This is a genomic window from Shuttleworthella sp., assembly GCF_057251025.1.
On sequence record NZ_DBHIDN010000001.1, the window covers coordinates 56,165 to 113,835 of the forward strand.

Sequence of the window (57,671 nt, forward strand, 5' to 3'; positions counted from 1 at the left end):
CGGGCACGGCCTTGATCGCGTACTCTCTGCCCCCGAAGGGATCCAGTTCAAAACCGATCTCTGAGAAAGCGTCTGCGTATTTCCTGAAGGCTTCCTCCTCCAAGGCAGACAGACTGACAATGATGGGCGGGGATATCAACTGGGAGGTCATGGTCTTATTCTTGATGCCCGCCATGGTCCGCTCAAAGAGCACTTTCTCGTGCGCGGCATGCTGGTCGATCATATACATCTTGTCGCCATACTGGATGATCCAATAGGTGCCGAAGACCTGACCGACCAGACGAAACTCCTCCCTGGCCTCCTGACTGAAGAATCGCGGCTGATGGCAGCTGACTGCCTCTGGCATATCCGCCGGCAGATCGCGCAGGCCGCCGGCAGCACTCTGCCTCAAGGCTTCGGACCGGTCTGCCGGCCCCTCTCTTAGCTCTCTCCCGGACAGAGGATCCTCTGTATCAGCTGCCTTTGTCCGGATCGGCCGATCATACTGCCTCTCATAGGGGGTGTCCTTACGGATATCCTCCATGACCTGACGGCGGATTTCTTCCAGGCGGGACCGCTCAAAGGGCTCAGCCCCGCTTGTCTTGGCAGAAGCAGCAGGATGACTGGTTGCCGGATCACTCTGAAGGGGGATATTCGAGATATCTTCCCGCATGAGAAGTCTCTGTGAGATCGCGGAACTAAGACCGGCACGCACATCTTCCGCATCGTCAAAGCGAACCTCCATCTTGGTGGGATGGACATTGACATCCACACTGCCGTCCGGGAAGGTCATTTCAAGGACGCAGAAGGGATACTGGTGCTGCATCATATAGCCCCGATAGCCCTCTTCGACCGCCCTGGACAGGAGCTGACTTCTGACATAGCGGCCATTGATGAAGAAATTCTCGAAGTTGCGGTTTCCCTTGGTCATAGAGGGCTTTCCTATATAACCGTCCAGGCGGTACTTCTCTCTCTCACAGTGGATCGGAAGAATCTCTTTGGCGACAGACCGCCCGTAAATCTGATAGATGGCATCCGAGAGACTTCCCTTGCCCGCTGTCGCCATCTTCTGCCCGCCGTTCGAGATGAAGCGAAAGGCGATCTGAGGGTGAGACAGGGCCAGCCGCTCCATGATATCCGCGATATAGTTTCCCTCTGTGACTCCTGCGCGGAGGAACTTCCTGCGTGCAGGCGTGTTGTAAAAGAGCTGGCGCACGATGAAGGTCGTTCCGTCCGGAGCCCCGATTTCCGTCAGAGAATCCTCTCTGGCCCCCTCGATCACATAGCGAAAGCCGGTCAGGGCAGATGCGACCTTGGTGATCAGCTCGACTCTGGAGACGGCGGCGATAGATGAGAGGGCCTCCCCCCGGAAGCCCAGGGAGTGAACCGTCAGGAGGTCCTCGGAAGATCGAATCTTGGAAGTGGAGTGGGGGAGGAAGGCCAGAGCCAGCTGATCTCTGGGGATGCCGCATCCGTCATCCGTCACCCGGATATAGTCAATTCCCCCCTCCTTGATCTCAACCGTAATGGCTGTCGCCCCGGCATCAATGGCGTTCTCTGTCAGCTCCTTGACGACAGAAGCCGGCCGCTCCACAACCTCACCCGCGGAGATCTTGTCAATGGTCTCCTGACTTAAAAGTGCAATGTCTTGTCTTTCCATGTTCTTCTGTATTCCGTTCTCCTGTATTCCTATGATTCATCAAGTATGATCCGGCCGAGTAGAATCCAAGTCGGATCTCACCAGCGGTTTCTGACCTTGTTCTGCAGCCCGTTGAGCTTGTTTAAGGCCTCAAGCGGTGTCAGATTGGAGATATCCATATCGCGGAGTTCTTTGATGATATCGTCATCCTCAAGGGTGTCAAAGAGACTCATCTGTCCCATATCGACCTCATCGAGGGGGGAGCCGGTCTTCCGGCCAATGCCCCCGGTATCCGGCAGAATATTTCTCGCAATCAGGGCGATGTCATTATCCGACAGCTCCTTGGAGATCTCCTTGGCCCGGTCAATGACCCCATCGGGAACCCCGGCCAGCTTGGCAACCTGGATTCCATAACTTCGGTCGGCCCCTCCGGGGACAATCTTTCGGAGAAAGACGATGTCGTCTCCGTTTTCCTTGACCGCAATGCAATAGTTATTGACACCCTCGATTCTCCCCTCGAGCTCGGTCAGCTCATGATAGTGGGTGGCGAAAAGGGTCTTGGCGCCGATCAGCCGGCTGTTGGCAATATACTCTACCATGGCCCAGGCGATGGCGAGTCCGTCGAAGGTGGATGTCCCTCTTCCGATCTCATCTAAGATGAGCAGGGATTTGGGTGTTGCGTTGCGAAGAATATTGGCCACCTCATTCATCTCCACCATGAAGGTGGACTGCCCGCTTGCCAGATCGTCCGATGCGCCGACCCGGGTGAAGATCCGGTCAAAAACACAAATACTGGCGGACTCCGCCGGCACATAGGACCCGACCTGGGCCATGAGGACAATGATGGCATTCTGCCGCATATAGGTGGATTTGCCTGCCATATTGGGCCCGGTAATGATCGAGAGGCGATGGCTCTTGCTGTCCAGATAGGTATCATTGGAGATGAAGGTCCCCTCTTTCAGAACCTTCTCAACGACAGGGTGCCGTCCTTTTTTGATCTCCAAGACCCCTCTCCTGTTGAGCTTGGGCCTGCAGAAGCGATTGTCCTCGGCCACCTTCGCCAGGGACTGGTAGAAATCCAGAGCGGCAATGGCCTTGGCGGTCTTTTGAATGCGCACAACCTCCCTTCCGACGGTGTCCCGCACCTGGCGAAACAGGTCATTTTCAAGGACAAGGAGCCGGTCCGCGGAACCGAGAATGGTGTTCTCCAACTCCTTGAGTTCCGGTGTGTAGAAGCGCTCCGCATTGGTCAGGGTCTGCTTTCGGATGAAGTAGTCAGGAACCAGGTCCAGATAGGAGTTGGTGACCTCCAGATAATAGCCGAAGACCCGGTTGTACTTGACCCGGAGATTCTTGATTCCGGTCTTCTCCCGCTCCTTTTTCTCCAGGTCTGCCAGCCACTGTTTTCCGTCCGTGGCCGCTGACCTGAGCCGATCAACCTCCTCATTGTAGCCGGACCGGATGATGCCGCCGTCGTGTGCAGAGAGAGGAGGATCATTGGCAATTGCGGCATGGATCAGTTCATTGAGATCGGTTAGGGGGTCCAGATCGGTCAGGATCTTCTTCATATTTTTCGAGGAATAGTCTGCCAGAAGACTTCGAATTGCCGGCAAGGCGGCCAGGGAGGAGGCGAATGCGACCAGGTCCCTTGGATTTGCGGTCTGATAGGTGATTCTTGTAATCAGACGCTCCAGATCGTAAACCGGATTCAAGTACTCCCGGATCTCCTCCCGGCTGACCATGTCCGAGAGCATTTCCTCCAGGGCATCATAGCGGTTGTTGATCTCTTCCTCATTGATCAGGGGTTGCTCGATGCGGGAGCGAAGCAGGCGGGCTCCCATGGCTGTCTTGGTCTTATCCAAAACCCAGAGCAAGGACCCCCGCTTCTCTTTTTCCCGGAGGGTCTCAACCAATTCCAAATTGCGGCGGGTAGCGGCATCAATGATCATAAAACTGCCGCCCCGGTAGGGTGAGATGCTTGAGATATTGGCCAGGTCCGATTTCTGGGTCTCGGTCAGGTACTTGAGCAGGGCACCGGCCGCTATGCTTCCGATCGAGAAATCCGAAAGGCCCAGGGCGGTCAGGTCCAGGACCCGAAAGTGGTCCCGGAGCAAACTGTATGCAGCCTCTTCTTCAAAGTAGTAGGACTCCAGCGGGCTGATCGCCATGTGAAAGCGGTCCCTCAGGGCCTCCAGGTCGATTCCGCACATGGACAGGGAGTCGTTACAGACCAATTCCGACGGATGGTACTTGGACAGCTCGTCCATGAGTTTTTGCTCAGAATCCAGTTCCGTGACATAGAAATCTCCGGTGGAGACGTCTGCCGCGGCCAGACCGAAGATGTTGCCGACATAGACCACACTGAGGATGTAGTTGTTCTTCCCCTCATCCAGGGAGCCAGCATCCATGTTGGTCCCGGGAGTCACAATCCGGATCACCCCCCGCCGGACCATGCCCTTGGCCTCCTTCGGATCCTCCAGCTGCTCGCAGATGGCCACCTTGTAGCCCTTTTGCACCAGACGGTTGAGATAGGACTCTGCGGCATGGTAGGGAACGCCACACATGGGCGCGCGCTCGGGCAGGCCGCAGGCCTTGCCGGTCAGGGTCAGCTCCAGCTCCCTTGAGACGGTGATGGCGTCGTCGAAGAACATCTCGTAGAAATCCCCGAGTCGATAGAAGAGGATACAGGCGGGGTTCTCCTTCTTGGTGGCGATATAGTGCTCCATCATGGGCGTCAGGTCCTTGAGGAGCGCGGGTTTTTTCTCCAAATCAGAATAAGTCAGCATAGAAACTCTTCTCTGTTCATGATCAATGCCTGCCCGGGACGATTAGCTAAGGCATTCCCTATCATACTCTCTTATGATCGCCTCGGCCACCTTGAGCCCGTCCATGGCTGCAGAGCTGATGCCGCCCGCATAGCCGGCTCCCTCTCCGCAGGGATAGAGTCCCCTGACCTTGGACTGGAAGGTCTCATCCCGCAGGATGCGGACCGGTGAGGAGGTCCTGCTCTCCACGGCGCTTAAGATGGCATCCGGGGAATCAAAGCCCTCAATCTTTCTGCCGAAGAAGGACATGGCCTCTATCAAGTCCTCCTCCATATCCCGGGACAAGAAGCCGCGCAGATTGGTCAGCTTGCAGGCACCCTTGGAGGACGAGGCGAATCCCCCATAGGTCCGGGAGGGGCGGTCAGCCAGGTAATCGGCCCAGAGCTGCTGGGGAATCGCCCCCTCTCCCAGGGCATAGGCCCTCTCTTCCATTTGTCTTTGATACCGCATCCCGGCCAGAGGGTCATTCATGTCAAACTCCCTCTCTCCCACCGTTAGAACAATGGCCGAGTTGGCATTGCGGCTCCCCCGATCCGAATAGGACATGCCGTTGACAGCCAGGCGCCCCTCTTCCGATGAGGCATTGACGACATAGCCGCCCGGACACATGCAAAAGGAATAGATGGCTCTTCGGTCAGCAAGAGTTTTCGTCAGCTTATAGGGGGCCGGGGGAAGGGAGGGATCCAGTTTGCCATATTGGGCCAGGTCGATCGCCTCCTGCGGATGCTCTACGCGAAATCCCAGGGCGAAGGCCTTGGCCTCCATGGGAATCCCCTCCCTCTCGAGAGCCTCGAAGCTGTCTCTGGCAGAGTGGCCGATTGCAAGAACCAGTCGGCTGCAGGGGATCAAGCGCTCCTCGCCCGTGGAAGACCCCTCGTCACAGACAAGGATTCCCTCAATTCTTCCGTCATGAAGGACCGGCCTGGTCATCCGGGTCCGGAAAGAAAAGCTTCCGCCAAGGGATATGATCTTATTCCTCAGATTGCGCATGACCGTAACCAGAATATCGGTTCCGATGTGGGGCTTAGCGTCAATGAGAATCTCTCCGGGAGCCCCGCAGGCGACCAGGGTCTCAAGAACAAAGCGGTTTCTCCCAAGATGATCCCGGACCTGGGTATTGAGCTTTCCATCGGAGAAGGTGCCTGCCCCTCCCTCGCCGAACTGGACATTGGATGCCGGGTCAATGCGGCCTGTTTTCCAGAAGGCCTCAACATCCGCCAGCCGGTCCTCGACCCTCTTTCCCCGCTCAATCACAAGCGGGTGCAAGCCGGCCAGGGCCAGGAGATAGGCGGCAAAAATACCGGCAGGCCCCGTCCCCACAATAAGGGGAGCCCCCTCTTTCTCACCGGCCAGATTCCTCCTTTCGACCTGGCTTGGAAGCGGGTAGGTCCGGGGTTGGTAGAGGCTGACCCTCTTGTCCCGGGCATGGCGCCTCAGGAGGGCCCTCTCCCCCTTGCAGGAAACGGCCAGCCGGTAGCTGAAGAAGAGGACCGGCTTCTTTCTGGCATCAATCGACCTGCGGAGAATACGCACTTCTCCGATTGTCTCCTCGGGGACCGAGAGAAGTTTGGCGGCCTTAGCGCGCAGGGATCTTCTCTCCTCTTTATCACGCATTGGGTTTTCCGAGATCGGAAGTTGCACTTGTGTCAGCTGAATCATAGATGCCTCTCTCTCGCAAGGGCTCTCCCGGCCAGGTAACCGGAGGTCCAGGCCCACTGAAGGTTGTAGCCGCCGCAAATCCCATCGATGTCCAGGACCTCGCCGACAGCATAGAAACCGGGTGCAAGCAGAGACTCCATGGAGGAAGAGGAGAACTGGTCTGTGGCGAGTCCGCCCGCAGTGGTCTGGGCCTGCTTGAAGTTTCCGACTCCGCAGATGGGGATCTCTATGGCGAGAAGGCGGCAGATTAAGTCCTCTCTTGCCGGCTCTCCCAGGTCACCGGCCCTGCGGTCCGGCCCATAGCCGGTCAGGTCTTGAAGCAGGGAGACAAGGCGGCCCGGCAATATCCCCTGCAGGCAGTTCCCAAGGCTCTCCTCAGGCCTGGAGGTCAGCGCTTGGGCCAGGACAGCCTTCCTCTCCTCCGCCGAGAGCCAGGGGAGGGGGGACAGGCGAAGGAAGACCTCAGCCCCATCCCTCAGGGCATAGGCGGCATGGCGGCTGACCTGAAGGGCAGGAATCCCGGAGATGCTGTCGCGATTGCACTGTAGCTCTCCCCGGTCTCCGGCAATTTCCCTTCCGTCAGCCAGCAGATGAATCTCTGCCCGGAAGCGAAGCCCGGCCAGGTCCTCCAAGAGAGGCCAGGGAGACTTGAGCGGAACAAGGGCGGGTACCTGCGGGATGATCCTGTGTCCTAACTTCTCGGCCCAATAGTAACCATCTCCGGTCGATCCGCTGGCGGGAGCGGCCATGCCTCCGCTCGCCAGGACGAAATTGCGGCAGTAATACTCCTGCGGGCTGTGATCTGTAAGGTCAAGGGCCATGACCTTATAGCGGTTCTCTCTCCTGCGGGCAGGGATCAATCCCCGACAGGAAGTTCCCATTCGGATCTCAACCCCAAGTGCCGACAGCCGATGATGCAGGGCTCTTTGAACCGATGCCGCCTCCAGGCTTGCCGGATAGAGACAGCCGGACCGCTCGTAGGGAATAATCCCGAGATCCGCAAAGAAGTCCAGGGTCTCCCGGAGACCGAATTCACGCAGCGCCCTGACAGCAAAGTCAGGGTCCGCTCCGCGATAAGCGAAACGACCCTGCTCATAATTGCTGAAATTACACCTGCCATTGCCGGTCATTCGGATCTTCTTTCCGACCTGGTCATTCTTCTCAAGGATCAGGACGGAAGAGCCGAGGGAGGCGGCCGCAATGGCAGCTGTCATGCCGGAGGCTCCTCCCCCGGCCACAATCAGATCATAATTTGGCATAGGAATCCTCACATCAGATGCATCTTCCTGGCGAGGCGGATCAGGACGGTTCCCTTGGGGAAGCTGAGCAGGATCGCTTCATTTACCGCGCCCAGTTTGATGACGGCGATAAAGTAGACGAAGGCCCCTGTGACAACAGAGAGGAAGGTCGCCAGCAAGTTGCTGTGCAAGTGCATGGCAAGCCGGTAAGTCAGGAACACGGCGAGTCCCATAATCGCCGAGGCAGCCATGGGGAGCAGGTAGGTCTCCTTGAAGAGCGGCCTGGGACCGGCGTACTTCATGATGGACCTGTGGTTGAGGTAGGAAATCAAGAGGGCGTCCACCGTATAGGCCATAATGAGGCCGTAGATGCCCATGTGAAATACCAAAAGGGCGATGACCAGGAAGGCGGCCTGGGCCAGGGTTGCAATCACAGAGTGGATGATCGGCAGATTCAGATGGTCAATACCCTGCAGAAGGCTGTTCGAGAGGGTAGAGAGACAGACAAATATAATGGTAAGTCCGCCAACAACCATCATCATAGCGGAAGTGGGGTCCGAATCTCGAAAGAGGAGGAGCATGATTGGCTTGGCCAGCACTGCAAGCCCCACGGCCGATGGGAAGGCAACCAGCATGACAAATCGGGTGGCGTTTTCAAGCTGTCTTCTGACCAGATCCATCTTATTGGCGTGAAAGGCCATGGTCAGGGTCGGAACGGCCGAGGCTCCGATCGCGGATGCAATGGAGATAGGGACGTTCTGGATGACCCGGTACTCCCCGGTATAGACCCCCCACCAGCCGGAGATCTGCTCGGGCGGGATTCCCTGATATAGGGCAAGATTCTTGAAAATCCCCTGGTCTACGATCAGGACAATATTGTAAATGGTCGTTGAGAGGAGAACCGGCACAATGGTCAGAATGAGGGTGCGCATAATCCCGGAATAGGGACTGACGGCTCTCGTCTCCTCCTCTGCCATGCGCTTTCTGAGTCCGGGCAGAAAGAGGAGGAAGATCAGAAGCATGACCATCAGGGCCATAATGGATCCGAAGGTTGTGCCGAGCGTACCTCCTGCCGCCCCGTAAGCCGCTGCCAGCTGAGGATGGTCTGACCGGTCCGCCGCGACGCGCCCGCCGAATGAAAAGAGGCTGTAGGCGGCCACAACGGATACGATGGCATTGGCTACCTGCTCCATGATCTGAGAGATAGCGGAGGGGATCATGGAACCCATCCCCTGAAAGAAGCCCCGCAGGACTCCGACAATAGCGACAATCAAGAGGGTAGGGGCCAGGATGCGGAGAGCAACCGCCGCATAGGGAGTCTTTAAGAGCTCTCCCGTCAGGAAATCTGCCCCGAAGTATACAACGAGACCGGCCAGGCCCCCGGATACGGAGGCAAATGCCAGAGCCCCTTTTAGGACCCGAAAGGCATTGGTGTGGTCCTGATTGGCCATCTTGGCGGCAACCACCTTGGATACAGCAAGGGGGATGCTGTAAGAAGAAATGATCAAAAGGAGATTGTAGATCTCGTAGGCAGTGCCATAGTAATCATTGCCGGTCTTTCCGATAATGTTGGTCAGGGGGATTCGATAGATCAGGCCAATGACCCGGCTGATAATGGAGGCCATGGCAAGAATCGATCCCTGCATCAAAAAGGAACTGTCGCTCCTTCTCACCTTGTTCTGCTGGTCTTCTCTCATACGCATTCATTCTCTCGCGGGATGCCCATCTCTCGGAGGATCTCTTCCTGGCGCCGCTCCATATCCGCCCGATCCTCATCTGTCATGTGATCATAGCCCATCAAGTGTAACATACTGTGGGCAATCAGAAAGGCGAATTCGCGCCGGACGGAATGCCCGTACTCCTCGGCCTGGGAGATGACCTTGGGAATGCAGAGCACGATATCTCCAAGCATGGCCTCTCCGCTGTCCGGATTAAAACAGTCATCCAGTTTCTCTATGGCGGAGAAATCTCCGGGGGCCGGGTAGTCAATCATGGGAAATGACAGGACATCGGTCTCCCGGTCTATCTGCCGATAGTCCCGGTTGATCCGGCGAATCCGGTCCGAATCAACCAGAGTCACTGAGATCTCCGCCTCAAAGGGAAAGCTCTCGTAATCCAATGCCTGATTGACAACAGCATGGGTAAGCGCCGCGTAGTCAAAAGGCAGGTTGACCTGGCACTCTTCTTCCAACTGAATGGTCATTGCTTGCGTCCTCTTCTTCTCTTATCTGCCTTGCTGCCGTCTCTTGCGGCTTCCCGGCGCGTCCCTTGCTCTTTCTTCTCGTACTCCTCATAGGCGGTGACGATCTTCTGGACCAGAGGATGTCTGACGACATCCTTTCCGGTCAACTGACAGACGGCAATATCATCAATCTGTCTTAAGACACGGGTGGCTACATCCAGACCGGATTTCTGGTCCGCGGTCAGGTCTTTCTGACTGGCATCACCTGTGATGACCGCCTTTGACCCAAAACCGATCCTGGTCAAGAACATCTTCATCTGCGCAGGCGTCGTATTCTGCGCCTCATCCAGGATAATAAAGGCATTGTCCAGGGTCCTGCCCCGCATGTAGGCCAGAGGGGCGACCTCAATCAGGCCTCGTTCCAAATTTCGCTGATAGCTGTCTGCTCCCATGATCTCATAGAGAGCATCGTAGAGGGGGCGCAGATAGGGATCAATCTTGCTCTGGAGGTCCCCGGGCAGGAAGCCCAATTTCTCTCCGGCTTCAATTGCCGGTCTGGTCAAGATGATCCGGGCCACCTCTTCCCGCTGGAAAGCCATAATGGCCATGGCCATGGCCAGGTAGGTCTTGCCGGTACCGGCCGGGCCCAGGCCAAAGACAATCATCTTCTGCCGTATGGCGTCCACATAGGCCTTCTGGCCCAGGGTCTTTGGCTTGATCGGCTTTCCCGTTATGGTGTGGGCAATGACATCTCCATCGACCGAAAGGAGAGCTTTGGTCGGATCCATCCCGTCCTCATGCAGGCTCATGGCATAGCGGACCTTCTGTTCCGTGATCTCCTCTCCCTTCTCAGACAGGGCCAGGAGAGAGGCCAGGACCTCTCTTGCGTGGGCAACTCTCTCCCCCTGCCCTACAATCTTGATGGAATCGCCCCGGGCGACCAAACTGACCGAGAAGGCCTGTTCTATCAGCTTGATGTTGCGGTCAAACCGGCCGAATATGTTCTCCAGATGTTCTACCGGAATTTCGATTGATCCTTCAATAAGACTCAAGCTCCGTCCTTTCTACTTGTGGTAGGGTTCTCCGTGATTGATGCGAAAGGTCCTGTATATCTGCTCCAGCAGAATCACCCGCATGAGCTGGTGGGGAAAGGTCATCGGGGAGAAGGACCAGGTCTCATCGGCCCGACGGAGGACTCCGGGCGACAGTCCCAGGGATCCTCCGATCAGAAGGGCAAGGGATGATTTTCCCTGCAGGAGGAGGGAGGCGACCTGTCCAGCCAGTTCAACCGAGGTCCTCATCCTGCCCTCGATTGCGAGGGCGATGACATAGTCGCTCTCCTTAAGCCTGGCCAGAAGTCGGTCTCCCTCCCGGTCTCGGATCCGGTCCTCAAGGAGAGCGGAAGCTCCCTCCGGCGTCTTCTCATCTTCAACTTCGATGATCTCGAGCCGGCAGTACCGATCCAACCGCTTAGCGTACTCCGCGACGGCATCCCGAAAGAACTTCTCCTTGATCTTGCCGACGCAGAGAATCCGTATCCTGGGCCCCATCAGCCTCTCCTGGTCCTGGTAGCCCGAATGCAGTTCTTCATGAGCATGGCAATGGTCATGGGGCCGACCCCGCCGGGAACGGGGCTGATGGCAGAGACCTTGTCTATCACATCAGAGAAATCCACATCCCCCTGCAGCTTGCCGTCTTCCATCCGATTGATTCCTACATCAATGACAACGGCCCCCTCCTTGATGTCCGCCGCTTTGACAAAGTCCGCCTTGCCGACAGCCACAATGATAATATCCGCCGCAAGCATCATTTCCCGGAGATTTACGGTGCGGGAGTGGGCGATCGTGACGGTCGCGTGCTCTTGTAGCATGAGAAGGGCGACCGGCTTGCCTACGATATTGCTTCTGCCCAGAACCAGGCAGTGCTTGCCCTCGATTGCAATATTGCTTCTGTGCAACAGCTCCAGGATACCGGCCGGCGTGCAGGGCAGAAATCCCTCCTCTCCGATGACCAGTCTGCCCAGATTCTCCGGGAGAAATCCGTCCACATCCTTGGCCGGATCAATGGCGTTAATAATCACATCCCGGTCCAGATGTCCGGGAAGAGGCAGCTGGATCAGAATTCCATCCACATCCTGGCGGGAATTCAAGTCACCGACCTGAGCCAGGACATCCTCCTGGCTGCAGTCCTCCGGCAGGCGGAAGACCAAAGACCGGATTCCACAGGCCTGACAGGCCCGGTGCTTATTTCTTACATAAATGGAGGAGGCGGGATTATCTCCGATCTGCACGACGGCCAGGCAGGGCTCAATCCCACGAGATGCCAGGTCCATTGCCTCTTTTTTTACTTCGTCTTTTATTTGTGCGGAAATCATCTTTCCGTCAATGATCTTGTCCATAAACTCCTCTTCCGAAAGCCTCTCGGATCAGAATAGACCGGTGATCTCCCCCCGATCTGTCACATCAATACGATTGGCGGCAGGAACTCTGGGCAGACCTGGCATGGTCATGATATTCCCCAGAACAGCAACGACGAAACCGGCCCCGGCAGAGGGATAGATCTCCCTCACATGAATAGCGAAGTGCTCCGGGCGTCCAAGCTTTGCGGCGTCGTCAGACAGCGAATACTGGGTCTTGGCCATGCAGACAGCATAGTGGTTCATTCCCATGTCGACAATCTTCTGGAGCTGACGGCGGGCTGTGGCGCTGTATTCCACCCGGTCGGCCCCATAGATTTCCCTTGCAACAGTCATGATCTTGTCTTCAATGGGAAGAGATGAATCATAGAGGGGCTGGTAATTGCTCTTCTTCTCCGCAAGGGTTTTAAGAACCTCCTCAGCCAGAGCGAGCCCGCCCTCGCCGCCCCTGGCCCAGACCTCAGACAGGGCGAAAGCGCATCCTCTCTTCTTACAGAAGTCGCGAACAAAATCCGTCTCTGCCGGAGTGTCTGTGTCAAAGGCATTGAGGGTCACGACGATGGGCAGGCCGAACTTGCCCAGGTTCTCGATGTGCTTATCCAGGTTCGCAATCCCCCTCGCGAGGGCATCCGGATCCTCTCGGGTCAGCTGGTCTTTGGGGAGACCTCCGTTGTACTTAAGGGCGCGTATGGTTGCGACCAGGACGACGCAGTCTGGATGGAGGTCCGCCATGGGAGCCTTGATATCCAGGAACTTCTCCGCGCCCAGATCCGCGCCGAAGCCTGCCTCTGTAATGACATAGTCCGCCATCCTAAGTCCCATTGCGGTTGCCCGAACTGAATTGCAGCCGTGGGCAATATTGGCGAAGGGGCCGCCGTGAACCAGGGCGGGAGTGTGGTCTAAGGTCTGCACCAGGTTGGGCTTGATCGCATCCTTGAGGAGAGCAGCCATGGCTCCGACCGCATGAAGATCGCCGGCAGTGACGGGATCTCCGGACAAATTGTAGGCCACAATGATCCGGCTCAAGCGGTCCTTCAAGTCGGCCATATCCCGGGCCAGGCAGAGGATAGCCATGATCTCGGAGGCGACCGTGATGACGAAGTGGTCCTCCCTGACATAGCCGTCCGCCTTGGAGCCCAGTCCGACGACGACATTGCGGAGAACCCGGTCATTCATATCCAGGCACCGCTTCCAGACCACCTGCCTGGGATCAATCTGCAGAGCGTTTCCCTGCTGGATATGATTGTCCAGGAGGGCAGCCAGAAGATTATTGGCAGAGGTGATCGCATGAAAGTCTCCGGTAAAGTGGAGATTCAAGTCCTCCATGGGAACCACCTGGGCGTAGCCGCCGCCTGCCGCTCCCCCCTTGATCCCGAAACAGGGGCCCAAGGAGGGCTCCCGCAGGGCCAGGATGGCCTTCTTGCCGAGGCGGCCGAAGGCCTGCCCCAGGCCGACAGAGACGGTGGTCTTCCCCTCTCCCGCCGGCGTCGGATTGATGGCCGTCACGAGAATCAGCTTCCCCTTCTCCTTGCCCTCCAGACTCTGCATGTATGAGTCCGAGAGCTTGGCCTTATACTTGCCGTAGAGCTCCAGGTCATCCTCGCGGATGCCAAGTCCCGCGGCAACTTCACGGATCGGAAGCATCTTGGCTTCTTGAGCGATCTGGATATCTGTCTTCATGGCGACCTCCTGACATAAGCGGCATTCTCTCACTGATAGATTCATTATAAAGGAAAGATCTGGTCAAATTCATCCATCGACATCAAAACTTTTCTGGCCTTGGTTCCCTCTGACTCGCCGATCACACCCTCCTCGGCCAGCTGGTCCATAATGCGGGCGGCCCGGTTGAATCCGATTTTGAGCTGGCGCTGCAGTCCGCCTGCCGTGGCACGGCCGGACTGAATGATGATCCGGCCCGCCTCTTTAAGGAGTGGATCCCGGTCATCCTCGGCTGAGCCATTGCCGTCAATCGCAACCATACCGGGATTTTCGTCAATCTGCCTCTGTATCTCCTCTTCCATCCCCTCAGTCCTCTCGTTGTGGCCCAGGATGTAATCAACCACCTTGGCCACATCGTCATCGGGAACGAAGGCGCCCTGGACGCGAAGGGGCTTGGGTATCCCCTGGGGGAAGTAGAGCATATCTCCCTTGCCCAGGAGTTTCTCGGCGCCGACCATGTCAAGGATGGTCCTGGAATCGACTCCACTGGTCACAGCAAAAGCAATGCGGGAGGGCATATTGGCCTTGATCAGTCCCGTGATGACATTGACAGAGGGCCGCTGGGTGGCAATGATCAGGTGAATGCCCGCCGCTCTGGCCAACTGGGCCAGACGGCAGATCGCCTCCTCAACTTCAGAAGAAGCGACCATCATCAGGTCTGCCAGCTCATCGACAATCACCACAATCTGAGGCATTTTCTCCGTGGCGATCTCAAGTTCCTGGCCGTTGATGGTATGGGTGATCTTGCCGCCTTTGATATGAGAATTATAGCCCTTGATGTCGCGAACACCGGCTTCGGCGAACTTCTGATAGCGATCGGTCATCTCGCGCACAGCCCAGTTGAGAGCGCCGGCCGCCTTCTTTGGGTCTGTTACAACCGGAATCAAAAGGTGGGGGATCCCGTTGTAGACGGACAACTCCACAACCTTGGGATCAATCATGATGAACTTGACATCATCCGGATGAGCCTTGTAGAGGATACTCATAATAATGGTGTTGATGCAGACGGACTTACCGGAACCGGTAGCTCCGGCAATGAGCAGGTGGGGCATCTTGGCAATATTGGAGATCATCACCTTGCCGCCGATATCTCTTCCAAGGGCAAAGGCAATATTGGATTTCTCCCCGCGAAATTCCCGGGATTCCATGAGATCCCGGAAGGGCACCAGCTGCGTCTCCTTGTTGGGAACCTCAATTCCGACGGCGGCCTTGCCCGGAATCGGCGCCTCAATGCGGATGTCGGAGGCGGCCAAATTTAACTTGATATCATCTGCCAGGTTGACGATTTTGGAGACCTTGACCCCGATTTCCGGTTGAATCTCATAGCGGGTGACAGCCGGCCCCACAGAGATATCGGTCACGTGGGCATTGACGCCGAAGTTCTTAAGAACCGTCTCCAACTTGCGGGCTGTCTCCTCAAGTCCGGACCTGCGGTTGGATGACTTGCCGGTGCCGGTCCGGGATAAGAGACTGACCGGAGGGAAGGAATAGGCCTCCCGCGGAAGCTTGGACTTGACAGGATCCGGCAGGGGATCCTCATGCCGAACGGCGGCCAGAGATCCAGCCGCTCCGGTCAGATCAGAGTCGAAAATATCAGAATCTTTCCTTTGCATAGACGGCGAAGTGGATTCTGCCTTGATTCGCTCGATACTTACGGGTTCCGCATCCGCGTAGTCATCCCCAAAGTGATCTTCCGGGTCGCCTGCATCCTGCTTGTCCCGGCTATGTAGGGTCAGGGGACTGCGGTTTGCCTCCTGCTCCGCGCTGAGCATGACACGGTCTGCCTTGACGGGATCGGACTCGTCGAAGATGTTGATGTGTAGTTCCCTGACCTCATCTGTTCGATTGTCCTCTTCTGATAAAGGAGCCGTTAATCTGGCATTCTTGAAGTCCACACCCTCGACCTTTCGGTCAAAGCGTCCGGACTTGCCCTCCGTCTCTGTCACTGTCACACTGTCTCGCATGGCGGCCCGAGAGGCCTTGCGGCGCGCTTCCCGGGCCGCCTGCGCGTCCTCTGCCGCCTTGGTCTGGCGGGCCTCCAGCTCTGCCAGGCGCTCCTCGCGCTTAAGCTTCTTCTCCTCCAGACGTATCTGTCGACGAATCCGGTACTCTTTTTCGGTATCTTCCGCCTTCATAGACAGACGGGATTGGCCCTGCCGCAGCTTCTCAAGAAGGGATTTCTCCGTGATGAGAATGACAGAGATGGCAAGAAGAAGCAGGGCCAGAATATAGGCCCCCGCCAGGCCGAAAAAGCGAACAGAGTAGTTGGCAAAGAAGGCCCCGACCAGACCTCCTCCCGCATGATAAGACCTGCCGTGCTGCATGGCTGCCATGGGGCCGGAGGGGAAAGATCCCTCCCTGAGAAGTTCCAGGATGATGTCAAGATCTATGAGGATCAGACTTATGCCGATTCCCCGCTTGACTGCGAATGCATTGCTCGGATTGGCCAGGAAGAAAAAGGTCAAAAAGAGGAGGAGGAGGGGGAAGACATATGCCATAAGGCCAAGCATTCCGAAGAGAAATCCCGCCAGGTAAGACCCGAAGACGCCCCCAAAGCCGATGCAGGAGACAAACATAAGGGCAGACAGGGCGATCATCGTCCATAGAATGATCTCCCGCCCGTTGCCGCCCGGGGCAGCTGAAGCATCTCTTGATCCCATGGAGGAGCGGTTTGTTCGCTTCCCTCCCCTGACAGATGCTTTTGCCGATGTAGTTTTTCGTTTATTTTTCTGATTTGCCATATAACTGCGAACAAACCAGGAGACCTCACTGACCTCCTGGTTTTTGAACTGATATCCTGATTGTTACATAAAGCGATCGAGGGGGAGCATCCTCGCCTCCTTGCGGATGATAGCGGACGCGATCACTCCTCCCAGTTGTGATAGACTTCCTGCACATCATCGCTTGCATCCAGGAAATCCAGGATGCGGTTGAAGTTCTTGACGTCCTCCTCCGAGGTCAACTGCACATAAGTCTGAGGGATCATGGTGACAGAGGCGTCGGCCATTGGGATTCCCTCCTTCTCCAGAGCCTCTCTGACCTCTGAGAAATCCTCCGGGCTCGTTGTGATCACGAAGGAGTCCTCTTCCTCCTCCATATCATCGGCCCCTGCCTCGAGGGCCATCATCATCAGATCATCGGCGGTCAAATCGGTTGCCTCTTTGTCAATGAGGATCTGTCCCTTCTCATCAAACATATAGGACACGCAGCCCTGTGTTCCGACCGATCCCTGGCCCTTGCTGAAGGCGTTTCTGACGTCGGCCGCCGTCCGATTCTTGTTGTCGGTCAGGCATTGGACGATGATGGCGGTCCCGCCGGGCCCATAGCCCTCATAAGTGGCCGGGATATAGTTGACGGAGCCGGCATCGCCGGCTGCCTTCTTGATCCCCCGCTCGATCGTATCATTGGGGACATTGTTGGCCTTGGCCTTTGCAATGACATCGCGCAGCTTGCTGTTGTTGTTGGGGTCAGATCCGCCCTCCTTGACGGCAACTGCGATCTCCCGCCCGATCACGGTGAAAATCTTGCCCTTTGCCGCATCGTTCTTTTCTTTTTTATGTTTAATATTGGCGAATTTTGAGTGTCCTGACATGATGGAAACATCCCTTTCTAGATCAAATTTTCCAAACTATTCTATCACGCGAAGGCCTAGGCTTCAAGGGAAGCCAGCCTGGTGATCTTAACCCCTAAGGCCACCATGCCCTCGACGTCAATCACATGGAAACGGTAGCCACAGGCCGTGACATCGAAGGATTCATGGTCCTGTGGTATCCGTCCGAGCCTCTCCAGGAGGAAGCCGTTTAAGGTCTCCGCCTCCTCGTCCTCAAGCTTGATCCCCAGGATTCTTGTGACATCATCCATGGGCGTGGAACCCTGCATCATATAGGCGTCTTTCCCAAGCTTTGCCACCAGTTCATCCTCATCGTCATACTCGTCTTGAATATTTCCGACGATCTCTTCAATCACGTCCTCCATCGAGAGCAGACCGCAGGTCTGTCCGTATTCATCCTTGACCAGGATCATATGGTTTTTCTTGTGCTGCATCTGCGCCAGGAGGGTGTCGATCGAGTGGGTCTGGGGGACAAAGATGACCCGGCGGACCATATACTCCAGGTCCCGGAGCTTGGCCTCCATGTCATGCTTTTCGACGACATAGCGAAGAACGTCCTTGATGTGGACTATTCCGATGATGTTGTCAAGATTCTTGATATAGACCGGATAGCGGGAGTAGTGATTGTCAATCATCTGTTCCACGGTCTCCCGCATGCTGCTCTCGCCATCAATCGCAACGATATTGGACCGATGCTGCATGATATCCTTGACATCCTTATCGGCGAAGGCAAAGATATTGCGAATCATGGTCATTTCCCGGGTGGCCAGGATTCCCTGGGCATGTCCCTCCTTGATCTTGGAGATAAGGTCCTCCTCGAATTCCTCCTCGCTCAGACTCTCGTCCTTGTGAAAGAGTCGAGAGAAGAAGTGGTTCCTGTTGTCGTCTTCCTGTTCCATAACATGCTCTCCTGCCGCAAGGTCTTTCATCTCAAAGATCTTCTGTCTTGCATATCTCCACACTCAAATATCTTTATACTCAAATTCCTTCTATCTCAAATCCTCGCGAACCGACACGATCCTGCCCCCCTTGAGAAAGACCTTGGGGACCCTCCGGTTTCCGAGAAGACAGGCGAACTCATAATTGAATCGTCCGCTGAGTCGGCCCAGTTCCTCCAGATCAATCCTGCTTCCCTGATCCTCTCCCAGCAGAGTGACGGTCTCTCCGACGCAAATCTCATCAAGAGCACTGACGTCCACCATAAATTGATCCATGCAGATCCGGCCGACAATCGGGGCCCTCTGCCCGCGGATCAGGACAAAACCCTTATTGGACAAGCCTCTTGCGTAGCCATCCGCATAGCCGACCGGAATCGTGGCTATCTTCTTCCTTCCCTTGACCCGGTAGCTTCCTCCGTATGAAATACATCTCCCATCGGTCAGGGTCTTTAGGTGGGTGATGTGGGACCGAAGTGACATGACCGGGGCGAGCGGGAAGCCGGGATCCATCTCCTCCGAGGGCCAGAGTCCGTAGAGAGAAATACCCGCCCGCACCATATCCATATTCAGGTCGGGAAGCTCCATGATAGAGGCGGAGTTGGAGCAGTGGTGAATCTCGAACCGCACGCCCGCCTCTTCCAGGCGATCGATGGCATGGCGAAAGAGGTCTGCCTGCGCGTATGCGCTGGTCTTGTCACTCTCGTCCGCTCTGGCGAAATGAGTGAATATGCCCTCGAGCCGAAGATGACTTAGGCCGGCGATTTCGACAATCTCCTCCAGATCGCTCTCGTCAACCTGAAAACCGATCCGGCTCATTCCCGTATCGATCTTAATATGGACGGGCGCAATGAGCCCCGCCTGGTCTGCGGCCTTATCATAGGCCAGGGCTGCTTCTCGAGAGAAAATCGTCGGCCGAATGCCAAGTCGAACCATGGCCGGATACTCCTCCGGAAAGCTGTAGCCAAGGATCAAAATGGGCTTATTGATTCCGTGCCGGCGCAATTCATAGGCCTCGTCCGAAGTAGCGACGGCGAAGCCGAAGATCCTGTCTTCATCTTCCAGGAAGGCGGCGATCTCTCTTGCCCCATGCCCGTAGCCGTCCGCCTTGACAACGGCCATCATCTTGGTCTCTGGATTCATTCGGGCCAACATGGCGTCCACATTGTTTCTCACGGCATCCAGATCGATCTCCATCTGCACACGATTGTGATTCATAGTCTGCCTCTCTTCCGTTCAGAAAATTTTTTCAGAATCTCCGGCAGGGTCTCCAGCAAATCGCCTGCGAGCAAAGACCTTGCCCCCTTGCGGGATGCGGCGAGATCTCCCGCCAATCCGTGGATGAAGACGGAACAGGCCGCGGCCTGACCGGCTTCCATTCCCTGGGCGATCAGACCGGCGCAAATTCCGGCCAGGACATCGCCGCTTCCAGCTGTCGCCATGCCGCTGTTTCCGCTGGTGTTGATGTAAGTCCTGCTGTAGGGTAGGGCTGTTACCGTTGTCGCATCCTTTAGGATCAGATGAACCTGGTAGTCTCCGGCGAACTCCTCTGCCGCCCGAAGCGTCTGCCCCTTGAGCAAGTGCATGCTCTCTCCCGTCATCCGGGCCATCTCTCCCATATGAGGAGTCAGGACCATCTCATGGTGCGCTTTTAGGAGCCGGCCCATGTTTTTGGAGAGGAGGTTGAGGGCATCGGCGTCAATGACCATGGGAAGAGAGGAGGCAGAGAGAACCTGATCAAGGATTTCTTCCGCCCGGGCAGTTTGTCCCAGTCCGGGGCCAATGAGGAGACTGTCCGCCCAGTTCATGGCTTCCTCGAGCACATCCTTGTCCCGGGAGTCCCCATATGTTGTAATCAGGGCCTCCGGGAAGGCGGATCCGATGATGACCCGGTTGTTCTCATGCGTATAGACCCTGACCATGCCGGCCCCGGAGGTCAGGGCAGCTCTGGCGGATAAGACCGCGGCTCCGCTGATCTGATCAGAGCCGGCAATCACAAGAACCTTGCCGAAGCTGGCCTTGTTTCCTTCTGCATCTCTGACGGGAAGGAGAGAATGCATATCCTCCTCCTCAAGAGCAAGGCGGGGGATGGACAAGAGGTTGGGATCCGGCTCTGCGATCCCGATCTCCGCAACATGGACCCTGCCGCAGACATTTCTTCCCTGGCCCAGGAGGAGACCCGGTTTTAAAAACTGAAAACTGAAGGTCTCATCTGTCCTGAGGCAGGCCCCAAGGACAGCGCCCGTGTCCGCGTCCAGACCGGATGGGATGTCAAGCGCAATCACCGGCTTTTCCCCTGTGTTGATCTCTTGAATCAAGTCGGCAATCGGGCCGGCAATCTCTCTGGAGAGACCGATTCCGAAGATGCCGTCAACAATGAGGTCGCAGTCCCTCCAATCAGGCTCTTTGCCGGGAAGACCGTAGCTGAGCAGGGATTCATACTGAACTCGCGCGGATTCCGTAAGCTTAGACTCCGGTCCGAGAAGGCAGTAGTTGACGGAGTAGCCCCTGACATAGAGGATCCGGCAGAGAGCCATGGCATCTCCTCCGTTGTTGCCCGTTCCCGCCAGGCATAGAATCCGATCCGTTCTGGAATAGTGCTGTTCGATGAAGTCCGCTACAGAAAGGGCGGCTCGTTCCATGAGAACAAGACTTGGAATCTTGTGCAGGCGGCTGGTCTTAAGATCTGCTTCCCTCGCCTGACTTTTTGTATATATTTTCTTCATACGGAGTCCTTTCGGCCCTGATCTTCCTTTCCCTGGGAGAAATTCCTAGCTCCTGCTCTGCTCGCGACTGGTGAGATTATAAGAGAGCTCCATCAGAGAGTCCGACAGGTGGACATTCTCGATAACGGTTCTCTCTCCCACTTCCAGGTCCACATGGGCAAAGTTCCAGATGGCGGGGACCCCGAGATCGGCAAGCCGTCTCGCGACAGACTGGGCGGATTCCTTGGGGATGGTCAGGGCGGCGATATCCACCCTGTTTTGACAGGCGAACTTATCCAGGTCCTCCAGCATCCGGATGGGAATCCCGCGCAGTTCTCTCCCCTTTAAGTCCGGATTCACATCAAAGAGTCCGGTCAGGGCAAATCCCATGCGCTCGAACTGGGCGTAGTTGGCAATCGCCTGGCCCAGATGTCCGACCCCAATCACGATCAGGTTGCGTGCCTGATCCAGGCCCAGGATCTCCCCGATCTTGTCGTGGAGGTTTTTCACATCATAGCCATAGCCCAGATGCCCGAAGTTGTCGAAATTGTTGAGGTCCTGGCGGATCTGCGACGCCGTCGAGTGCATGCGCTTGGAGAGCTCGTAGGAAGAGATGCCCTCAATTCCAAGATCCAGTAGTTCTCCCAGATAGCGGTAATACCTGGGAAGCCGGCGGATTACGGCCGGCGAAATGCTTTTCTTCTCCATAGCTTGTCCTCTTACTCTTCGTCCAGTGAGGCCCATGCCTCATAGAGCTCATCTGCCTCTGCCTGCAACGCCTCCTGCTCTGCAGAGAGCTCATTTAATCTGGCGGAATTGGTCGCAACCTCAGGATCTTCAAAGAGCTTCATAATCTGCCGGATCCGCTCCTCCCGGTCTGAAATCTCACGCTCCAATCTGGCCCTGGAGTGCTCAAGCTTCCTCTCTGAAGCGGCCAGTTGCTTCTGCCTTTCCCAGCTGACCTTGCCCAGGTCCGTCCGGTCTTGATCCGCCTGGGCGGAATGAGCCTTGTCCTGTAAGCTGGCCAAGGCGGACGGCTTGTCCTCTTCCTGCTTTTTGGCCAGAAAATAGTCATAATTTCCCAGATACTCTGTAAAATGCCCGTCGGCAAGATATAAGATCCGGCTCGCCGTCTTGTTAATGAAATAGCGGTCATGAGAGACATAGAGCAGGGTCCCTCTGTAATCATTCAGAGCTCTCTCCAGGATGTCCTTGGACTCCATGTCCAGATGGTTGGTCGGCTCGTCCAGGATCAGGAAATTGGCTCCCGACAGCATGAGCTTGGCCAGGGACAGCCGGCCCCGCTCTCCGCCGGACAGGGCGGAAATCCTCTTATAGACATCGTCTCCTGTGAAGAGAAAGGCGGCGAGAACATTTCGAATCCTGGTCTCTGTCAGATTGGGATAGGCGTCTGACATCTCCTCAAAGAGGGTCTTTGCGTCATCCAGTTCCTGCTGGGCCTGGTCATAGTAGCCGACTGTGACATTGGCTCCCAGTCTGACCTTGCCTGACAGGGCCTTGCATCTCTGATTGATGATTTTGAGCAGGGTCGTCTTGCCGCTTCCGTTCTCTCCCAGAACAGCAACCCGCTCCCCCTTTCGGATCAGGAGATTGAACTTCCGAAAGAGCTGCTCGGGCCCAAAAGCCATGGACAGATCTTCTATATAGAGAACATCCTTGCCGGATTCTCTTTCAGGGGCGAGCGCAAGCCGCATGGCATGGTCTTCTTCCGGGGGCTTCTCCATCCGGTCCATTTTCTCCAAAGCCCTCTTGCGGCTGTCCGCCCGCCGGATGGATTTCTCCCGGTTAAACTGGCGCAGCTTGTCGATGACGGCCTCCTGGCGCTCAATGGTCTTTTGCTGCCTGGCATACTCCCGCCGCAGGGTCTCCATCCGCAGTTCTCTCTGATTCACATAGGCGGTGTAGTCTCCCTTATACAGCTGGCAGCTGTGATTCGACAAATCCAGAACATGATCGACGATCCGATTTAAGAAATACCGGTCATGGGCGACAATTAAGACGCCGCCCCGGTAATTGCTCAGGAAATTCTCAAGCCACTGAATGGAAGCCAGATCCAGGTGATTGATGGGCTCGTCGAGAATCAGGAGGTCCGGCTTTAAGAGGAGAAGTCTGGCGAGAAAGACTCTTGTCAGCTGTCCCCCGGACAGCTGCGAGGGAAGTTTATTGAAGTCCTCCTCCCCAAATCCAAGCCCCTTCAAGGTCCCGACCGCTTCCGACCGGAAAGTCAGCCCGCCCCTCCTCTCAAATTCTTCGGATGCCTTCTGATAGCGGTCCAGGAGTCTCGTCAACTCCTCCCCCTTCAATCCGGCCATCCGGGTCTCCATAGCCCGCAATTCCTGCTCGGTTTGAATCAATTCCCGGCAGGAGTCCAGGACAATATCCAGGATGTTTCCCTCAAGAGAATCGCTCTGATACTGCGCCAGATATCCAAGGCTTACGCCCTGCGCCAGATATACCGTTCCCTCATCCGCAGCCATCTGGCCGACAATCAGCTTGAGCAGAGTTGACTTGCCGCAGCCGTTGGGGCCAACGACGGCATACTTCTCTCCCGCCTCCATCTGAAATGACAGATGGCGCAATATCATCTCCTCTCCGAATGATTTGGAGAGCTTTTGGCAGGAAAGAATCATGAGTTACTCCTTAGTTCTCTTTCTCGTAATTTGCCCGAATCGCCCGGATGAAGGACTCCGAGTCGAGCACCTCGGGATTGGCTATATCCGTGATCGCGGCCAGGTCTCCGGTCATCTGTCCCGACGCAATGGTGTAGAGAGAGGCCGCTTCCATGCGGTCGGCATAGAGGACCAGGTCCCGGATCTGATCCAGTTCCCCTCTCTTTCTCAGAGCCCCGGTCCAGGCGAAGATGGTCGCAATGGGATTGGTGGAGGTAGTCTCCCCCTTCAGGTATCTGTAGTAGTGCCTCTGGACCGTGCCGTGGGCGGCCTCGTACTCGTAGACACCGCCCGGAGAGACCAGGACGGAGGTCATCATGGCAAGAGAGCCGAAGGCGGAGGAAATCATATCGCTCATAACATCACCGTCGTAGTTCTTGCAGGCCCAGATAAAACCGCCGGAAGACTTCATGACGCGGGCAACCGCATCATCGATCAGGGTGTAGAAATACTTGATGCCGGCCCGGTCAAAGGCCTCTGCGTACTCTCTGTCATAGGTCTCCTGAAAAATATCCTTAAAGCTGTGGTCATATTGCTTGGAGATGGTGTCCTTGGTCGCAAACCAGAGATCCTGCCCGGTATCCAGGGCATAGCCAAAGCAGGATCTGGCGAAGGATTCGATCGAGGAAATGAGATTGTGCTGCCCCTGAACCAGACCCGGCCCGTCGAAGTCATGGACCAGGACCCGGTCCGTGTGACCGTCTTCTGCGGTGTAGACCAGTTCCACCTTGCCGGGCCCCGGGATCTTCATCTCGGAGGCCTTGTAGACGTCACCGTAGGCATGGCGGGCAATGGTGATCGGCTTGTTCCAGCTCTTGACATTGGGCGCAATCCCCTTGACCGGAATCGGAGCCCGAAAGACGGTTCCGTCTAAGATGGCGCGTATGGTCCCGTTCGGGCTCTTGTACATCTGCTTGAGCTTGTACTCCTCAAGCCGGGCGGCGTTGGGGGTAATCGTAGCGCACTTGACGGCGACACCGTACTTTAGGGTGGCCATGGCAGAGTCCCTTGTCACCTGGTCATCTGTCTCATTGCGGTGCTCTAAGCCCAAGTCATAGTAGTCCGTCTTGAGATCAATATAGGGAGTGATCAGGTCCTTCTTGATCATCCTCCAGAGCACCCGGGTCATCTCATCTCCGTCCATCTCAACCAGGGGCGTTTTCATCTGAATTCTCTCCATACCCATCTCCTTCAAAAAAATCAGGCAGCGAATGGCTGCCTGACGATCAAACGCTAGTAGAAATTTTAACACAGGAAGGCCCATTTTGAAACGGAGCCTGACAAATTGTCCTGTTCGGAAGCTCCTCCCTCCGTCGCCCCCTGTCATGCAGAGATGGGATTAATCCTGCCGCTTGGCCCGGGAGCTGATCTGGGCCTCCTGCACATCGGCCGGACAGGGATCATAGCGGAGGAATTCGTAAGAATAGCTTGCGTCCCCGGAAGTCAGTGACCGAAGATTGGTCCCATACTCATAGAGGGCAGCATAGGGAACTTCGGCATTGACAACCTGATAGCCTCCCTCCACCGGGTCCAGAGACATGACACGGCCCCTTCTCTTGTTCAAGTCACCCATGACATCGCCGATGCGCTCATCTGCCACCGTGACCTTCAGAGAAGCGATCGGTTCCAGCAGAATCGGATTGGCCTTCAGGATGCCGTCCTTCATGGCCATGGATGCCGCCATCTTGAAGGCTGCCTCTGAGGAGTCAACCGGATGGTAAGAACCGTCGTAGAGGGTCGCCTTGACCCCGTAGACCGGATAGCCGGCGAGCGGCCCTGCCAGAACCTGTTCTGCCAGTCCCTTTTCAACCGCCGGGAAATAATTCTTGGGGACAGAACCCCCGACCACTTTCTCCTCGAAGACAAAGGGAGTTGACAGGTCGCCGGAGGGCTCGAAGGTCATCTTGACATGCCCGTACTGGCCGTGTCCTCCCGTCTGCTTCTTGTGCTTGTACTCGACGTCAGACTTGCCCAGGATGGTCTCTCTGTAAGCGACCAGGGGCTGGCTTAAGAGCATGGTCACCTTGTACTTGTCCGCCAGGATCTCTGCGACCAGTTCCAGGTGTGTCCTGGAGATGCCGTAGATCAGAGACTGATGGTTGGCGGGATCTCCCTGCGTGCGCAGGGTCAGGTCCTCCTTGCAGATTTTCTGCAGGGCCTGCTGGAGCTTGTCGTCATCCCCCGACTTCTCTGCCCGATAGGCCATATAGCAGTAAGGCTGACTGATGACGGGCTTCAGATAGCGGACCGGATTGGCCTTGGTCGAGAGACTGTCTCCTGTGGACAGGTCTGTGACCTTGCTCAGGGCTCCGATGTCTCCGGCATGCAGCTCAGGAACCTCCTGGGCCTTGGATCCAGTTAAGACATAGAGCTTCCCGATCTTGTCCTCTCTGTCATTGCCCGCATTGTAGAGGAGGTCATCCGTCTTCAGAACACCGGAGTTGACCTTGATCATAGAGTACTTTCCCACAAAGGGGTCAACCAGGGTCTTGAACACATAGGCGGTCTTGGATTTGGCGAAGTCATAGTTGGCCTCAAATACCTCATTGGTCTTGGACAGGATGCCCACGCAGGATCTCCGGTCCGGAGAGGGGAAGTACTTGACGATGTCTGACATCAAAGTGTACATGCCCCGATGCATGAGGTTTGATCCCATCATCACGGGAACAACAGAGGCGTCGATCACATTGACCCGCATTGCCTGCCGGATCTCATCCTCAGAGAAGCTGTCTCCGTTGAAGTAGCGGTCCATATAAGTCTCGGAAGTCTCAGCGACAGCCTCCAGAAGAACCTCTCGAAACTGGTCCAGATTCTCATAGGAATAGTCCGGGACATCCATTTTGTCAATTCCGCCGGACGCATTCCACCGCTTGGCCTTCTGCTGGATGATATTGACATAGCCGACGAACTGTCCGTTCTCCCGAATCGGCAGATGGAAGGGGGCGATCTTCTTGCCGTAGAGGGCCTGCAGGTCCTCAATCACCTGCCGGTAAGAGGCTTCGTCGATATCCATATCCGTCACGAAGATCATTCTGGGAAGATGGTACTTCTCACAGAGATTCCATGCCTTGCGGGTTCCTACCTCAATCCCGTTCTTGCCGGAGACGACGATGACCGCTGCGTCCGCAACCGAAACCGCCTCTTCCACTTCACCCACAAAATCAGGATAGCCGGGGGTGTCCAGGAGATTGATCTTGGTGTCCTCCCAGATCAGGGGCAGCAGGGACAGGTGGACAGAGATCTTGTGTCTCTTCTCGACTTCATCGTAATCGCTGATGGTATTTCCCGCCTCAACGCTTCCGGCCTTTTCCTTAAGACCAGACAGAAAGGCCATTGACTCAGCCAGAGAGGTCTTGCCGGAACCGCCATGACCCAGCAAGACGACGTTGCGAATTTTGTCACTGGTAAAAACCCTCATACAGTACCCTCCTTAATTTGAAATGCATAGTTAAATTTTACTCATTTTCAAGTTTCCACGCAACGTAATTTGTCTAAATTGAATGAACAAATCAATTTCATCGTTCGCATCCGTCTGCTAGAAGAGAGAGGAATTTTCTGTTAGGATTAAGTGGAATTTAAGGAGATGCGTATGACTTACAGAAAGATCGGTTTTTACGGGCTCGGCCTGATTGGCGGATCCATCGCCAAGACCATTCATAAAAAACATCCCGGGATCGAGATCATAGCCAATGATCCGAGTGAAGCCTCTCTTGTCATGGCCCGGCAGGAGGAGGTCATCCGCAACCGGACCAACCTTCCCCCGGACAGCTTTCGCTCATGTGACCTGATCTTCCTCTGCGCCCCGGTCGGCGTGAACATCTCATATCTGAAGGACTTAAAGAGCTTGGTCGGCCCGGACACCATCATCACGGATGTCTCCTCTGTCAAGGGGGATATTCAAAGAGCTGTCGTGCAAGAGGGCTTGAGCGCTCAGTTTATCGGCGGTCATCCCATGACCGGCTCTGAGCGGACCGGCTACGAACACGCCAGAGATTATCTCCTGGAGAACGCATACTATCTGATTACGCACACAGACGATATTCTGCCTGACCGCGTCAGTGAATTCTCCGCCTTCATCAAGTCTCTGGGTGCCAAGATCATGCTCATGGATCCAGAAGAGCATGACTATGCGACTGCGGCCATCTCTCACCTGCCCCATATCATCTCCGCCTCCCTGGTCAATCTGGTCGAGGCTTCGGATGATGACAAGAATACCCTGAAGGCAATTGCCTCCGGCGGATTTCGAGATATCACAAGGATCTCTTCCTCCTCCCCCCTCATGTGGGAGCACATCTGTCTGGCCAATCGAGACCAGATTCTGGGTCTTCTCTCCGCCTATCGGAGCAAGCTGGACCAGTTTCAGCAGGGGATCACGGAGGGAGACGGAGCAGCCCTCCGAGAGCTCTTTGCGGAGGCCAAGGAATACCGGGACTCGCTTCCCATCCGGGGCAAGGGAGCCCTGCCGGATGTCTATGAGATCTTCTGCGACCTCATGGATGAGGTCGGAGGAATTGCCACCATCGCCACAATTCTAAGCACCAATCAGATCAATATACGCAATATCGGCGTTGTCCATAACCGGGAGTTCTCGGATGGCGTCTTGAAAATTGAGTTCTATGAGGAAGAAGCCATGCTTTTGGCTATCCGGCTCTTAGAGGCGCATCACTATTCCATTCACCGCCGCTGAGTCTGGTATTGGGGTCGAACAGTATTTGATCCATTCCGAGGCATGATGGCCTGCCAGACATCTATCGTGTGCATGTATGACGAAGTATGGATTTAATAGAGAATAGAGATAAGAAATAAGGAATAGGGGATAAGGGATAATCAATATGATTCAGGCATTAAGAGGCAAAATCCAAGTTCCGGGCGATAAGTCTATCTCCCACCGGGGGATCATGTTCGGATCTCTCGCCCAGGGAAAGACTGAGCTCACAGGCTTTTTGGACGGGGCGGACTGCCGGTCTTCCATCCGCTGTTTCCGGCAGATGGGCATTGATATTGTGCAGGAGGGCGACCATGTGATCGTTCATGGCCGGGGCCTGCACGGCCTGCGCAAGCCAAATGAGATCCTTGATGTGGGAAATTCCGGCACGACAGCCCGTCTGATGTCCGGCATCCTGGTCGGCCAGGAATTCTCCAGCGCCCTGACCGGAGATGCCTCCATTCAAAAGAGGCCTATGGGCCGGATCCTGGATCCTCTGACCACCATGGGGGCCGGAATTTCCTCCCGTCTGGACAATAACTGCGTTCCCCTGGATATCGCCCCGGCCCGCCTGCAGGGGATCCGTTATAAGTCTTTGGTCGCCTCTGCCCAGGTCAAATCCGCCGTTCTCCTGGCGGGTCTCTATGCCGATGGCAGCACTTCTGTCTCCGAGCCGGTTCAATCAAGAGACCACACAGAGCGAATGCTCAAGGCCATGGGGGCAGAGCTTCATGTGGATGGGCTGACTGTGACCATTCAGCCGGGTCCTTCCCTCCGGGGCTGCAGAATTCAGGTTCCGGGAGACATCTCATCGGCGGCCTACTGGATTGCAGCGGCATCCATTGTGCCTGATTCGGAGCTTCTGATCGAGAATGTCAATACCAATTCGACCAGGAGCGGCATTCTAAAAGCGGCAAGAGCCATGGGGGCTGACCTGACAGAGCTAAATCCCCGTCTGGTCTCCGGCGAGCCGGTCGCCGATCTTCTGGTCCGGTCTGCAGACCTGCACGCCGCCCGGATCGACGGTCCCCTGATCCCAAGCCTCATTGACGAGATCCCTGTAATCGCCCTAATGGCGGCCTGTGCCGATGGAGAGACCCTTATCTCTGACGCTCGGGAGCTCAGGGTCAAGGAGTCCGACCGGATTGAGGCCATGGTCTCTAATCTGTCAGCCATGGGCGTTCCTATCTCAGGCAGAGAGGACGGAATGGTCATTCGCGGAGGCAGCCCCTTGAGGGGGGCCGAAATCAGGACCGAGCATGACCACCGCATCGCCATGACCTTTACCATCGCCTCTCTTATAAGCGATGGTCCCATCCGCCTGGATGATCCGGACTGCGTAAAAATCTCCTACCCCGGCTTCTATCGGACTTTAGATTTTCTCCTTCGATAGGCCGAACGCAAGTGGTCAGACCGGTCTTTAGTGATGGCCCTCTTCTATATCCTATCCTCTTGTCAGGAATAAGAATACATAGAGGAGGACTCCTCCTCCTGCAATTGCCATGAGAATTCCGAGGAGTATTTTTTTTAACATTTCCATCTCTTCACCCCTTATTTATAATTGAATTCGACCTGAAAATTCTTGGTTACTTCATTTTCCCTGACCATGTTTCTGATGATCGTCTCGGCATTTTTGTCCGCCTTATCCAAGATCCCTGCTTCAATGGCCTGTTCCTTGCCCTTTTCCACAACGGCGTCCTTTAGATTTTGCTGCTCTGTGGAGTTGAAATTGGTAAACCAGCTCTCTGTATCCAGATAGGACTTAAAGGAATTTTGTACCTCATAGGACTTGTAGATCTGCGCGTGTGGCAAGCTTATCACAACAATGTCCTCACCATTATTCCTCTTCTTTAATTCATAGCTTATCTCTTTGAAGTTCAAGGCCGCGAGCACCTCTACATCCAGGCTGAAGATCATCCGACTCTCTGTAAAGGGCAGGGAGATGGAATTGAAAATCTTTCTGTCCTTCGAGCTGTCTTCTAGTATTCTCCCGTACCACTCCTGGGTTACCAGCTCGCCGACATCTTCAAAGCCAAAATTTACGACTGTCTCGCTATGTTTTGTCTGATTGGGAACGAAGGTCCCCAATAGGACTAGTAAAAATGCACACCCTAGGACAAGTATGATCTTTATTATTCTGGGGATTTTCCGAAAGAGTCCCCCGACTCCTGTCCCCCTTCTTGAATCCTCTCTCTTCCCCATACGATACCTCCACACTAAAAAGAGAACTTACTTCTTTCTGCCGCAGCAGAACTTATACTTCTTTCCGCTGCCGCAGGGACAGGGGTCATTGCGGCCGACTTTCTTGGGCTTTACAACGGTGCCGGACTTCTTCTGCTCCAGGTAGAGCTCTTTTCTCTTCTCCTCAGAGAAAATCTGATCCCACTGGGGCAGCTTATAGAGCCAATCTGCGCGGGCATTCACCATTTCCTTGTAGAGACGGGCCTTGTCGAAGGCCAAAGACACCTCTGTGTCCTCTTCCATGGTCTCAACGGGATTGGGAGCAAGAAGACTATCGTTAATGCCATCCAGAAATCCCGTCATTTCAAGAAGGCTGACACCGAACCGGTCGGCGAGTTCCCTGACGGTTCCCGAGAAGACCCGGTCCGGGTCCGCAAGAAGAATCTCATAGATCCCCTTCTCCTTCTGAAAATAATCATCCCAAAAAGCCTGCAGGGTCTGCCTGGACTGGTTCTCATTATAGGCTATTTTCTTCCACTCATCAAATAAAGCCATTGTTTTCTTTCTCTTTCTCACTTCACAACAAAGTTAATAATCTTCCCGGGAACATAGATCTCCTTGACAAGCTCACCTGCAGCCAGATATCTGGCGACGTTTTCTTCCGTCCTGGCAAGCGCGAGAACCTCATCTCTGGAAGCCCCGTTCTCGATCTCAATATTTCCGCGCACCTTGCCGTTGACCTGGACTCCCATCTTCATGGTGGCGTCCCTGGTCTTGGCTTCATCATAGACCGGCCAGGGGGATGTGGCGCAGAAGGTCATTCCGTCCGCATTAAAGCCCATGACCTCCCACATCTCCTCTGTCAGGTGGGGTGCGAAGGGCGAGAGGAGCTGGAGGAAGATCTTGACATCTTCCCCGGTCACGGCACCGGCCTTCTGAAACTCATTGGTTAGGGCCATCAGAGTCGCGATGGCCGTGTTGAATTTCATATTCTCAATGTCGTTTGACACCTTCTTGATCGCCTTGTGGACCGAGGACTCTATAGCCGGGTCCTCCCTGTCAAGACTGGCGATTTCATCGAATTTAGAGACACGGTCCAGGAAGCGGCGACAGCCGTTTAAGGACTCGTCCGACCAGGGAGCCGCAGATGCGTAGTCACCCATGAACATAACATACGTTCTTAGCGTATCTGCCCCGTAGTCCTTGACGATGTCGAGAGGATCTATGACATTGCCCTTGGACTTGGACATCTTCTCTCCGTCGGGTCCCAGGATCAGACCCTGGTAAGTCCTCTTGGCATAGGGCTCCGGACAAGCGACCTTGCCGATATCATAGAGGAAGTGGTGCCAGAACCTGGAGTAAAGCAGGTGCCTTGTGACATGCTCCATGCCCCCGTTGTAATGGTCCACCGGCATCCAGTAATCCAGCTTCTTGCGGTCTGCAAAGGCCTCGTCATTATGGGGGTCTGTAAAGCGGAGGAAATACCAGGAGGAGCCCGCCCACTGGGGCATGGTATCGGTCTCTCTCTTGGCGGGCTTGCCGCACTTGGGGCAGGTGCAGTTGACAAATGACGGGATTCGGGCCAGAGGGCTCTGACCATCGGTGCCCGGCTCGAAATTCTCCACATCCGGCAGGGTCAGGGGCAGCTGATCTTCGGGCAGGGGGACCACCCCGCAGTCAGGGCAGTGGACCAGGGGGATGGGTTCTCCCCAATAGCGCTGGCGGTTGAAGGCCCAGTCCTTCATCTTGTACTGGACTCCCCTGTGCCCCAGCCCCTTCTCTTTGAGATAGGCCTGCATCCTTGCAATGGAATCCGCCTGATTGTCAAGTCCGTCGAGGAATCCGGAGTTGATCATCCGCCCCTCTCCGGTGTATGCCTCAAGCTCGATATCGCCTCCCTCGATCACGGGGATAATCTTGGCTCCGAACTTCCTGGCGAATTCCCAGTCTCTCTGATCGTGCGCGGGAACGGCCATGATAGCCCCTGTGCCATAGCTCATCATGACATAATCCGAGATGAAGATCGGAATCTGCTCGCCTGTGACGGGGTTTTGCCCGGTCAGTCCCTCAATCAGGACGCCGGTCTTATCCTTGGCCAGCTGGGTTCTCTCAAACTCCGTCTTTCTGGCGGACTTTCTCCGATAGTCTAGAACAGCATCCCAGTTCGCGATCCGGTCCTTGTAGTGATCCAGAAGAGGATGTTCCGGCGCACATACCATGAATGTGACTCCAAAGAGGGTGTCGGCCCGGGTGGTATAGACCTCAAGCTTACTGTCTTCTAAGGGATGGCCCTCTTTGTCTGTGACAGGGAAATCGACAAAAGTCCCCTCGGACCTTCCGATCCAGGAGATCTCCTGCTGCTTGACGGAATCCGGGTAATCTACCTCATTCAGTCCATCCAGGAGCTTGTCCGCATAGTCCGTGATCCGCAGGAACCAGACATCCTTGGACATCTGAACCACATCAGAGCCGCAGATGTCGCACTTACCGCCCTGCGAGTCCTCATTGGAGAGAACGACCTTGCAGTGGGGGCAGTAGTTGACCAGGGTCTTGGACCGGAACACCAGACCCTGCTTATAGAGCTGGAGGAAGATCCACTGGGTCCACTTGTAGTAGTCGGGCCGACTGGTTGCAAAGCTCCTGTCCCAGTCAAAGGAGAAGCCCACCTGGCGAAGCTGGTCTGAGAAGTGGGCGATGTTCTTCTCCGTGATGACATGCGGATGCGTATTGGTCTTGATCGCATAGTTCTCAGCCGGAAGGCCGAAGGAGTCGAATCCGATGGGAAAGAGGACATTATAGCCCTGCATCCGGCGCTTTCTGGCCAGAACCTCAATGGATGCGTATGCCTTGATATGTCCGACATGCATGCCGGACCCGGATGGGTAGGGAAACTCAACCAGGCCATACCACTTGGGTTTGTCGGCGAAATCAACAGCCTTAAAAATTCCCGCATCCGCCCAGCGCTTCTGCCACTTGGGCTCGATTTTCTTGAAATGATACTGCATACAGATTCTCTTTCTTCTTACTGTTTGAGGGGAGACTTGCGATAGATGATATCTTCTCTGGCCGGTCCGTTGGATACCATGGTGATGGGATAGCCGATCTGACTCTCGATGAAGTCGACATAATCCCTGGCCTCCCGGGGAAGATCCTCGTAATTCCGGATTCCGCGGATATCACTCTTCCAACCCTTAAAGAATTTGTAGACCGGCTTGCAGCGAGACAGGTCTTTCGTCACAGGAAACTCGGTGATCTCCTGCCCGTCCAGCTCATAGGCCACGCAGACAGGAATCCGGTCCAGATAGCCCAGGTCATCCAGGACAGTGAAGGCCACATCCGTGCAACCCTGCAATCTGCAGCCGTATTTAGACGCAACGCAGTCATACCAGCCCACCCGGCGGGGACGACCGGTTGTAGCTCCGTATTCTCCCCCGTCACCACCGTGATTGCGGAGGGCAGTCGCCTCGTCTCCGAAGACCTCGGAGACGAATTCGCCTGCGCCGACTGCGGAGGAATAGGCCTTGGAGACAACAACGATCTGTCTGATCTCATAGGGGGGGATTCCAGCTCCGATGGCTCCGTAGGCGGCCAGGGGGGAGGAAGAGGTAACCATGGGATAAATCCCGTGGTCCGGATCCTTCATGGTTCCCAGCTGTCCCTCTAAGAGAATGGTCTTCTTCTCTCTGATGGCCCGGTCCAAGTAGAGGGACACATTGCCCAGATAAGGTCTGACGCGGTCTCTGACCTGCTTGATCCAGGCAAGAAGCGCTTCCCGGTCTATCGGATCGGCCCCATAGAGGTTGACCAGCAGAGTATCCTTGATGGCTGCGATGCGCGCGATCTTCTCTCTTAGGATCATATCATCCTGGTAGAATTCATTGATCTGCCAGCCGATCTTGGCATACTTGTCCGAGTAGAAGGGGGCAATGCCGGATTTGGTAGACCCGAAGGACTTGCCGGCCAGGCGGGCCTCTTCCAGGGAGTCAAACTCCACATGATAGGGCATCAGGACCTGAACCCGGTCAGAGACCATGATCTGTGGCATGGGCACACCCTTGGACGTGATGTCGGTGAGCTCTGCCATGAACTTATCGATATCGAATGCCACACCGTTGCCGATGATGTTCATGATATTGGGGTGAAAGACGCCGGACGGCATGGTGTGGAGGGCGAATTTGCCGTATTCATTCACAATGGTATGACCGGCGTTGGCGCCGCCCTGAAAGCGGATCACGACATCTGCGCTGTCCGCAAGGGTATCCGTGATCTTTCCCTTGCCCTCGTCGCCCCAATTTGCTCCGACAACTGCTTTAACCATGGCTCTCTCCTCCTCATGTGTATGCTCAGGTCCTAGGCAAAATAGGCCTGATCCAAGTTCCTGCTGCAGGTAATTGCCAGGGCGCCGGGCCCCAGATGGCACGCGATACTGGACGGAAGCGGATCAATGCTTATCTCCTGCCCGGGCCAGAGTCCTCTGGCTTCCTCCCGGAAGAGGTCTGCCTCCTCGGCGTTTTGGATCTGCGCCATGGAGATCGTCATGTCCGACAAAGGAACATCCCGAAAGCGGGTCTTGAGATCGGAAGAAATCGCCTCCAGCATGATCTGCCTGGCCTGTTTCATGGTTCTCGCCTTGGCGAAGGTATCCAGTTTCTGCCCCTGTATCTGCAGGACCGGCTTGATCCGAAGCAGGGTTCCGATCATGGCCACCGCCGGGGTCAGCCGGCCTCCTCTTTTCAGATATTCCAAGGTATCAATGGTAATGTAAATGGAAGAATCCTGGCCTGTCTCCTCGAGAATCCGGCGAATCTCTCCGGCGGACTTGCCGGCATCGGCCAATTTCTTAGCCTCCAGGACAGAGAGTTTCAAGGTGACAGAGATCCTGTGGTTGTCAACGACAAAAACCCTGCCCGCATACTCCTCTTCTTCCGCAAAATTCCTTGCGGTCTGGCAGGAGGAAGAGAGACCCGAGGACATGGGAATATAGACGACCTCCTCGAAGTCCTGAAGCAGCTTGTTCCAGCAGTCCATGAGGTCTCCGACCGCCGGCATGGAGGTTGAGATATTCTTGCTTGCAGCCAGCTTCTGATAGAAGTCCTCCTGGCTCAAGTCGACCCCCTCAAAGTAAATCTGGTCATCAATATAAAAGGGCATGGGCAGGACAGTGACGCCAAGTCTTCCTGCCTCCTCCTGCGTAATGCCGCTGTTTGAATCGGTTGCAATTGCCACTCTGCTCATCGCCTGTATCCCTCTGTTTCTAGCAAGTTCCCCGGGCTTCTCACACGAGGATTATACTAGCACATAGGCCTCCTTCATGCAATGAAGGGGCGGGCCTTAGGACGATCATCCAAGATATGCATCCAGTGGGACTGGATAAAAAAAGACCCCTCCGGCCCCGGATTGGTCCGGGCGCACGGAGGGATCCACCCTCAATACTCTTTTATTACATCATTCCGGGTGCGGCGGCAGGCATGGCCGGAGTATCCTCCTTGATGTCAGCCACAACAGACTCGGTAGTGAGCAGGGTGCTGGCAACAGAAGCCGCATTGAGAAGGGCTGTTCTGGATACCTTGACGGGATCCAGGATGCCGGACTCAACCATATCCACATAGGTCTCGCGATAGGCATCAAAGCCCATGCCGACCTCAGACTCTCTCACCTTGTTGATAATTACAGATCCCTCAAGGCCTGCATTGTCAACAATATAGAAGAGGGGTGACTCTAGGGCCTTCTCGATCACCTGGGCACCTGTCTTCTCATCGCCCTCCAGCTGCTCAGCCAGTTCATGAACCTTCTTGGCGGCATGAATATAGGCAGAACCGCCTCCGGCGATGATTCCCTCCTCAACAGCGGCGCGAGTTGCATTCAGGGCATCCTCCATGCGGAGTTTTGCCTCTTTCATCTCCGTCTCCGTAGCGGCACCGACGCGGATGACAGCGACACCGCCGGCCAGCTTAGCCAGACGCTCCTGCAGCTTCTCGCGGTCGAAGTCAGAACTGGTTTCCTCGATCTGTCCACGGATCTGCTTGACTCTGGCCGCAATGGCATCCTTGTCTCCGGCGCCATCCACCAGGGTGGTGTTCTCCTTGGTGATCTTGACGCTCTTAGCGCGACCAAGCTGATCCATTGTGGTCTCCTTGAGCTCAAGTCCCAGCTCGGAAGAAATCACCGTACCTCCGGTCAGAATGGCGATATCCTGGAGCATCTCCTTGCGGCGGTCGCCATAGCCGGGAGCCTTGACAGCAACTACATTGAAGGTGCCGCGCAGCTTATTGAGAATCAGGGTTGTCAGGGCTTCGCCCTCAACATCCTCTGCAATAATCAGAAGTCTCTGTCCCTGCTGTACAATCTGCTCCAGCAGAGGAAGAATTTCCTGAATATTAGAGATCTTCTTGTCCGTGATCAGGATATAGGGATCATCCAGTGTCGCTTCCATCTTATCGGTATCCGTCACCATATAAGAGCTGATGTAGCCACGGTCAAACTGCATACCCTCAACCACATCCAGTTCCGTCTGCATGGTCTTGGACTCCTCGATGGTGATGACGCCGTCATTAGAGACCTTCTCCATGGCGTCCGCAACCATCTCTCCGACCTGGTCGTCGGAAGCGGAAATGGCAGCAACCTTGGCGATCTGATCCTTGGAGGCAACCGGGGAAGACATCTCAACCAGAGCGTCTGCGGCTACATTGGTCGCCTTTTTCATACCCTTTCTCAAGACGATGGGGTTGGCTCCGGCAGCCAGATTCCGGATGCCGGCATGAATCATAGCCTGTGCCAGCACGGTTGCGGTTGTGGTTCCGTCGCCTGCGACATCATTGGTCTTGGTGGCAACCTCCTTCACCAGCTGGGCACCCATATTCTCAAACCGGTCCTCAAGTTCGATCTCCTTGGCAATGGAGACACCGTCATTGGTGATCAGCGGTGCACCGTAGGACTTGTCCAGGACGACATTGCGTCCCTTGGGTCCAAGAGTCACCCGGACGGTATCGGCCAGCTGGTCTACACCGGACTGCAGAGCCGCTCTGGCCTCTGCGCCAAACTTAATTTCTTTAGCCATTTTCTTACCTTCTTTCTATCGTTGACTCGAATAAGTGCAAAGGGAATCGATCACTCAACCACAGCCAGGATATCGTTCTGGCGAACAATCACGTACTCCTGTCCGTCCAGCTTTACCTCAGTGCCTGCGTACTTGGAATAGATTACCTTCTGACCCTCTTTCACCTGCATCTTGACTTCTTTGCCGTCGACAAGGCCGCCGGGTCCCACAGCAATGACCAGGGCCTCCTGGGGCTTCTCCTGGGATGCGGATGAGAGAAGAATACCGGAAGCGGTCTTCTCCTCCGCTTCAACCTGCTGCAGAACAACTCTGTCAGATAAGGGAACTAATTTCATGATTTAACCTCCTTGATGTCTATTTATTAGCACTCGTTAAAATAGAGTGCTAACTCATATGACTATATTAGTTTTTCACCCCGGTCACTGCAAGGGTAAATTTCTCGAAATCTGTGAATATTTTGTGAACAAGTGAGCAGATCCCGTCATCGCTTTACTCCCCGACTCGCCCGGCTTCCGATGTGAAGTCTGTTTAATACAACATTCGGATTGTGGGAGGAGGTCACGCCCGAGTCCTGGTCTGTCAGGATGTACATCTGGCGCAGCTGATCTGCCCTGCCGAGCTTTATGCCGGTCACACCGATTGCCGCCTTTTTCTTCTCGGGAATGTCGCTGACATGAATGCGGAGGAAGTAACTTCCCCTGGTCTCCATGACAAGTGTCTCTGATCCCCTCAGAGTCCCGACCGTAAGCAGCTCGTCATCCGGCCCCAGTTTGCTCGCGATCGACGTGTAACGGGATACGTCAAATTCCCCTCCGTCCACCTGCTTGATATAACCCTCTCTGGTCCCAAAGAGAATCTTGTGTCTCTTGACCTCTTCGAGAGCCTCCGCGAAGAGGATCTGCTCCCTGGAGGAGTCGTACTTGGACAGGTTGTCGATGGGGATTCCCTTATCTCGGAACTTTCCGGCCGGTATATCAAGGACCTTGATCAGGTGCAGCTGACCGGTCGAGCCAAAGACCGCCAGCCGATCCAGATTGGAACAGTGGATGACGTACTTGTTCTCCTTGTCGGCAGCCTCCCGGTTCCTGTCATAGGTGGCAAGATCAACGGCCTTGACATAGCCGAACCGGTCCATGAGGACAACCATCTCCTGCTCTTCAATGGGCCTCTCCTCAACCACAGCCTCCGCCACATTGGCAATGACGGTTTTTCTCTCGCGGCCGAACTCCCTCTTTAAGTCTTTTAAGTCTTTGATTATCACCCTGGCCATCTGGGCCCTGTGCTCCAGAATATCCGTATAATTCTGGATATTTTGCATGGTCTTCTCGTAGTCGCTCCGCAGCTGGTCTATCTCAAGACCGATCAGGCGGTACATGCGCATCTGCAGGATGGCATCCGCCTGCCGACCTGTAAAGTGCAGAAGTCTCGCCTCCCTCTCGGACCGGTCGCTCTTAAATCGGATCCCCTCGGTGATCCCTTCCACCAGACAGGCCTTGGCCATTTTGACATCCTTGGAGCCTCTTAAGATCTCGATAATCAGGTCAATGACATCGACCGCCTTGATCAGTCCCTCCTGGATTTCCTTCTTCTCCCTCTCCTTTTTGAGCAGGGTGCTGTACTTGCGGGTTGCAAGCTCATATTGGAAATCCACATGATGACGGATTATGGGAACAATCCCCATGGTCTCCGGCTTTCCGTCTGCGACCGCCAGCATATTGACCCCGAAGCTATCCTCAAGCCTGGTCTTCTTATAGAGAAGATTTAAGACATTCTGCGCGTCCGCCCCCTTTTTCAGCTCGATCACGATCCGGATTCCATCCTTGGACGACATATTGGAGATATCGACAATATCCGTAGTCTTCTTGGTCTCCACCAGGGAATAGGTGTCATTTAAGAACTTGCCGATATTTGCCCCTACCATGGTGTAAGGGATCTCCGAGACGACGATGGCCTCTCTTCCCCCCTTGATCTTCTCAATGCCGGCCTTGCCCCGGATCTTAATCTTGCCGGATCCGGTCGAGTAAATGGCCAGGAGATCGTCCTGGTTGGTCACGATGCCGCCGGTGGGGAAATCCGGCCCCGGAATATAATCCATCATCTGCCTGGTATTGATCTCCGGATTCTTCATATAGGCGATGACACCGTCAATCACCTCGGCCAGATTATGCTGGGGAATGGATGTTGCCATGCCGACGGCGATCCCGTCCGCCCCGTTGACCAGGAGGTTTGGAATCCGGACCGGAAGAACCTCCGGCTCCGTCTCCGTCTCATCGAAATTGGGGATGAAGTCAACGATGTCCTTGTCCAGGTCGGACAGATAGGCCTGCTGGGCAATCTTGGACAGGCGGGCCTCCGTATAGCGCATGGCGGCGGCCCCGTCTCCCTCAATGGATCCGAAGTTGCCGTGGCCGTCTACCAGCGGGACGGACTTCTTGAAGTCCTGAGCCATGACGACAAGGGCATCATAGATCGAGGAGTCCCCGTGGGGATGGTACTTGCCCATCGTGTCTCCCACAATGCGGGCCGACTTCCGGTAGGGCTTGTCGAAGCGGATCCCCAGCTCGTGCATATCATAGAGGGTTCGCCTCTGCACCGGCTTCAATCCGTCTCTGACGTCGGGCAGGGCCCTGGCCACAATGACAGACATGGCGTAGTCGATATAGGACTTTTGCATGACATCCGAGTACTCGGTGTCGATGATCTGTTCTCTTACTCTCTCAGACATTTACAACCCCTTACACATCAAGCTCGGCATCGTTGGCGTTCTCATAGATAAAATCGCGGCGGGGACCGACCTCATTTCCCATGAGCATCTCCGTGACATCCGAGGCCATCCGGCCGTCCTCAATTCCCACCCTGCGCAGGCGGCGGGTCTTGGGATTCATGGTCGTCTCGAAGAGCTGACCGGCATCCATCTCACCGAGGCCCTTATAGCGCTGGAGGGTGAAGGGGCCTGTCTGCCTCTTGCGATACTTCTCCAGGGCAAAATCATCGTAGAGATACTCCTCTTCTCCCTTCGCCGGCATGGCCTTGTAGAGAGGAGGCATGGCCAGATAGACATGGCCCTCGTAAATCAGCTCCGGCATAAAGCGGTAGAAGAGGGTCAGAAGCAGGGTGTCGATGTGGGCTCCGTCCACATCGGCATCTGTCATGACTATGATCTTGTCGTAGCGAAGCTTTTTGATGTCAAAGTCATTGCCAAAGCCCTCGGAGAAACCGCAGCCGAAGGCATTGATCATGGTCTTGATCTCCGCGTTGGCCAGGACTTTGTCAATGGAGGCCTTCTCTACATTCAGGATCTTGCCCCGAATCGGCATAATAGCCTGATAGAGACGGTTTCTTGCCATCTTGGCGGAACCGCCGGCAGAATCTCCCTCGACGATGAAGATCTCACACTTGGAGGCGTCCCGGGACTCACAATTGGCCAGCTTTCCGTTCTGGTCAAAGGAGAACTTCTGCTTGGTCAGGAGGTTGGTCTTGGTTCTCTCCTCGGTCCTTCGGATTTTTGCCGCCTTCTCCGCACAGGATATGACTGTCTTCAAGGCCTCTAAATTCCGGTCAAAGAAGAGGACGATCTCGTCTCCGGTCACCTTGGCCGTGGCCTTGGAGGCGTCCTTATTGTCAAGCTTGGTCTTGGTCTGGCCCTCGAAGCGGGGATCCGGATGTTGGATGGAGACAACGGCCGTCATTCCGTTTCTCACATCGGTGCCGGTGAAGTTCGCGTCCTTGTCCTTTAAGATTCCAAGCTCCCTGGCATAGGAGTTGATGGTGCTTGTAAACTGGGTCTTAAAGCCGGTGATATGCTCGCCGCCCTCGGCATTGTATATATTGTTGCAGAATCCAAGAATATTCTCGTGGAACTCATTGACATATTGGAAAGCCACTTCCACCCGAATCCCCTCGAAGTCTCCCCGGTAGTAAATGACATCGGTCAGGGCCTCGGTCTTCTTGTCCAGCTCTCTGACAAAGCCGATGATCCCCTCTTCCTCATGAAAGACGACATGCTCTGCCGGATCCTGCCTGAGATCGTCATAGATGATGGTCAGCTTGGGATTCAGGTAGGCCGTCTCATGGAGACGGGATTTTACATCCTTCTCGCTGAACCGGGTCTTCTCGAAGATCTCCGGATCCGGAAGGAAAGTGATTTTGGTCCCGGTCTCCCGGGTCTTCCCGATGACAGGGAGAAGGCCCTTGACCAATTTTACGGTGGGTCTGCCCTGCTCATAGTGGTCGTGGTGTATTTCCCCGTCCCGCCGGATCTCAATGTCCATATAGGTCGAGAGGGCATTGACGACCGAAGAGCCAACGCCGTGGAGTCCTCCGGAGGTCTTGTAGGCATCGTTGTCAAATTTGCCGCCTGCGTGAAGTGTGGAGAAGACAATGCGGGCCGCCGATATTCCCTTGGCATGCATCCCCACGGGAATCCCCCGGCCGTTATCTTCTACGGTGCAGGATCCGTCCGCATTCAAGCTGACATGAATCCGGTCACAGTCTCCGGCCAGGTGCTCGTCGACCGAATTGTCCACAATCTCATAGATCAGGTGATTCAGGCCCTTCGTGGAGGTAGAACCGATGTACATGCCCGGCCGCATCCGAACCGCATCTAAACCCTCTAAGATGTGGATACTGCTCTCATTGTAGCTGCTTTTCTTTGCCATATAGAACCTCGTCAAAGCTTGCCGGTAGATCCGAAGCCGGCCGCACCGCGATCTGTTTGGTCCAGATCCTCAACACATCGAAAGTCAACGGACAAAAAGGGTTGCACGACCATCTGGGCGATTTTCTGCCCGGGAAGAATCCTCCGAATCTCCCCGGAGTCATTATGCAGAGCGACCTTGATCTCTCCCCTGTAGTCAGAGTCCACCACGCCGGTGCAGTTGGCCGGCCGCAGGCCTTCCTTTGAGGCAAGTCCCGATCTTGCGTAGATTCCGCCAAAATATCCCCGGGGAATGGCGCAGGCCAGCCCGGTGCCGACCATCTTCGTCTCCTGCGGCAAGATGGTGATTTCCTCGGTCAGGTCTGCAAAAAGATCATATCCGGCCGCCTCTGCGCTGCCACGCGCCGGTATTTTGGCTGTCTCTGTCAATTTCTTAATCTCAATTCCCATACTTTCTCCCCACGACTCTATTTCACTCCGCACTTTAAAGCGAGTTCTCCTCTTCCTGTCCTACCAGGAACTGTCTTCCATCTCCGCCTTTTTCTCCCTGCACATCAGGGCAAGAACCGCTTCCCTCGCATCCATCTTCTCAAAGAGGACCCGGTTGACCTGCTCGATGATGGGAAGGTCTACCCTATACTTTCGGCCCAGAGCCAGGGCGGCCTTGGCCGAGTAGACGCCCTCAACCACCATCTTTACCCTGTCCATGGCCTCCTCAACTGACCATCCCTGTCCGATATAGTAGCCCGCCATCCGGTTTCGACTGTGCATGGACTGGCAGGTGACAATCAGGTCACCGATCCCGGACAGACCGGCCATGGTCTCCTCCCTGGCTCCCATTGCGACCGCCAGGCGGGTGATCTCCGTGATGCCTCTGGTGATCAGAGCCGCCTTGCTGTTGTCTCCGTAGCCGAGTCCGTCCGACATGCCGGCCGCAAGCGCGATGACATTCTTAAGAGAGCCTCCGATCTCAACCCCGATCAGATCCGGACTTGCATAGACCCGGAAACTGGCGTTCATAAAGATCTCCTGGATCCAGAGGGCAAACGCCCGGTCCCTGGATGCGGCGACCACCAGGGTCGGTATCTGCCTCACGACCTCCTCTGCATGAGAGGGCCCGGACAATTCCGCTGTGAGGACATGATCCAGGACATCCTCTAAGATCTGGGTCTGGCGGAAGAGCGTCTTCTCCTCGATCCCCTTGGACACACAGAGGATCTTCTGCCCCGGAGGAATCAATCCCCTGATCTTCATCGCCGTCTCCCGGCTGGCCCTGGAGGGAACCGCAAAGACCAGGAGGTCTTTCCCGGATACGGCTTCTTCCAGACAGTCGCTGTATGAAATTGCATCCGGCAGTCTTATTCCGGGCAATTTGCTCTCATTACAGGCATTTTGGCGCAGGTAAAGGACCTGGTCCCTGTTGTGAGACCAGAGGGTCAGTTCATGTCCGTTGCTGACAAGAAGGACGGCCAAAGCCGTCCCCCAAGAACCTGCTCCGAGTACACATATCCGAGCCATATTTACTCCTTCTTGTGCAGGGAGATGGTATTTTCCTCTCCTGCCATAAGCCGCTTGATATTGCTTCGATGCCGAATCAGGATAAAGATCAGAACCAGGCCGCTGATCAGGTAGGCCCAGGCCAGATGCTTCTGATAAAAGAGGAGGTGACCGCTTGCCCCCAGAAGGAGGACCTGAATGAAGAAAGTAAAGGCCGCTACAATGGATCCCAGGGAGACATAGCGGGTCTTGATAACAAGGGCAAAGAAGACGATGGCGATCAGGGGCAGGGTAGTCGGAAAGCAGGCTATGATCAGGCCGACGGAAGTCGCAGCCCCCTTGCCCCCCTGAAAGCCCATATAGAGCGGATAGTCATGGCCAAGAACCGCTCCGAAGGCGGCGACCAGGGCCAGGACATGGACCAGGTCCCCGGCGTAAGCCGGATTTCTCCCGAAAATCAGGTGCACCAGGCCGACTGCGATCAGCGCCTTGATGACGTCTAAGATCAGGGTGACCAGGGCAATCTTGGGTCCCAGGATCCGCAGGGCGTTGGTGGTTCCGATATTGCCGCTCCCCTCCTTGCGCAGATCCACATGTGCCCTCTTGCCCAGTAGAAAACCGGAGAGGAAATTCCCGCAGAGGTAGCCTGTGATCAGAGATATAATAAGTGCGATTGCGAAATGATTCATGCTTGCTCGTCCCTCTGTCTTGTAATCATGCGCAGGGGTGTCCCCTCAAAGCCGAAGTTCTGACGAATCTGATTCTCCAGATATCTGACATAGGAGAAATGCATGAGATTCTTGTCATTGACAAAAATCACGAACGTCGGCGGCTTGACGGCGACCTGGGTGACATAGAAGATCTTAAGCCGCCTGCCCTTGTCTGTCGGAGGCTGCTGCATGGCGACCGCCTCAGCCACAATCTCATTGAGTACTCCGGTTCCGACCCGCATCATGGAGGCGGCCAGCACCTGGTCAATGGTCTCATAGACCTGATGAATCCTCTGCCCCGTCAGGGCAGAGATGAAAATAATCTTGGCATAGAGCATGAAGGACAGGGTCTTGTGAATCTTGTCGATCTGGTCAGCCATGGTGTGCCGGTCCTTCTCGACGGCGTCCCACTTGTTGACAGCGATAATGACTGCCTTGCCCCTCTCATGCGCGATTCCGGCGATCTTGGCATCCTGCTCGCTGACCCCTTCCGCCCCGTCGATCATAAGGACGACCACATCCGCTCTCTCCACAGCGGCAACCGCGCGAACAATGGAGTAGCGCTCGATATCCTCATGGATCCTGGACTTTCTTCTGAGCCCGGCCGTGTCAATGAAGATGTAATCCTTCTTATGATATTTGACCCTGGTGTCCACCGCATCCCGGGTCGTGCCCGCGATATCCGAGACGATCAGTCTCTGCTCCCCGCAGAGCTTGTTGATCAGGGAGGACTTCCCCACATTGGGCTTTCCGATCACGGCAATCCTGGCGATATGATCCTCCTCGCCCGAGCTGTCACGGTCAGGGAAATAGCGAATGACGGCATCCAGCATATCTCCGAATCCCAGCTTGCCGCTTGCGGAGATGGGATGCGGATCGCCGATTCCGAGCCGGTAGAATTCATAGACATCCATCATGTACTTGTCGAAGTCATCGACCTTATTGACGACCAGGACAAGCGGCTTTTTGGACCGCCGAAGCAGATCGGCGACCTTTGCGTCAGCGTCGACAAGGCCCTGGCGAACATCCGTCATAAAGAGGATGACATCCGCCGTGTCAATGGCAATCTGGGCCTGTTCCCGCATCTGACTTAAGATCAGGTCGGAGGAATCCGGCTCGATACCGCCGGTATCAATCATGGTGAAGTCGTGTTTCAGCCAGCTGACATCGGCATAGATCCGATCTCTGGTCACGCCCGGCGTGTCCTTGACAATGGAGATTCTCTCACCTGCCAGAGCGTTAAATAGGGTCGATTTTCCGACATTTGGCCGACCGACAACGGCCACAACCGGCTTACTCATAGGTCTTCCTCTCTCCTGTCTACCGAACATGATTGCTGTGGGCGTGGAGAATCGCCTCCAGCAGGTCATCTCCGCCCGATTCTACAATATCGATGGGTACTTGTAAAGTTTGCTCCAGTTCCTCTACAGTCACATCATCTAGGAAGACATTCTCTCCTGAGCGCAACATATTGCATGGGAGGAGGAGTCGGTCACCCAGATTTTTCCCTGCGAGCTGGTGCTTGAGATCTCCTCCGGTGATCAGGCCGGACACGGTGATCCGGCCGCCGAAGAAGTCATTGTGAATCGTGTAGACCAGGACCCGAACCGAGGGATACTTTCTCATCGCTTCCTCAGAGAGCATGCGGATGAAAGGGGCCGCCAGAACCCCTGTCGCAATGCTGATCAGGCTCTCCCCGGCCGGTCCCTCATCGGAATTGTCAAGGGCGGTCCGGAATTCCTCTATGAGCAGGCGAAGCATCCCGACCCCGTTTTCCAGCTGGCTGTAGCCATCGTAATTCTCTTCCGGCGGAATTTCCTCCTCTGCCAGCAGGTAGAACTCATCCCCTGCCTGGACGAAGGGATGCCCGTGACGCTCCCCGGCGATTGCCTGCCACTTGTGAATCTGCTCTAGTACGCGACCGGCATCCTCTTTCATGAAAGGCTTGAGGGGATAGAGGCCTTCCCTGTAGCGGGTCAGACCCACGGGAACGACCGAGAGGCTCTGCATATATGGATAGAGCGACAGAAGGTCCTCAATGGTTCGATCCAGGTGTTCCCCATCATTGAGTCCCTTGCAGAGAACCACCTGCCCGTTCATACGAATCCGGGCGTCATATAATTTCCGCAGCTTGTCCATGAGCTGACCCGCAAAGCGGTTGTGAAGCATCTTCTCCCGAAGATATGGCTCTGTGGCCTGGACAGAGACATTGATCGGCTCCATCCGGTAGGCAATCAGACGGTCAATCTCCTCCTCCTTCATATTGGTCAGGGTCACATAGTTGCCCTGGAGGAAGGAGAGCCTGGTGTCATCATCCTTAAAGTAGATGGTCTTTCGCATTCCCAGGGGATTTTGGTCGATGAAGCAGAAAACGCAGGCGTTGGAGCAGGACCGGTAATCGTCCAGAAGGCCGTTTACGAAAGTGACCCCGATATCTTCTCCCTCCTCTTTCTCCAGTTCCACAAGGTGCTCAACCCCCTGTTCATCCCGCACCAGGAGGGTGGGGTCTTCCTCATCCGAATAGTAGTGGTAGTCGAAAATATCCGCCAGCCTGTGGCCATTGATGGAGACGATGATGTCACCCGGCTCCAGCCCGGCATAGTAGGCGGCAGAACCCGGACGCACATATTCAATTGTATGAGACGCACTGGATTCCATGCCCATCGTTCGTTCCTCTTTACTTTTCTTCCCCTATCCTCGAATCATCAGAAAGGCCCCCAGATTCCCCCTCCTTCCCCCGGAAGCCCTGTGGGAGAAGAAGAGGTCAGACTTACAGCAGGTGCAGATATCGGTGACTGCGATCCGGTCCTCGGGGACACCTGCATCCAGGAAAACGCGACGATTGCACTCCCGCAGATCCAGATGAGCGTGCTCCCCGGTCCTGTGGCTGATGATATCCTCTCCGAATTCCCCTGCGAAGGCGTCTGCCAGGTCTCTGCTGACCTCATAACAGCCGGCGCAGATAGAAGGGCCTACTGCCACAATGAGGTCCTCGCTTCTGCTTCCGAACGCATCCTCCATGGCCGCGATGGTCTTGGCCCCCATCCGGTGAAGACTTCCCCTCCAGCCGGAGTGAGACAGACCGATCGCCCTGTGGACCGGGTCAAGCAGATACAGAGGGACACAGTCGGCATAGAGAGTAACCAGGACCAGGCCCCTGACATCTGTAATCAGGCCATCGATATCCCGGTAGTCCCGCGCTCTTACGATTCCCTTTCCCGCGTCCCGCTCTGTCACCAGGCGGATGTTGGTCGTGTGAGTCTGGTCTGACAGGACAAGATGGTCCAAATCACTGCCCAGGGCCTCGGCAACCCTCCGGTAGTTCTCCGTCACGGCCTCAGGGTCATCTCCCCTCTCGTAAGAGAGATTGAGGCTTTGGAAGACGCCCCGGCTGACCCCACCGCGCCTTGTGGTAAAGCAGTTCCCTGCCCAGGTCTCTTGGTCCAATTTCTCAAAAGAGAGCAAGGGCAGATCCGACCGGCTCCGGTCCGAAAGTCCTGGTGTCATTTGTCTGTCCCTCCTCCGGCCGGTCAGAAAGCGGCCCGATAGTGCCTGATCTCCTCTCCCTCAATCGCCAGCAGGTCAAAGCGAATGGGCCTGGTCTCTGCGATCCGGTGGGTCATGCGGTAGTAGTCGGCCACCCGGTAAATGGTTCTTATCTTAGCCGGCCCGACCGCCTCTTCCGGAAGGCCATGACTGCGGCTCCTGCGGTACTTGACCTCGACGAAGACCAGGCACTTGTCTTCTCTTGCGATCAGGTCAATCTCTCCCAGGCGGCAGCGAAAGTTGCGCTCCAGAATATCCATCCCCTTGCGGGTCAGATAATCTGCCGCGAGCCGCTCATAGAAAGCCCCCTCTCTTCTCCGATTTACCCTCGCCTCACTCATCTCTTGCCTTTCATCCGCCGGTCAGACAAAGTGCCCGATAAAACTCCTCCTGTGGATGGCCGTCGGCCCCTTCTCGCGAAGTGCGGCAATATGATCGGCTGTGCCATAGCCCTTGTTCCTTGCAAAGCCATAGCCGGGGTAGACCTTATCGTACTCCACCATCAACCGGTCTCTTTTCACTTTCGCCACAATGGACGCCGCTCCGATGCTGATGGACCTGGCATCTCCGTGAATCATGGGAATCTGCCGGATGGATATTCCGGGGATCGTGACCGCGTCGTTTAAGAGGATTTGCGCGGCCGGATCCAAATGCCCGACCGCCTCCCGCATTGCCTCATAGGTGGCCTCAAGAATATTGATCTGATCAATTCGCTCCGGCGAACTCATACCGAATCCAACCGAGAGAGCCTCCTCCATAATCTGATCATAGAGGGTTTCTCTTCTTTTGGCGGATAGTTTCTTGGAATCATTGATCCCCAAAATGCGATGTCCCCTGGGGAGAATCACGGCGGCCGCCAGCACCGGACCGGCCAGGGGGCCGCGTCCCACCTCGTCAATTCCGGCGACATAGGAGAAGGTCTCCCAGGCTTTCTTCTCAAAGGTCATGATGGAATCCATGCGGGCCTCTTCCGCCAGACAGCGATCCATTTTCCTTCTCGCCTGCGCCACGAGCTCTCGGACGCCGGCTCTCTCATCCGATGCATAGAATTCGATGAAAGAAGTCAGATCGGAGGGCGGGCATTGCCGCAGCCGCTCCCGGACCTGACTGATTGATTCCCTGTCTGTCATAAGACCTCCTAGTTGCTGTGCCGGACGAACCCGATTTTATTGAGAGGCCATATCCTGAGCAGGGCCCTTCCGACCATGGATTTGCCCCGGATGGGGCCGACTCTTGAGTCTCGACTGTCCATGGAGTTGTTTCGATTGTCTCCCATGACAAAATACTCGTCATCGCCCAACTGGATCGGCTTCTCCGCAAGTCCCGGATCCGCAATGGTCTCTCTGCCGAAGTGCTCCTCAAGGACCTGACCGTTGATGTAGATCTTTCCGCTCGCATCGATTTGGACCGTCTCTCCGGGCAGACCGATGACCCGCTTGATGAAGAAGGTCGAGGGATCCCTGGGATAGGGGAAGACCACCACATCAAACCGCTTGGGGCTGCCGAATCGATAGGAAATCTTGTCGACGATCAGATTGTCTCCATTATCCAGGGTATCCTCCATGGAGGACCCGTTCACCCGGGTTCTCTGTCCCACAAAGGTGATAATCAGATAGGCAAATAAGACCACCAGGGCCATGTATAAGATGGTTGAAAGAATGTCCCTGGACCGGCTCCTCTTGTCCTCTGCCCGGTCCCTGGTCTCTCCTGTCTGCTCTTCTTTCAGCTGTTCTTTCCTCGATTCTCCCACGCAATTGCCTCGCTTCTATAAGAATTCAATACTGCTTGTATCATCCCCGGATGATTCCGCCACCCGCTCGACACTGACTCGGCCCAGCTGACCCTTGCGAAATTCATCAAGGACCAGGTTGGCGGCCTTCAGATAGTCTATCTCATTGCCGGCCACAAGGCATCCCCGTTTCAGGGCGATCGCCTCCAGAATTCCGACATCCTCCCCCTCCTCTGAAATCGCGTAGCGATCCCTGAGGCGGCCCGGATAGAAGCTCCGCAGGAAAGAAATAACAGAGAGGGACAACTCCTCCACCTGCAGAACATGGTCCGCGACAGCCCCGATCATAGCCAGGTGAATCCCCACCTCCTGACCCTCGAACTTAGGCCAGAGTATCCCTGGCGTATCCAGAAGGTCCACATGGTCTCTCAGGTGAATCCACTGTTTGCCCTTGGTGACGCCCGGTTTATTTCCCGTCCTGGTGGCCGCCTTGCCCGCAAGAGAGTTGATCAGAGTCGACTTCCCGACATTCGGAATTCCGGCAATCATGGCCCGGATCGGACGATTTTTCAGTCCCCTCTTCATGTCGCGCTCCCGCTTTGCGGCAGTGGCTTCCATCATCGCTTTCTGTATGACCTTGCGGGAGGACGTTTCTCTGGAATCCAGAGCCAGAGCCGTGATCCCCTCTGCCTCAAAGCGGTTCAGCCAGCGGCCGGTCTCATCGGGATCAGCCAGGTCCGCCTTATTGAGCAGGATCATCCTCTCCTTGCCGCGGCTTAACTTGTCAATTTCAGGATTTCTGCTGGACAGGGGGATTCGAGCATCCAGAAGCTCAATCACAAGGTCAATCAGCCTGATATCCTCTTGCATCTGTCTTCTGGCCTTGGTCATATGACCGGGAAACCATTGAATATTCATCTTATGTCCTCTTTATGACAGGGGGCCGAAATGGTCCCGGCTGATATCAAACCAGGCCTTGCCGACCAGGTCTCTCCCGGAGAGAAAACCGATGCTGGCATAGCGGGAGTCCTCACTATTGTTGAAGTTATCTCCCATGACCAGGTACTGGTCCTCCTGAAGCTGCGTCTTCTTGGCCAGATTCCCGGCATACTGGATTCCGATGAAGCTGACGCCGGCCCGCCGAAAGACGCTGCCATTGACATAGAGTTTTCCGGCAGAGATATAGACCAGGTCTCCCGGCCCCGCAACCAGACGCTTGACGGTGTAGGAGGCGTTTTTCTTATTGGCCGGTCGAAACACAAGCAGGTCCCCGGCCTTGGGCCGACGGACATGATAGACAAGTCGATTGACCAGGGCCAGGTCTCCTGCGCAGAGGCTCGGTTCCATGGAAGATCCGGATATGGTAATTCCCCTTCCGAAGGAGAAGGTCAAGAAGAAGGCCAGGAGGACCACAAGGAGAATCTGTCCCAGCCAGAGCAGACTTCTGCAAGCCCTCTCCTTGGACCTGCGTCTTCTGCGGCGCGTAAATGATAGATTCCTCGTCGCCTCTCTGGTCGACTCCTCGCTCTTTTGGAGAAATATGTTCTTATGTGCGATTCTTGAATTGCGCCGAAAGACGGACATAACAAGCTCCTTGATCAAAATGCCTGGCCCTATTTTATCTGATCCCTCTCCTCCCTTCAAGAAATGAAGCGGCTCCTCGACAGACCTTTGACCCCATGAAAAAAGGACTGCTCTCTATGAGCAGTCCCTTGATTTGACCTGTCAGCGGATGATCTCCTTGACCTTGGCAGCCTTGCCGACGCGGTCGCGAAGATAATTGAGCTTGGCGCGGCGAACCTTACCGCGGCGAACCACTTCCACCTTCTCAACCCGGGGGCTGTGCAGGGGCCAGGTCTTCTCAACGCCGATTCCGTTAGAGAACTTGCGGACCGTGAAGGTCTCGCGGTTGCTTCCGCCCTGCTTCTTTAAAACGGTTCCCTCAAAAATCTGAATACGCTCGCGGTTTCCCTCCTTGATGAGATTGTGCACGCGAACCGTATCGCCCACATTAAACTCGGGAACTTCCGCCTTCAGCTGTTCTTTCTCAATGCTTCCAATGATCTCGTATGCTTTCATGTGTTTCCTCCACATTCATCTCGATGTTCTTAATGCCCTTCGCAACAGAGGACCATCTCCATATAAACAACATTGCAACTATAGCACATGACCATAGCGCGAGCAAGGACTTTCTGTAAGCCCGGATCCGATTCGCCGCGCATCAGCCTCGGAACCTGCCCTCAGCAGACCGGGGAGAAATTCAAAAGCGACTGCAAGTCAAGCCGCCTGGGCGCAGGCTTCTCTTCTCTGCAGATAAGCAAGCAGGGCCTTCTTGAGGCGCAGGACAATATAGGTCACATAGACCAGGGTATAGATGACAATGGAAAGCCGGTTCTTCTCGGGATTCATGGAAAAGAGCAACATGACATGGACATAGAGAAGGATATAGAAGGGATAGGCCAGACGCTGCAGCCTCTTCCAGGACTTGCCCTTCATCTTTCGTCTTACGGCTGTAAAGGAGGTCACAAAGAGGGGGATCATCAGGGCAATCAGACACATGCTCACGATTGCGGCCAATCTGACCTGAGTCGGCATGATCGCCTCCCGGTCAAAGAAAGCGACAAAATAGTGCCTCCCGAAGAGGATATTGTGGGTCAGAGCCATCAGGCAGCCGATAATCGACATCTCCCCCCGGATCCGCATATATCTTCTCGTGAAGGCCGTGTGGTTTCTGACAAGGCCCAGGTACATGACAATGACAAAGGTAGCCGACGCCATCACCCCTCTCTGAAAGAGGTCCGTGACAAACTTCAATCCCGCCGGCAGGGCCTTGTCGTAAGACCCCGTGTAAATCACCGCCATGAGAAGAACCAGGGCGTAAAAGCAGATGTAGAAGACCCTGCTGTGTTTTTTCATAATATCCGCAGCTGCGCCGTAGAAGACAAGCGCAAGGATAATCGCTGCAATTAAGTTCATAGACCTCTCCTATTGTACTCTTACACCGATGCTCTTGGTGGAGACGCCGGATACATGACTTGAGATAAATCGAAGTTTGATGACCGTGTAGCCCGCCTTTGACATATCAGGGCTTCCGATGATCTCCATGCGGACGGATCCGTCCGAGGGGAAATTCTTGATCAGGGACTTATAGTACTCGGCCGTCGGAGCCTGGTCGCCAATCTTCCGGTTGACAATCAGAGAGCCGGTAAACTGCGGCGTGAACTCATTGGCATAGTGTTCTCCCTCATCGTTATCATTGATCCCGTCCCGATCCCGATCCTGATAGAGAGGAAAGACCGTCTTCATGACAATTTTCTTTCCGCCCTTCTTTCCGTAGATAAGGAGGGGGTACTCTCGATAGAAAGTGTCTGTAAAGTCGCTGTCGGGAACGTCAACTTTCCCTCTGATGCTTCCGTTTGAGAGGGAGAGGCCCTTGGGAAGGCCCTCGACGGAAGTCACCTTCACTCCGCTTGCGCAGCTGAGTTTGGCTCCGGAGAATTCCTGATGATTCAAGTTGACGGGCGGCAGATTCAGGTTCATATCTCCGGCCTGGGCCTCCTCTGCGGGCCCTTGGGGCTGACTTCCCGCCTTCTCAACGATGACTGCGACACTGACGGTTGAGAGGCCGCTGACATACTTCGATTTGAATTGCAATCTTACAATTTGCGTCTTGGCGGCAGACATATCCGGATGCTTTAAGATATCAATTGTCACAGACCCATCTTCCGGTATATTGGAGAAGAGGGCCTGATACTCCTCTATCGTGGGCTCCGGATCACCCTCTTCCTTATAGATTGCCCGCTCCTTATATGTCTGTCCCTTAAAGCGGGGATTGAAGGCATTGGCGTAGTGCTCACCCTCATCGTTGTCGCTCACCCCGTCCCGGTCCTTGTCCTGGAAGACGAGAAGGGATTTTCTTACCCGGATTTCCCTGTCCTTCTTGCCTGCAAGGATTGTCAGCTCATACGCTTTGGACAGGGAGGCGTCAAAATCTGCATCCGAGACGTCAATGGTTCCGCTGATTTTACCTCCCTCATAAGTCAATCCCCGGGGCAGTCCCCGGACCTCCCGGATCTGAACTCCTTCATCGGCCTTCACCGAAATCGGGCTGACGGTCTGATGGTTGAGATAATTTGCCGCGAGATCAATGCTGACCTCACCTGTATGTCCCGGCTCATCCGGATTCTCGGATGGATCCTTGGCCTTCTCCTCGTTCACGGTAATGAAGAGGGCGAAGTTCGCATTCTCATTGTCCTCGTGCGCGGGATCCAGGCAGGGAAGAGTCATCTTCTTAAATGCGATTCCCTCCCTGGACTCATAGTGATAGGTCTGCCCGCTCTTCGACTGCGTGCGGATGCGGAGCTTCTTGCCCAGGTCCCGGCGGGAGAGCGAAATCGTCTGTCTCTCCGAGATATTCTCCTCTCTCTCCTCCGACATCTGGGGGTGATCTATCTTAGTCCAGGCGCCGTCATCGATCTGATACTCCATGGACACAATATAGTCCTTGCTGTATGCTCCGAAGACAATCCCCAGTCTGACGCTCCGCTTGGATTGAGCATGGATGATATCCGTAATCAGGGTGCCTTTTGCCAGGAATTTGGAAATATCCATCCCATCCTTAATCATCTCCCCATCCTGCGTGCGGATCTCAAGTCCATACTTGTCAAAGTCGGCATAGGGTACCCGGACCTTGCTTCCGTCCTGCTTGACCAGTTCCACCACAAGTCCGCTCAGGTCCAGGGCCTTTTTCCGATTCTGCTTTAATTCGGCCTGCTTGTTGTAGACGTTTTTGTCTGCGGGAGAGATGACCGTGATTGAGACGATCTCATTTCCGGTCTTCGCGTCCGTCTCCGAGAGCTCAAGAGCCTGATCGACCGACCTCGCAAGCCCGCCCGCGCTGATCGTGGCTCCAGAGACAGCGTCAAAGAGGTCCTTCTCCCCCATCTTCTCCTGGAAGAAGGCCTTGATTGCCCTTGACACGGTACTCGCCTTCCTCTGATTCCCGATCCGGTCGGCATAGGTCTTCCCGATCAGTTTTGCTGCCTCCTCTCCGGGATTGTCTGCAGCGAGAATCCGATCCAGGTAGTCATGGTGGAGCTTCATGACGGCGATATTATGCCTTCCGTTCTTCTTGTCCGCAAGGAAGGGGACCACCTTCACGGCCCGGGCCCGGTACTCCTCTCCGTCGTCGGCATAATCCTTGCCCTGGCCCACTTCAATGGCCTTGATCTCATTGTCCGCAATGGATACAAAGGTCTTTAATCTTCCCTTGGAGCTGTTGAATCCGGCTCCCAGGCCCTGGTATTCTCCGGACTTGAGTGCGCCGCTGCGCATCAGGGCAGCGATATTCTTCCTGGTCTTGTATTCTAAGATCTTGTCCTGCTTGGGAGATGGCTTTGTCGTCCCGCCGACCGGCTTGAAGATGGACTCGGATCCCTGGTCTTCGGGCCGGCTCGGATCCTTCTCCACCGCTTTTGACAGGGCGTCATTGACCGCATTGACAATCCCCCGGCTGCTGTAGGTCGCACCGGAGACCGTATCAATGGAGCCGGACTTCTTTCCCTTCATCCGGTCAATCACTGCAATTGCCCGCGCAAAATAGCGGCGGGAATCCGCCTGGTCGGTCACCTGGATGTCCTCCACCTGCCCGTCCTTGACAATGACGCGAACACTGATCTGACTCTTAAATCCGTCGGCGCTTCCGGCATAAGTCCCATCCTTGAGCTTTACCGTTGGATCCTTCTTGGGATCGGTTTGATTGTCATCCTTGGATCCCGGATCCGGCTTTGGATTCGGATTCGGATTGGGATTCGGATTGGGCTTGGGATCAACATCCCGGTCGGAGGGTCTGTCCTTCTTTACCACAGCCTTGGACAGGGCCTGATTGACCGCATTGATAATCCCCCGGCTGCTGTAGGTCGCGCCGGAGACCGTGTCAACTGTCCCAGTCTCCTGCCCCTTCATCCGTCCTATGACCGCAAGGGCCCGCTGAAAGTAGGACGGTGTGTCAGAGTTACTTAAGATCTGAACATCGGCGATCTTGCCATTTCTGACCGTCACCCGAACGGAGATTGGGCCGTCAAAGCCCTCGGCAGAGCCCTGATAGCTTCCGTCCTTGAGCCTGCTGTCCTTGGGCAGGGCAAGAGGCGCTGCAGCCTTTTGCCGGCCGGCAAGTCCTGCCCTTGCCCGTCCCTGCCCCTTGGCAGAGGCCTGCCTGGCCTGATTCTGATGGGCCTTGATTTCCTCCTCGAGATTTGCCGCCTTAGCCGTCTCCTTTCCGCCGGCATCAGCCGTGCGGGCCTGTTCCAGTGCCCGGAAGACAGCCAGTTTCAAGGCATCCGAAGAAATCGTGGCTCCGGAGACAGAGTCTACGTCCACTTGATTGGTCGCCTTGATCCGGTCCAGGACCTTCTTGGCTCTGGCAAAATACTCGGGCGTCTCGCTCTGGGACAGGATCTCGATGTCCTGAATCTTCCCATCCTTGATTGTCACCGCCAGCTTCACCGGACCGCCGAAGCCCTGGGCACTCCCTTCATAGCGGCCGTCCTTGTAGCCTTCTTTCTCTGCCTCTGCCATTTTCTCCTTGATCTTCCCGGAATCCGAAGTGGCCTCCTGTCCGCTTTTGGATTCCCCGGAGCCGGACTTTCCCCCTCCCCCGGTGACCACGAAAATAATCCCCGCACTGATTGCAAGGATCAGCGCAAGGGTCAGGATCGAACTAAAAATTTGCTTGACCTTCATGCTCGCCCTTTCTTAAAAATGCTCCCCCGGCCATCCATGGGCGCATTCCTCGAGCAGGCCCATATATTAGCCTTAACTAACATATCGGGCCGGCAAAAAATTGTCAAGTGCTTTTCTTGTTCTCTCTTGTTTCTTATTGTTTCTTTCGGGGGACAAACGATGCAGGTCAGACGGGAACTTCCTCAATTGCGGCGGTCATAGATCAGGACCTCTCCTCTTGCGGCATAGAGTCCGAATTGCTCCAAAGCTTCTTCATCCAAAGCCGCTCCCACAGGCAGGTAATACAGGGGGCTGATTCCCTCTTCCAGTCCTCTTATGATTCCCTCATTGATAAACGAGATCAGATCCGGATCCGGCCGGCCGTGAAGGCTTAGTCTTTCCTGAAGCGTGCGGGTTCTTGCCCTGCTCGGTCTCTCCCTGGGCGTATAGACAAGAGTCCTGACCCGCCGGATCTCTCCCGGTCCCAAGATCTCTCTCACAAGATCCTCCTCGTTTACATCATGAAAAATGATTCTGCGGGTCACATCAGGATCTTTTCCCCCTGACTTCGCAAGGGATTGCTCCAGGAATAAAAGCCCCTCTCTCTCCGTTTCATGGGACTCTGCCTCCCTTAAGTCCGTGGAGGGACTTGCGAAATAAGAGCAATGGTCCCTCCTGTCTTCCAGAAGAATCCTGGGTCCGTCCCGGTCTACCAGCTCTCCATAGCCTGACTTGACCAGGTTTAAGAGGTCCGCATACTCTCTCTTGAAGGGAAGGAGGATCTTCTCTATTTCTGCCAGATCCAGGTAGTCCCGATAGAGATCTTCACGCCTCTCTCTGGTTCTTGCAACCGAGGCCTCTCTTCGCCAATTCTCAATTTGTACGGCATTCCCGGACAAGAGGACCTCCGGTACCTTCTTCCCCCGCCAGACCTCAGGCCGGGTATACTGGGGATATTCAAGGAGTTTCCCGTGAAAGGACTCAATCTCGGCAGAGCTCTCATTCCCGAGCACTCCGTCTAAGAGGCGGGATATCGTATCCATCATAACCAGAGCCGGGAGCTCCCCTCCCGTCAGGACATAGTCTCCGATGGAGATATAGTCCGTCACGATTTCCTCCAGAACGCGCTCGTCAACCCCCTCATAGTGGCCGCAGAGAAAGACCAGATCATCATATTGGGACAGGTCCTCCGCCATCTCCTGGCGAAAAGTCCTCCCCTGCGGCGTCACATAGATCACCCGCTTCCTGTGGGCCGCCGGAATTTTGGAGGCA

General features: G+C 55.3%; 45 protein-coding genes (2 of these 45 running past the window's edge). 2 read left to right on the plus strand and 43 right to left on the minus strand.

Features of this window, described 5'->3' with window-relative positions; all coding sequences use genetic code 11:
- The 19 genes from mutL to ACO5R6_RS00390 all read right to left on the minus strand — a co-directional run.
- Positions 1–1,639, minus strand: partial view of a DNA mismatch repair endonuclease MutL gene (mutL, locus tag ACO5R6_RS00300; RefSeq protein WP_485625175.1) — the 5' portion only. The gene continues 287 nt to the left of window position 1, outside the view; 1,639 of the gene's 1,926 nt are visible here — the first part of the coding sequence; its start codon is at positions 1,637–1,639; its stop codon lies off the left edge, out of view.
- A 77-nt stretch (positions 1,640–1,716) separates the two neighbouring features.
- Complete coding sequence (gene mutS / locus ACO5R6_RS00305; RefSeq protein ID WP_485625176.1) at positions 1,717–4,404, minus strand: DNA mismatch repair protein MutS; 2,688 nt, start codon at positions 4,402–4,404, stop codon at positions 1,717–1,719.
- Between the two features lie 42 nt (positions 4,405–4,446).
- A complete protein-coding gene (locus ACO5R6_RS00310) occupies positions 4,447–6,102 on the minus strand; it encodes an FAD-dependent protein (RefSeq protein ID WP_485625177.1) in 1,656 nt (551 codons plus the stop codon).
- Positions 6,099–7,361 carry a BaiN/RdsA family NAD(P)/FAD-dependent oxidoreductase gene (locus tag ACO5R6_RS00315; protein ID WP_485625178.1) on the minus strand — a complete coding sequence of 421 codons (1,263 nt, stop codon included), beginning with the start codon at positions 7,359–7,361 and terminating at the stop codon, positions 6,099–6,101. Before ACO5R6_RS00315 ends, ACO5R6_RS00310 begins: the two co-directional genes overlap by 4 nt.
- Before the next feature lie 8 nt (positions 7,362–7,369).
- The gene (locus ACO5R6_RS00320) at positions 7,370–9,037 is read right to left on the minus strand and encodes a putative polysaccharide biosynthesis protein (RefSeq protein ID WP_485625179.1); all 1,668 of its coding nucleotides are present in this window, start codon (positions 9,035–9,037) and stop codon (positions 7,370–7,372) included.
- Entirely contained in the window at positions 9,034–9,543 is a 510-nt protein-coding gene (gene ybeY, locus ACO5R6_RS00325) for an rRNA maturation RNase YbeY (RefSeq protein ID WP_485625180.1), read from the minus strand. The genes ACO5R6_RS00320 and ybeY overlap by 4 nt, the downstream gene beginning before the upstream one ends.
- Positions 9,540–10,574, minus strand: coding sequence for a PhoH family protein (locus ACO5R6_RS00330; RefSeq protein ID WP_485625181.1), 1,035 nt, complete (start codon positions 10,572–10,574; stop codon positions 9,540–9,542). Before ACO5R6_RS00330 ends, ybeY begins: the two co-directional genes overlap by 4 nt.
- 12 nt (positions 10,575–10,586) lie before the next feature.
- A complete protein-coding gene (gene rlmH, locus ACO5R6_RS00335) occupies positions 10,587–11,072 on the minus strand; it encodes a 23S rRNA (pseudouridine(1915)-N(3))-methyltransferase RlmH (RefSeq protein ID WP_485625182.1) in 486 nt (161 codons plus the stop codon).
- The gene (gene folD / locus ACO5R6_RS00340) at positions 11,072–11,920 is read right to left on the minus strand and encodes a bifunctional methylenetetrahydrofolate dehydrogenase/methenyltetrahydrofolate cyclohydrolase FolD (RefSeq protein WP_485625183.1); all 849 of its coding nucleotides are present in this window, start codon (positions 11,918–11,920) and stop codon (positions 11,072–11,074) included. Before folD ends, rlmH begins: the two co-directional genes overlap by 1 nt.
- A gap of 27 nt (positions 11,921–11,947) precedes the next feature.
- Complete coding sequence (locus tag ACO5R6_RS00345; protein WP_485625184.1) at positions 11,948–13,618, minus strand: formate--tetrahydrofolate ligase; 1,671 nt, start codon at positions 13,616–13,618, stop codon at positions 11,948–11,950.
- Positions 13,619–13,662: 44 nt separating this feature from the next.
- A complete protein-coding gene (locus ACO5R6_RS00350) occupies positions 13,663–16,317 on the minus strand; it encodes an FtsK/SpoIIIE family DNA translocase (RefSeq protein ID WP_485625185.1) in 2,655 nt (884 codons plus the stop codon).
- Between the two features lie 203 nt (positions 16,318–16,520).
- Positions 16,521–17,249, minus strand: a complete 729-nt coding sequence (locus tag ACO5R6_RS00355; protein ID WP_485625186.1) for a YebC/PmpR family DNA-binding transcriptional regulator — start codon at positions 17,247–17,249, stop codon at positions 16,521–16,523.
- 56 nt (positions 17,250–17,305) lie between these two features.
- The gene (locus ACO5R6_RS00360; RefSeq protein WP_485625187.1) at positions 17,306–18,166 is read right to left on the minus strand and encodes a hemolysin family protein; all 861 of its coding nucleotides are present in this window, start codon (positions 18,164–18,166) and stop codon (positions 17,306–17,308) included.
- 90 nt (positions 18,167–18,256) lie between these two features.
- The gene (gene alr, locus ACO5R6_RS00365; RefSeq protein WP_485625188.1) at positions 18,257–19,420 is read right to left on the minus strand and encodes an alanine racemase; all 1,164 of its coding nucleotides are present in this window, start codon (positions 19,418–19,420) and stop codon (positions 18,257–18,259) included.
- Positions 19,417–20,928 carry an NAD(P)H-hydrate dehydratase gene (locus ACO5R6_RS00370; protein WP_485625189.1) on the minus strand — a complete coding sequence of 504 codons (1,512 nt, stop codon included), beginning with the start codon at positions 20,926–20,928 and terminating at the stop codon, positions 19,417–19,419. Before ACO5R6_RS00370 ends, alr begins: the two co-directional genes overlap by 4 nt.
- A 45-nt stretch (positions 20,929–20,973) precedes the next feature.
- Positions 20,974–21,615 carry a redox-sensing transcriptional repressor Rex gene (locus ACO5R6_RS00375; protein WP_485625190.1) on the minus strand — a complete coding sequence of 214 codons (642 nt, stop codon included), beginning with the start codon at positions 21,613–21,615 and terminating at the stop codon, positions 20,974–20,976.
- An 11-nt stretch (positions 21,616–21,626) separates the two neighbouring features.
- Complete coding sequence (locus ACO5R6_RS00380) at positions 21,627–23,513, minus strand: ABC-F family ATP-binding cassette domain-containing protein (RefSeq protein ID WP_485625191.1); 1,887 nt, start codon at positions 23,511–23,513, stop codon at positions 21,627–21,629.
- Positions 23,514–23,568: 55 nt separating this feature from the next.
- Positions 23,569–24,777 (minus strand): NADP-dependent isocitrate dehydrogenase, encoded by a 1,209-nt coding sequence (locus ACO5R6_RS00385; protein WP_485625192.1) that lies wholly within the window; start codon positions 24,775–24,777, stop codon positions 23,569–23,571.
- 159 nt (positions 24,778–24,936) lie between these two features.
- Positions 24,937–27,015: an elongation factor G gene (locus ACO5R6_RS00390; protein WP_485625193.1), complete on the minus strand. Its 2,079-nt coding sequence runs from the start codon at positions 27,013–27,015 to the stop codon at positions 24,937–24,939.
- Positions 27,016–27,186: 171 nt separating this feature from the next.
- Between ACO5R6_RS00390 and ACO5R6_RS00395 the strand changes: the two genes are divergently transcribed.
- A complete protein-coding gene (locus ACO5R6_RS00395; RefSeq protein WP_485625194.1) occupies positions 27,187–28,284 on the plus strand; it encodes a prephenate dehydrogenase/arogenate dehydrogenase family protein in 1,098 nt (365 codons plus the stop codon).
- A 145-nt stretch (positions 28,285–28,429) separates the two neighbouring features.
- On the plus strand, positions 28,430–29,695 hold the full coding sequence (gene aroA, locus ACO5R6_RS00400; protein WP_485625195.1) for a 3-phosphoshikimate 1-carboxyvinyltransferase: 1,266 nt from the start codon (positions 28,430–28,432) through the stop codon (positions 29,693–29,695).
- A 158-nt stretch (positions 29,696–29,853) separates the two neighbouring features.
- On the opposite strand, the gene ACO5R6_RS00405 is transcribed toward aroA, so the two are convergent.
- The 24 genes from ACO5R6_RS00405 to trmD form a co-directional block, all read right to left on the minus strand.
- The gene (locus ACO5R6_RS00405) at positions 29,854–30,504 is read right to left on the minus strand and encodes a DUF4230 domain-containing protein (protein WP_485625196.1); all 651 of its coding nucleotides are present in this window, start codon (positions 30,502–30,504) and stop codon (positions 29,854–29,856) included.
- Between the two features lie 27 nt (positions 30,505–30,531).
- Complete coding sequence (locus ACO5R6_RS00410; protein ID WP_485625197.1) at positions 30,532–31,038, minus strand: SEC-C metal-binding domain-containing protein; 507 nt, start codon at positions 31,036–31,038, stop codon at positions 30,532–30,534.
- Between the two features lie 17 nt (positions 31,039–31,055).
- A complete protein-coding gene (gene leuS, locus ACO5R6_RS00415) occupies positions 31,056–33,488 on the minus strand; it encodes a leucine--tRNA ligase (RefSeq protein ID WP_485625198.1) in 2,433 nt (810 codons plus the stop codon).
- Positions 33,489–33,505: 17 nt separating this feature from the next.
- A complete protein-coding gene (locus ACO5R6_RS00420) occupies positions 33,506–34,801 on the minus strand; it encodes an adenylosuccinate synthase (protein WP_485625199.1) in 1,296 nt (431 codons plus the stop codon).
- A gap of 32 nt (positions 34,802–34,833) precedes the next feature.
- Positions 34,834–35,718, minus strand: coding sequence for a DegV family protein (locus ACO5R6_RS00425; RefSeq protein WP_485625200.1), 885 nt, complete (start codon positions 35,716–35,718; stop codon positions 34,834–34,836).
- A gap of 205 nt (positions 35,719–35,923) precedes the next feature.
- Positions 35,924–37,540, minus strand: a complete 1,617-nt coding sequence (gene groL, locus ACO5R6_RS00430; RefSeq protein ID WP_485625201.1) for a chaperonin GroEL — start codon at positions 37,538–37,540, stop codon at positions 35,924–35,926.
- A 50-nt stretch (positions 37,541–37,590) separates the two neighbouring features.
- Positions 37,591–37,875 carry a co-chaperone GroES gene (locus ACO5R6_RS00435; protein WP_485625202.1) on the minus strand — a complete coding sequence of 95 codons (285 nt, stop codon included), beginning with the start codon at positions 37,873–37,875 and terminating at the stop codon, positions 37,591–37,593.
- Between the two features lie 146 nt (positions 37,876–38,021).
- Positions 38,022–40,265, minus strand: coding sequence for a DNA gyrase/topoisomerase IV subunit A (locus ACO5R6_RS00440; RefSeq protein WP_485625203.1), 2,244 nt, complete (start codon positions 40,263–40,265; stop codon positions 38,022–38,024).
- Between the two features lie 10 nt (positions 40,266–40,275).
- On the minus strand, positions 40,276–42,198 hold the full coding sequence (locus tag ACO5R6_RS00445) for a DNA gyrase/topoisomerase IV subunit B (RefSeq protein ID WP_485625204.1): 1,923 nt from the start codon (positions 42,196–42,198) through the stop codon (positions 40,276–40,278).
- Between the two features lie 11 nt (positions 42,199–42,209).
- The gene (gene dut, locus ACO5R6_RS00450) at positions 42,210–42,647 is read right to left on the minus strand and encodes a dUTP diphosphatase (protein WP_485625205.1); all 438 of its coding nucleotides are present in this window, start codon (positions 42,645–42,647) and stop codon (positions 42,210–42,212) included.
- A gap of 60 nt (positions 42,648–42,707) precedes the next feature.
- Positions 42,708–43,715, minus strand: coding sequence for an NAD(P)H-dependent glycerol-3-phosphate dehydrogenase (locus tag ACO5R6_RS00455; RefSeq protein ID WP_485625206.1), 1,008 nt, complete (start codon positions 43,713–43,715; stop codon positions 42,708–42,710).
- Positions 43,716–43,717: 2 nt separating this feature from the next.
- Entirely contained in the window at positions 43,718–44,383 is a 666-nt protein-coding gene (gene plsY / locus ACO5R6_RS00460) for a glycerol-3-phosphate 1-O-acyltransferase PlsY (RefSeq protein ID WP_485625207.1), read from the minus strand.
- Positions 44,380–45,705 carry a ribosome biogenesis GTPase Der gene (der, locus tag ACO5R6_RS00465; RefSeq protein ID WP_485625208.1) on the minus strand — a complete coding sequence of 442 codons (1,326 nt, stop codon included), beginning with the start codon at positions 45,703–45,705 and terminating at the stop codon, positions 44,380–44,382. Before der ends, plsY begins: the two co-directional genes overlap by 4 nt.
- Before the next feature lie 19 nt (positions 45,706–45,724).
- Positions 45,725–47,068, minus strand: coding sequence for a DUF512 domain-containing protein (locus tag ACO5R6_RS00470; RefSeq protein ID WP_485625209.1), 1,344 nt, complete (start codon positions 47,066–47,068; stop codon positions 45,725–45,727).
- 27 nt (positions 47,069–47,095) lie between these two features.
- Positions 47,096–47,911 (minus strand): peptidoglycan editing factor PgeF, encoded by an 816-nt coding sequence (pgeF, locus tag ACO5R6_RS00475; protein WP_485625210.1) that lies wholly within the window; start codon positions 47,909–47,911, stop codon positions 47,096–47,098.
- A gap of 23 nt (positions 47,912–47,934) precedes the next feature.
- Entirely contained in the window at positions 47,935–48,291 is a 357-nt protein-coding gene (locus tag ACO5R6_RS00480) for a YraN family protein (RefSeq protein ID WP_485625211.1), read from the minus strand.
- Between the two features lie 21 nt (positions 48,292–48,312).
- Positions 48,313–49,080: a ribonuclease HII gene (locus ACO5R6_RS00485; RefSeq protein ID WP_485625212.1), complete on the minus strand. Its 768-nt coding sequence runs from the start codon at positions 49,078–49,080 to the stop codon at positions 48,313–48,315.
- An 8-nt stretch (positions 49,081–49,088) separates the two neighbouring features.
- On the minus strand, positions 49,089–49,676 hold the full coding sequence (lepB, locus tag ACO5R6_RS00490) for a signal peptidase I (protein WP_485625242.1): 588 nt from the start codon (positions 49,674–49,676) through the stop codon (positions 49,089–49,091).
- A 39-nt stretch (positions 49,677–49,715) separates the two neighbouring features.
- On the minus strand, positions 49,716–50,597 hold the full coding sequence (ylqF, locus tag ACO5R6_RS00495) for a ribosome biogenesis GTPase YlqF (RefSeq protein WP_485625213.1): 882 nt from the start codon (positions 50,595–50,597) through the stop codon (positions 49,716–49,718).
- Between the two features lie 12 nt (positions 50,598–50,609).
- The gene (lepB, locus tag ACO5R6_RS00500; protein ID WP_485625214.1) at positions 50,610–51,263 is read right to left on the minus strand and encodes a signal peptidase I; all 654 of its coding nucleotides are present in this window, start codon (positions 51,261–51,263) and stop codon (positions 50,610–50,612) included.
- Between the two features lie 141 nt (positions 51,264–51,404).
- Positions 51,405–51,758, minus strand: a complete 354-nt coding sequence (gene rplS / locus ACO5R6_RS00505) for a 50S ribosomal protein L19 (protein ID WP_485625215.1) — start codon at positions 51,756–51,758, stop codon at positions 51,405–51,407.
- A 198-nt stretch (positions 51,759–51,956) separates the two neighbouring features.
- Positions 51,957–52,655, minus strand: a complete 699-nt coding sequence (locus ACO5R6_RS00510; RefSeq protein ID WP_485625216.1) for a hypothetical protein — start codon at positions 52,653–52,655, stop codon at positions 51,957–51,959.
- Positions 52,656–52,664: 9 nt separating this feature from the next.
- Positions 52,665–56,420, minus strand: coding sequence for an FMN-binding protein (locus tag ACO5R6_RS00515; protein WP_485625217.1), 3,756 nt, complete (start codon positions 56,418–56,420; stop codon positions 52,665–52,667).
- A 182-nt stretch (positions 56,421–56,602) separates the two neighbouring features.
- On the minus strand, positions 56,603–57,671 hold the 3' portion of the coding sequence (gene trmD, locus ACO5R6_RS00520; RefSeq protein ID WP_485625218.1) for a tRNA (guanosine(37)-N1)-methyltransferase TrmD. It continues 221 nt past the right edge of the window; 1,069 of the gene's 1,290 nt are visible here — the last part of the coding sequence; its start codon lies beyond the right edge, outside the window; the stop codon is at positions 56,603–56,605.

Bases quoted from the DNA above. Each gene is read 5' to 3' on its own strand.
- mutS (WP_485625176.1), bottom strand. From the start codon at position 4,404: ATGCTGACTTATTCTGATTTGGAGAAAAAACCCGCGCTCCTCAAGGAC.
- ACO5R6_RS00310 (WP_485625177.1), bottom strand. From the start codon at position 6,102: ATGATTCAGCTGACACAAGTGCAACTTCCGATCTCGGAAAACCCAATG.
- ACO5R6_RS00315 (WP_485625178.1), bottom strand. From the start codon at position 7,361: ATGCCAAATTATGATCTGATTGTGGCCGGGGGAGGAGCCTCCGGCATG.
- ACO5R6_RS00320 (WP_485625179.1), bottom strand. From the start codon at position 9,037: ATGAGAGAAGACCAGCAGAACAAGGTGAGAAGGAGCGACAGTTCCTTT.
- ybeY (WP_485625180.1), bottom strand. From the start codon at position 9,543: ATGACCATTCAGTTGGAAGAAGAGTGCCAGGTCAACCTGCCTTTTGAC.
- rlmH (WP_485625182.1), bottom strand. From the start codon at position 11,072: ATGGGGCCCAGGATACGGATTCTCTGCGTCGGCAAGATCAAGGAGAAG.
- folD (WP_485625183.1), bottom strand. From the start codon at position 11,920: ATGGACAAGATCATTGACGGAAAGATGATTTCCGCACAAATAAAAGAC.
- ACO5R6_RS00345 (WP_485625184.1), bottom strand. From the start codon at position 13,618: ATGAAGACAGATATCCAGATCGCTCAAGAAGCCAAGATGCTTCCGATC.
- ACO5R6_RS00350 (WP_485625185.1), bottom strand. From the start codon at position 16,317: ATGGGATCAAGAGATGCTTCAGCTGCCCCGGGCGGCAACGGGCGGGAG.
- ACO5R6_RS00355 (WP_485625186.1), bottom strand. From the start codon at position 17,249: ATGTCAGGACACTCAAAATTCGCCAATATTAAACATAAAAAAGAAAAG.
- ACO5R6_RS00360 (WP_485625187.1), bottom strand. From the start codon at position 18,166: ATGGAACAGGAAGACGACAACAGGAACCACTTCTTCTCTCGACTCTTT.
- alr (WP_485625188.1), bottom strand. From the start codon at position 19,420: ATGAATCACAATCGTGTGCAGATGGAGATCGATCTGGATGCCGTGAGA.
- ACO5R6_RS00370 (WP_485625189.1), bottom strand. From the start codon at position 20,928: ATGAAGAAAATATATACAAAAAGTCAGGCGAGGGAAGCAGATCTTAAG.
- ACO5R6_RS00375 (WP_485625190.1), bottom strand. From the start codon at position 21,615: ATGGAGAAGAAAAGCATTTCGCCGGCCGTAATCCGCCGGCTTCCCAGG.
- ACO5R6_RS00380 (WP_485625191.1), bottom strand. From the start codon at position 23,513: ATGATATTGCGCCATCTGTCATTTCAGATGGAGGCGGGAGAGAAGTAT.
- ACO5R6_RS00385 (WP_485625192.1), bottom strand. From the start codon at position 24,777: ATGGAGAGAATTCAGATGAAAACGCCCCTGGTTGAGATGGACGGAGAT.
- ACO5R6_RS00390 (WP_485625193.1), bottom strand. From the start codon at position 27,015: ATGAGGGTTTTTACCAGTGACAAAATTCGCAACGTCGTCTTGCTGGGT.
- ACO5R6_RS00395 (WP_485625194.1), top strand. From the start codon at position 27,187: ATGACTTACAGAAAGATCGGTTTTTACGGGCTCGGCCTGATTGGCGGA.
- aroA (WP_485625195.1), top strand. From the start codon at position 28,430: ATGATTCAGGCATTAAGAGGCAAAATCCAAGTTCCGGGCGATAAGTCT.
- ACO5R6_RS00405 (WP_485625196.1), bottom strand. From the start codon at position 30,504: ATGGGGAAGAGAGAGGATTCAAGAAGGGGGACAGGAGTCGGGGGACTC.
- ACO5R6_RS00410 (WP_485625197.1), bottom strand. From the start codon at position 31,038: ATGGCTTTATTTGATGAGTGGAAGAAAATAGCCTATAATGAGAACCAG.
- leuS (WP_485625198.1), bottom strand. From the start codon at position 33,488: ATGCAGTATCATTTCAAGAAAATCGAGCCCAAGTGGCAGAAGCGCTGG.
- ACO5R6_RS00420 (WP_485625199.1), bottom strand. From the start codon at position 34,801: ATGGTTAAAGCAGTTGTCGGAGCAAATTGGGGCGACGAGGGCAAGGGA.
- ACO5R6_RS00425 (WP_485625200.1), bottom strand. From the start codon at position 35,718: ATGAGCAGAGTGGCAATTGCAACCGATTCAAACAGCGGCATTACGCAG.
- groL (WP_485625201.1), bottom strand. From the start codon at position 37,540: ATGGCTAAAGAAATTAAGTTTGGCGCAGAGGCCAGAGCGGCTCTGCAG.
- ACO5R6_RS00435 (WP_485625202.1), bottom strand. From the start codon at position 37,875: ATGAAATTAGTTCCCTTATCTGACAGAGTTGTTCTGCAGCAGGTTGAA.
- ACO5R6_RS00440 (WP_485625203.1), bottom strand. From the start codon at position 40,265: ATGTCTGAGAGAGTAAGAGAACAGATCATCGACACCGAGTACTCGGAT.
- ACO5R6_RS00445 (WP_485625204.1), bottom strand. From the start codon at position 42,198: ATGGCAAAGAAAAGCAGCTACAATGAGAGCAGTATCCACATCTTAGAG.
- dut (WP_485625205.1), bottom strand. From the start codon at position 42,647: ATGGGAATTGAGATTAAGAAATTGACAGAGACAGCCAAAATACCGGCG.
- ACO5R6_RS00455 (WP_485625206.1), bottom strand. From the start codon at position 43,715: ATGGCTCGGATATGTGTACTCGGAGCAGGTTCTTGGGGGACGGCTTTG.
- plsY (WP_485625207.1), bottom strand. From the start codon at position 44,383: ATGAATCATTTCGCAATCGCACTTATTATATCTCTGATCACAGGCTAC.
- der (WP_485625208.1), bottom strand. From the start codon at position 45,705: ATGAGTAAGCCGGTTGTGGCCGTTGTCGGTCGGCCAAATGTCGGAAAA.
- ACO5R6_RS00470 (WP_485625209.1), bottom strand. From the start codon at position 47,068: ATGGGCATGGAATCCAGTGCGTCTCATACAATTGAATATGTGCGTCCG.
- pgeF (WP_485625210.1), bottom strand. From the start codon at position 47,911: ATGACACCAGGACTTTCGGACCGGAGCCGGTCGGATCTGCCCTTGCTC.
- ACO5R6_RS00480 (WP_485625211.1), bottom strand. From the start codon at position 48,291: ATGAGTGAGGCGAGGGTAAATCGGAGAAGAGAGGGGGCTTTCTATGAG.
- ACO5R6_RS00485 (WP_485625212.1), bottom strand. From the start codon at position 49,080: ATGACAGACAGGGAATCAATCAGTCAGGTCCGGGAGCGGCTGCGGCAA.
- ylqF (WP_485625213.1), bottom strand. From the start codon at position 50,597: ATGAATATTCAATGGTTTCCCGGTCATATGACCAAGGCCAGAAGACAG.
- lepB (WP_485625214.1), bottom strand. From the start codon at position 51,263: ATGTCCGTCTTTCGGCGCAATTCAAGAATCGCACATAAGAACATATTT.
- rplS (WP_485625215.1), bottom strand. From the start codon at position 51,758: ATGAAAGCATACGAGATCATTGGAAGCATTGAGAAAGAACAGCTGAAG.
- ACO5R6_RS00510 (WP_485625216.1), bottom strand. From the start codon at position 52,655: ATGAACTTAATTGCAGCGATTATCCTTGCGCTTGTCTTCTACGGCGCA.
- ACO5R6_RS00515 (WP_485625217.1), bottom strand. From the start codon at position 56,420: ATGAAGGTCAAGCAAATTTTTAGTTCGATCCTGACCCTTGCGCTGATC.